Source organism: Acinetobacter sp. TY2, from assembly GCF_046269225.1.
In the GTDB taxonomy this organism is placed as follows: domain Bacteria; phylum Pseudomonadota; class Gammaproteobacteria; order Pseudomonadales; family Moraxellaceae; genus Acinetobacter.
This window is the reverse complement of record NZ_JBJZOR010000001.1, coordinates 57,216-114,886: the sequence shown is the minus strand read 5'-3', so window position 1 is coordinate 114,886 and position 57,671 is coordinate 57,216. Positions and strand designations below refer to the sequence as shown.

The following is a 57,671-nucleotide window of genomic DNA, read 5'->3' as shown; positions in this document are numbered from 1 at the left end:
GTCAATTTTAGCACTCGGTGCAGTTGAACGACTGATCAATCAGTTGATCAATATGGATGCGATTACTCGCATCCAATTCAATCAGTTGCAAGGCAAACTATTACGTGTGGTGATCGACTCACCACAGTTGTCGGTTGATGTTTATTTTGATGAGTATAAAGTTCGTTTTGAACCAACGGTGACAGGTAAAAGCGATACACCTTCTATATTTGAACAACGCCCTTATGACAAAAATGTTGCAATTGCTGAAGCAACAGCAACCTTACACGTCAAAAGTATTGTTGAATTAGCGAAGCTCTTTGTTGCTGAAGATATTGGTAATATTCCGCTTGAAGGTGATTATCATCTTTTGCAGGATATTCAAAACATCATCCAACAGACTGAACCTGATTTAGCTTCACATTTAAGCCCGTGGATTGGTCCTGCTTTGGCACATGAAATCGGCAAAATTCAGCTTGCACCCAAACATTTAAAACGTTCAGTGCAAAGTCATACCTTCTTTGTCGAAGATTTTCTAAAAGAAGATTCTCGTCTTTTTGCGCCACGTTGGCAAATGGATGATCTACAACAAGATACGCGTCAACTCAATCAAAATATTGACCGACTTGAAGCTAAAATTCAACAACTTCAAAATCAATTCAATTCTGAACAATCTAGGTAAGACCATTTATGATTCCGCACATCAGCCGTTTACTCGAACTTTGGCGCATTGCCGCGCACTATCGACTCGATACACTGGTTCCTGCGGAAGAATTACCTGAAAAAGCGCGTCATATTTTAGCATTAATTCGCATGCACCCTGCTGCATGGTCAAGCAAAGAGAAAAAGAACCCTCTCAAGCTGAAAGAAGCTTTAGAAGAGATGGGACCTCTCGCGATTAAAATGGGGCAATTACTCTCAACTCGTCGTGATTTGATTCCACCAGAAATGTTACAACAATTGGTTTTATTACAAGATCGTGTTAAACCTTTTGATAATGATGTTGCGAAAACGCGTATTGAACAATCTCTAAAAACCAATATTTCAACGCTATTTTCCCGTTTTGACGAACAGCCTTTAGCAGCAGCATCAATTGCACAGGTACACACGGCTGCCCTCCATGATGGTCGTGAAGTAGTTGTCAAAGTCACTCGACCTGACATTCGCAGTCAAATTTTACAAGATTTTGAAATTTTAAGATGGCTTGGTGCAAGTCTAGAAAAGCGTCTTGAAGCTGCTCGTGCTGTGCATATTTCAGAAATTATTGAGAACTATCGTCAAGTCATTTTGAATGAACTCGATTTGACTTTAGAAGCTGAAAATACACGCCGTATGCGCCATTACTTCACAGGTTCAAGTATGATGTATGTACCTGAAGTGTATATGGATAGCAAAGATGTGATGGTGGCTGAACGCATCACAGGTGTACCAATTTCAGATACTGAAACCTTTGATAGATTGGGCATGGATCGTAAAGATCTCGCTGAAAAAGGTTTAACAATTTTCTTTACCCAAGTGTTCCGTGACAACTTTTTCCATGCTGACATGCATCCAGGAAATGTCTTTGTTGAAACACTAAATCCAAGTAGTCCTCGTTATATTGCACTCGATTGTGCAATTATGGGTGAGTTGTCTAAATCAGATCAGATGACCGTTGCTCGCATGTTACTTGCTGTAATGAACAGTGATTTCATGCAGTTGATTCAAATCGTGCATCAAGCAGGTTGGATTCCACCGGGGACTGATCAAGATGCTTTAGCACGTGAAATGCGTCGCACTGTCGGACCAATGGTATCCAAGCCGATGCACGAATTGGACTTTGCAGGCATTTTGATTCAAGTCATGGATATTGCACGTCGCTTTCATTTAGAAATTCCACCGCAATTGATGTTATTACTCAAAACATTGGTGCACGTAGAAGGTTTGGGAACAGACTTGTATCCTGATCTGGACATTTGGAGTACAGCAAAACCGATTCTGACTGAATGGGTTAAAGCACAGATGAACCCTCAGAAAAACCTGAAAGAATTAGGGCAAAAAATCCCTGATTTACTTTTAGGTGCGCAAGATTTACCAATGCTAATGATTGATAGTCTAAATGGTTTGAAAAATCAATCTGCTTGGCATTCAAAGCAACTACATGAATTGCAAATGATGCGTTTGGAAGTTGAGCATCAACAAAAACGGAGTTGGATGTTCGGCAGTATCATGGCGATTTTATTGTCTATTGCAATTATTGCGCCGTGGTATGTATCTATCGTATTAATTGTGCTGGCAAGTGTTTTAGCGATTTGGCGGATTGCGAAGTAATTAAATCATCTTAAATAATTGAACTACCTTAAAAACCACATCAAATTTGGTGTGGTTTTTCCATATTAGGGATTTTACACTCCCAATCTAAATGACGTACTTGTACAAAATTTAACTTTAGAGATGAGTAGAACTGCTATGTAAGGGAGAAGTTCTTATTTAAACTCCTCTCATCCTAACCTTCTCCCTTTGGGGGGAAGGAATTCTCAATATAAATTTGAATAGCAATTCTCAGTTTTTCCAATTTCTTAAAAATTAAGGAATACTTATTTTCAAAACCTTGAATAAAGTATCCAATGACTCAAAAGTCATCTACTGATACCTCTCGCCATTGCCCTGTCATGACTATTTTCTAAAATATAGCCATCTGTTTGAGCGAACATCACCATGACCCAAATTCTCTACCGAAAACCATCATCACTTAAAATCCAAGCTGGCTCGCTCGCCAAACAACTGATCGAAAAAGAAGGTCTTCATGCACAGCAAGTGGATATGATTCCAGGTGCAGCAGGTGGTCCCAAAGGCATCGGGCTGACAGGTTTAGACCAAGCTATTTTTGGGGAATTTCTCCCTCAAGCCAAACAAAGACGTTTTTTAATTGGTTCATCTGTTGGTGCATGGCGTTTTGCAGGAATTGTGGCGCAAGGTGAAAAACTCGGACCTGAAAAATTGGCTGAGTTGTATATCAATTTACCATTTAAAAAAGGTATGAAAATCGCCGATATCGAAAAAATTTCAAGAGACATGCTTCATGGAGTTTTAGGTGATCAACCTGATAAATTAGTCACTCATCCTGACTATCATTTAGCCATCATTGCAGCAAAAGCCGAACATTTATTTCAAAGTGATCAAAAACTTGCATTATATAGCTCTTTACTTGGAATTATTGGTAGTAATGCGATTTCTCGTGATCACTTAAATAAATTTATGCAGCGTGTGATTTGTCAGCCTACAGATTTTCCACAATTTAAAATTCGGGATGATGCTTTTAAAACTCATTATATGAATTTTAATCAGGATAATGTTGCCGATTGGCTCATGGCTTCGGGTTCAATTCCAGGTGTAACGCCTGCAGTGAAAAATATTGCCGATGCTCCTGAAGGTGCATATCGTGATGGTGGTTTGATTGACTATCACATCGACCTACCATTTGAGAGTAAAGGTATTGTTTTATATCCTCATTTCACCGACAGTATCACACCGGGTTGGTTCGATAAAATGTTTAAATCACGTAAAGCCAACCCTAAAAATCAAGCAAGAACTTTACTGATTTCGCCATCTCAAGAATATTTACAATCCTTACCTTTAGGACGGTTGCCTGATCGTAAAGATTTTGTATTAAAAGGCTTATCAGACAGTGAACGTAAAAAATTATGGCGACAATCTGTTGCAGAAAGCCAAAGATTGGGCGATGAATTTTTAGAGTTGATAGAAAAACAGAATTTTGCGGAAGTAATGCAACGTTTATAAACTTAAAAAATTCCCTCTTTTTAAAGAGGGAATTAGGGAGATTAATAAAACGCTAACCAAGTTTTATCTTGCCTATTTCCTCTATTTTGTTAAATTTAAAACAATTAAAAAGACTAAAACCAATAATGCCAACATCTAAAATTCCAAAATTTGCCATCATTGGTGCAGGTACAGCAGGACTTTCAACTGCAATATTATTGGCTCGACAAAATATTCACGTCACCCTTTTTGAAAAAGTAAACGAACTCGAACCTGTCGGTGCAGGTCTACTGCTACAACCTTCTGGGCTTGCTGTATTTGAACATTTAGGCGTACTCGATGAAGCACTTAAACTAGGTGCAATCGTCACAGGATTAGAAGGACAACTTGCCAATGGTTTTAAAATTGTTGATAGTCACTATACTCAAGCACACCCAAATTTTTACGGTCTAGGCATTCATCGTGCAAGCTTATGTCATGTGTTAGAAAATAAATGCCATGAATATTCAGAATTGATTACATGGCAAATGAATACAGATATTCAACGACTTGAAGAATCTACCAATGAAATAAGAGTTTATGGCGCTGTGGATGATCAACCTTTTGATGCTGTTTTCGATACAGTGATTATTGCAAATGGCGCACGTAGCGAGCTACGTCCTAAGGCTTGGGTGAAGATTGATAAGCCTTATCCTTGGGGTGCAAAATGGACAATTGTTCCTGAATGTTTAACACTCGAAGCAAAAATTCTGCATCAGTTTTATGATAAATCTAAAATTATGATGGGTATTCTCCCAACGGGTGCAACTCCTACAGCTCATAATCAGAGGCTTTCAAGTGTCTTTTGGAGCATGCCAACAGATCAATTAAGGAATTTTTTACAGGATAATCAATCACGTTCTGATTGGTTAAAAGTAGTATCTAAGCGTTGGAAGCCTGCTGCTGAATGGCTGGAGCAAGTCATTGCCAATCCCGAAGAAAAACAACAATGGTTTGCTGCAAATTATCGTGATGTGGTGATGTCTAAGTTTGGTGAAGGTCGCATTGGTGTGCTGGGCGATGCTGCACATGCCATGAGTCCACAACTTGGGCAAGGTGCAAATATGGCACTCCTTGATGCTTGGGCATTGGGGCAGGCTGTAGAAATATCGAAAAATAATAATTCAATTGATCATGTGAAACTTTGGCAAACTTATCATCAACATCGTCAAAGTTCGACTGCTTTTTATCAGTTTTTAAGTCGTTTACTAACTCCACTCTATCAATCTGATTTGTGGTGGGCGGGTACTTTTCGTGATTTAACTTTTTCGTGGATGTACCGTATTCCCTATTTCCGCAAAGAAATGGCGCTGACTGTTTCAGGTTTAAAATCTGGCATGTTGAGTCAGATGCAGTATGAGCAGATTGTGAAAAACAAACGGAATGGCGATGTTTGAAATTACTAAAGAATCTCTCGAAAATATTTTCCCACCTTTCCAATTAGGAGATAATCGCTCTCTACTAGAATGCGATTTCTACAATACTCATTATTGTTATTTTGACCAAATTGATGATGATTATTTATCGGCAATAGACATGTCCGCAGAAGGCTTACTTCTTGAATGGGGCTTCGATTGGTCAAAATTTTACTTACAAGCAGGTTTAGATGCTGCTCGTTCACGCACTAGACCACTTGAAAGTATTAAGACATAGAAAGATGTAAGTTATAAATATTTATATTATTTTGGAAATAGTTGCAGTTTTTTAAGTTCTGAAGGCTATAAATTCTTTTTTCCTTCTGCTGTTTATCATTTCCTGACCACAGATAAGAATAAAACCTATATGGATTCGTTCATTTTTAGATTGAAATTACAATGGGAAAAAGACAACCACGTTTTTAATGATGCTCAAAAAGAATTTATTGTTGAGTTTGTTAAAAAGCATTACCAAGGTTATGTTTCGTGGATTCCTAACGATAAATAATTTTTAAGATTTTCCGCAAACCATTTCAAATCACGTAAACTATTATCCTCTATGCTGATTCAAAAACATCAGCACGTAGCATCTTAAAACTTAATAATTTGGTGAAATCCTATGAACAACTTGCAATGGCTCGATGAAGTAAAATTTAACGAACAAGGACTTATTCCTGCTATTGCACAACATCATCTTACAGGTCGTATTTTGATGGTGGCATGGATGAACCGTGAAGCGCTACAACTCACCGCAGAAAAAATGCGTGGGGTATATTTCTCACGTTCACGTAGTAAACTTTGGTTCAAAGGTGAAGAATCTGGGCATTTTCAAACAGTTTACGAAATTCGTTTAGACTGCGATGCAGATGTGATCGTCCTACAAATTGAACAAGAAGGCGGAATAGCCTGCCATACAGGTCGTGAGTCTTGTTTCTATCGTAAGCTCACACCAAATGGCTGGGAAATTGTCGATGCTCAACTGAAAGATCCAAATGCAATCTATGGTGAAAAATCGGTAAATCCACACACATTGGCAATGAATGCATCAAATGCCCAATCCGAACAAGTCGAAGTCCTCGATTATTTAGGAAAAATGATGGCAGAGCGCAAAGCGGCTGATCCTGACTCTTCATATGTCGCGAAGCTTTACGACAAAGGTTTAAACAAAATTCTAGAAAAAATTGGTGAAGAAAGCATTGAAACCATTATTGCAGCTAAAGATTTTAAAGCCGTAGCCAATGAAGATAATAAAAATGATTTAATCTATGAAGTGGCAGACTTATGGTTCCATACCATTGTAATGCTGGGTTATTTCGACCTTGATATTCAATTGGTTCTCAATGAATTGGCACGCCGTCAAGGTTTATCAGGATTAGTTGAAAAAGCCAAGCGTGATCACTAATTATTCACTTCAATAAGCAAAGATAATGTTTAAATTCAAAAGCTCATGTACTACATGAGCTTTTTTATTATCCATGACTTATCTCAGAACCAACATTTACTCAGCTTTTCGAACATGATCTTCCCGATTGAATGTACGCTTATTCGGACTGTTCTTTGCTATACTCAATCTCTTGATTTTTATTTTTGTGTAGATTTTAGCCACTGTGTCAGACCTATTAAAGCCCACGACAGAACAAAACTTTGCCATTGAAGAAGCGCAAAAAGGTCAATCATTTAAAGTGATTGCTTATGCAGGCACGGGTAAAACGACAACATTACAATTGATCAGTGATGCTATGCAGCATCGCCGTGGCATGTATTTAGCTTTTAACAAAGCGATTGCATCTGAAGCACAAAATAAATTTCATCGTGGCGTAGACTGTCGAACGTTTCACTCACTCGCATTTCGTAGCGTGCCTCGTGGTGTGACCGATAAACTTCGCTTGCCTCGTTTAAGTCCAGGCTTTCTAGCTAAAGAATATCGTATAGAGCCAATCACACTTCGTCGTTTAATGGGTGGACGTTACGAACGTTACACACTCATGCCAAGTCGTCTTGCGAGCTTGGTTGCCAACGCCGTCAGCTATTTTTGTTCGACAAGTTCACAATACCCTGCCCCTCGACACATTCAAACGCCAAGTTGGCTACATACCGATGATGTTGAGTCATTACAAAAACATTTATATCCTTCAGTCGAGCGCCGTTGGCTAGAGTCTATTGATCAGAATCATCAAGCTGGTATTGGACATGATATTTATCTAAAACTATGGGCACTTTCCGATCCGTATATTCCTGCCGATTATGTGCTGTTCGATGAAGCGCAAGATGCAGATCCGCTTATGCTTGGAATTTTACTGCGTCAGCGTAATACTCAAGTAATCTATGTTGGTGATGCACATCAACAAATTTATGCATGGCGTGGTGCGGTCAATGCCATGCAACAAATGCCTTTGCCTTCAACACGGCTCACGACTTCATTCCGTTTTGGTGAACCTATTGCTGATGTTGCAAATTTACTACTTGGTGCGCTGAATGAAACTGTGCCGTTAATTGGTAATCCTGACGCAAAATCAAGTGTGGTCAATAAACCACATACCAAAATGCGTGATGCCATTTTATGCCGTACCAACGCACGTGCAATGGAGCTTTTGCTTTCAGGTTTAGTTCAGGGAGATAAAGTCAGTTTACAAGCCGACCACGCACGATTAAACCGTTTTGTTGATGCGGCAAGCATGCTCAAACAAGGCAAGCGTGCAACGGATGTTCCTGAACTTGCATGGTTTAATTCTTGGCATGATGTACATGAATACTGTGAAACCAATGATGGCAGTGATATTAAACCTTTAGTAAAGCTAGTCGATGATCACGGTACTGAACCACTAAAAAAAGCCCTAGCCAAAATTACGCCCATTGAACAAGCCGACTACGTCATTTCTACAGCACATAAAGCCAAAGGTTTAGAATGGAATCGAGTACATATCGAAGATGATTACCAATTTAAAATAAATGGCTTAGAACATAAAATCAGTGATGAAGAATTACGATTATTATACGTTGCCTGTACGCGTGCTAAAGTAAGCTTAAACATTCATCATATCTACGATCTGGTTCAACAACTCAAAATCAGACCACAAATTAATAATAAAGCGTCTGCCTAAATTTTAGCAGAACAATTCAGTCGTCAAAATTTAAAGGTATACCATGAAAATTCATGCCATTCGTCTCAGACATGCCTGTCATTTTTCTGATCTGAAAGTTGAATTTAATCCTAATCAATCTGTGACCCTGATTATTGGTGAACAAGCTTCAGGAAAAACCACGCTACTTAAAAATATGTTTCATGCCTTGTCATGGTTTCCTGCACGCTTCAAAGATTTACGCAGTCCCGGCATTGTCATGCCCGATCAAGATATTATGTACAAACGTGTGCAATCTAAGATTGAGATTGAAGTTGATGTTCCTACTGAAATTGGACCACTCAGTGAAAGTGCCGATGCACGTAGTATTAATACTTTTCGTTGCCAATGGGAGCTGTATAAAACATTAAATGCAACGGGTGTTGGTATCAGTAAAGTCGATGTTGAACAACTCGAACAACTGACTGCAAAGTATATAAAAGCGATTAAACAAGACCCTATGCAAGGTTTACCCCTTGTTGCATTTTATCCAACTGAACGCTTTGTTAATGAAATTAGTTTATTAAATAAAAACAATCCTCATGTGTTCCAATCGGCAACTGCCTATGAGGCTGTTCCATTGCCTTTTACTACATTTACTCGTTTTTTTGAATGGTTAAGAGAGATCAGTGATGTGGAAAATGCCCAAACAACGCAAGTCTTTCAACAAATTTTAGCAGATCGTAAGCAAAGTAAACTGACATCAACACCTCCTGATACTAGTCTATTGGCAGATGCACTTCTACATGCTAGCACCCAAATGCATACCCCTGCCTTAACGGCACTCCGCACCACACTACAAACCGTTATTCCCGACATTACTGATCTTTTTATTGAATACCAACCTCGTCTACAATTGATGGTGGTCTACAAAGGGCAAACCATTCAATTTGTGCAACTGTCCAATTCCTTTAAAAATTTAGTTGCTATGCTAGGTGATATTGTTCGCCGTATGTGTTTACTCAATCCACTGAGTCTTTACCCTTGCATAGAAGGTGATGGCATTTTAATGATTGATGAGTTGGATGCCCAACTTGATGATTCATATAGTTTAGGTGTATTAGAACGTTTACATCATGCATTTCCGCGTGTACAAATTATTGTAACGAGTCAACGTAATGCTTTACTTGAAACTGCAGAACAGTATCAATGCTTCTTACTTCAAGATAAAACCATCTCACAGATTCAATTTGACAATCAGCAGCAAAATTTTCAACAAATCTATGCCGATTTACTCTCAAATCATTCTACTTCCGACCAAAACATAGAAACTGAATCTGCTTTAGAAAATATAGAGATCAATACATCTGAACATAATATGACTGACTTTTTTCAGAAAATTCAAAGCATGAATCCTGATGAAAAACTGGCTTTATTGACCTTACTGCGAGCAGATCATGATCCTACGCCACATCAGCCTTTGAATTAAATCTAAGTATTTGCATATATATCTCCATGTCAATGATGATTTAAACGAATCAAAAAAATACCAAAGACTCGATATTTGCATATTTGGTCTTTTTTTTAAATCCGCGTATTTCTCACATAATGAATCTAGAACTTTAAAATTCTGATTTAAAAGATTCATTCACAGATTGAAGTGATCTGTAAAATAGCATCTAAATAGATATTTTCTGACGTATTTTTCAACATTACCTAGGTGAAACTAGCCGTACAATGTTGACATTATGCAAAATCTGACAAAATAAATTGATGTTATTCCCTACATGTAATAAGATAAAAATTCAATTTGAATTAGATTTTTCAATCCATTTTGATTTTACAATCGTTTTATCAAGTTGTGCAATACAGCTTGTTTCTTCAAATTTTTTAGATTCAGCTTCCAAAGTTTCATCGCTTTGGGGCTTTCCTTGAGTCCCTGCAGTTTTTGGAAGATAAGATTCACTGAGGTTTCGGCCCATTCACGATACTGGATACACGTGTGTTACCGATTATCATCTTACTACCATTAGTCCTAGGCACTCTACTTGTCTTATGGTTGCAACGATTTTCACGTGGCTTAACTGCATGTGGCGCAATTGCTGTCAGCCTAAGTAGCTTCTTGCTACTTCTATTACAAGCTAGACAAGTTTTTAATGGCATACCTGTTGTCCAAAGTTGGCAATGGTTACCGCAACTCGGCATCGATTTTAGCTTTCGTCTCGATGCACTCAGTCTAATCTTCGCATTACTCATCAGTGGTATTGGCACGCTGATTTATATTTATGCCTATTATTATCTCAGTCCAAAAAATTCTCTCAGTAAACTCTATGCATTGCTCATGCTGTTTATGGCGGCAATGCTTGGCATCTCATTATCCAATAACTTAATTATTTTATTGGTTTTTTGGGAGTTAACGAGTATTTCATCCTTTCTGTTGGTGGGGTATTGGAGCAATTATGAAGCGGCACAACGTGGCTCTCGTATGGCGCTCACCATCACAGGGATGGGCGGTCTTGCCATGCTCGGTGGTTTCATTCTACTTGGGCAAATCACTGGTACTTACCAAATTGATCAACTCACTGGAATGGCGGAGCAAATTCAAAATAGTTCACTATTCGTCCCTGCTTTATTGCTGATCTTATTGGGTGCATTCACAAAAAGTGCGCAGTTCCCCTTTCATTTTTGGCTACCTAATGCTATGGCAGCACCGACTCCTGTGTCTGCTTATTTACATTCAGCAACCATGGTTAAAGCGGGTATTTTCTTAGTTGCACGCCTCTTACCTATTTTTGTCGGTTCGGCATTATTTCATAATTTAGTGACTACTATTGGTTTGCTCACTTTATGCATGGCTGCATTTTTTGCTATTTTCAAAGAAGATTTAAAAGGCTTATTGGCATATTCAACCATCAGTCATTTAGGTCTGATTATGTGCCTATTGGGTATTGGTTCACCTTTAGCCGTTGCTGCTGCTATTTTTCACATCATTAATCATGCAACGTTCAAAGCCGCACTGTTTATGATTGCAGGTATTATTGATCATGAAAGTGGCACACGAGATTTACGTAAACTTAGTGGCTTATGGCAACTACTTCCATTTACCGCAACATTGACGATGATCACTGCTGCTGCAATGGCAGGCGTTCCACTCACCAACGGTTTCTTGTCTAAAGAAATGTTCTTTACTGAACTTTTGGCAAACCTATCAGGTGGTTATGTTGTTATTGCTGCTATTGTGGCAACTTTAGCAGGACTATTTGCTGTTGCATACTCAGCTCGCTTAGTACACGGCGTATTCTTCGATGGTGACATCGGTACAGAAGTTCCCAATAAACAGGCACATGAACCTCATATTGGTATGCGTGCACCTGCCATTTTCCTTGCTACTTTATGTATTTTAGTCGGTATTCTTCCTGCTTTATTGGTTGAAAATATTGTCAATGCAGGAACACGTGCAAGCGCTCAATTACCAACATTTGAAGGTGTACACCTTGCAGTTTGGCATGGCTTCAATACCCCCTTATTGATGAGTGGTATTGCCTTAATTGGTGGTCTACTTTTTTATTTTGCACTGGCTAAAGGTGGACGTATTCGTGAAATTGATCTTGACCCTGCTTTAGGTGCATTTCAAGGTAAATTGATTTTTGAAAAGTTCCTTAAAAACCTCCTACTTATTTCTCAAAAAATAAAACAAAAAACCGAAACAGGTTCATTACAGAACTATCTTTTATTGATTATTGTTTTTAGTATTTTCATGGTGACATTACCGCTATGGGGACAAGGTTTAACCCTCGGTACACGTGAACTTTCAAGTGCCCCACTCACAGCCATTGTCTTGTGGTTACTACTCTTTACTGCATGTTGGATGATGCTGTGGTTCCATCATGAACGCATTAAAGCGGTCTTAATTAGTGGTGCAATTGGCTTAGTTGTAACCATGGTCTTTATTCTACTTTCTGCTCCCGATTTGGCACTAACTCAAATCACTGTAGATGTCGTGACCACTGTACTGTTATTGATGAGTTTATCATTACTGCCTCAACTTACGCCTTATGAATCGAGTCGTACCCGTCGTTGGCGTGATGCAATTATTTCAATTGTGGCAGGTCTAGGGATTGGTTGGATTACATGGCTAATTCTAACCCGTGATCACGATTCAATTTCGTGGTTCTTTGTACAACAAGCACTTCCTCTAGGTGGTGGTTCAAACATTGTCAACGTCATTTTAGTCGATTTCCGTGGTTTCGATACCTTTGGCGAAATTACTGTACTTGGAATCGCAGGCATTGGTGCACTGTGCATGATGGATGGTATGCGAGCACATGGTACAACGATGACTCAAGGTCTAACCTACCGCTTCAACCCATCTCCACTCATGTTTCGTATGACTGCATCTTGGGTGCTACCTATTGCACTTGTTGTTAGTCTACATATTTTCATGCGTGGACATAATTATCCAGGTGGCGGCTTTATTGCAGGGCTCATTACCTCTATGGCACTGGTGATTCAGTACATTGCTTTAGGACAAGACAAAACCGAACAATTGCTCAATGTTAAATCTGGACGTCTGTATGAAGTCTGGATTGGTCTAGGATTACTTATTGCAGGTTTAACAGGTATTGCCGCTTGGTTATGGGCACGTCCATTCCTCACCAGTGCACACATTTATGTTAAAACTGACATTTTTGGAAAATTCCATTTGGCATCTGCCGCAGGTTTCGATCTGGGTGTTTATGTCACGGTTGTCGGTGCAACCATGTTACTCATTTCTGTACTCAGTGATGCACGCAACTCAAGTATGTCCGGTCCGGTCTTTAAGGAGTAATCATGATTAGTTTAGAATTTTTACTCGCTTCCGCAATTGGTTTACTTGTGACAACAGGTGTTTATCTTGTATTGCGTGCTCGTACCTTCCCTGTAGTTTTAGGACTTGCGATGATTGGCTATGCAGTCAATTTATTTCTTTTTGCGATGGGTCGCTTACAAGAAAATGCACCTGCAATTTTAGTTGAAACTGAAAAAGTGACAGATCCTTTACCTCAAGCACTTGTGTTAACTGCAATTGTAATTGGCTTTGCAACTACTGCATTCATTGTTCAATTGGCACTGCGTAGCCGTTATGAGTCAGGTACAGATCATGTTGACTCTAAAGAGGAGCCGAATACTTTTGATCCGCGTGAGGATGAGCCTTAATGAATATGTTGATTGATTTTTGGCACACTCATACCCCTATTTTGAGTATTCTCATTCCTGCATTTACAGCCTTTGCCTTAGTTCTACTTGGCAATCCAGGTTCAGGAACTTTAGCACAAGATTGGCGACAACCTTGGCGTCGTGGAATCAGTTTAATCTCAGCAATTTTGGGACTTGCAACAGCAATCAGCTATCTAATACAAGCAAGCTCAGGGCAAATCTTTATTTACGAACTAAGTGAATGGACTGCGCCTTTCGGAATTATTCTAGTTCTAGATCAACTCTCTGCTTTAATGCTTGTACTGACCTACAGCCTTGCACTACCCATCCTTTGGTTTGCAAGTAAAGAGTGGGATGAACGTGGACGTTATTTCCATGCAATGTCCCATTTCTTATTAATGGGACTGTGTGGTGCATTCCTCACAGGTGATTTATTTAACCTCTTTGTCTTCTTTGAAGTTTTATTAATGGCATCTTATGTTTTGCTCCTTCATGGGCAAGGCAAAGCACGCTTTCAATTGGGTATTCACTACGTCACCATCAACCTACTTGCATCTGCACTATTCCTCATTGGCTTAGGCATGATCTATGGCAGTGTCGGCAGCCTCAATATGGCAGATGTTGGACGTATATTGCCAACCCTACCCAATGATCAACATCGCCTTGCTACAGCAGGTGGCTTATTGCTCTTTGTCGTATTCGGCATTAAAGCTGCAATGCTTCCTGTCGGCTTTTGGTTGCCAAAAACCTATGCGGTGGCAGCAACACCTGTGGCTGCTCTCTTTACCATTATGACCAAAGTTGGTATTTATGCCATCTTACGTGTCAATGGTACGGTATTTAATGATGAGCTCGGGCAAAGTATTTTAAGTCATACCTTGTTGATTATTGGTTTAATCACTTCACTCTATGGTGTGATTGGAGCGATAGGTGTCGATCGTTTACGTCGTTTTGTCGGCTTTATGATTTTATCCTCTATTGGAACGATTCTCGTTGCATTCTCAATGATGAATGAAGCCGCATGGAGTGCAGGTCTCTATTATCTCGTACATAGCACAATCATTGCAGCATCATTTTATTTGCTCTGTGGATGGATTACCTCACAACGTGGTGTACTCAAAGATCATCTCAAAATTGCTCCTAAAATGAAGCAAGACAAGATTATTGCTGCAAGCTTCTTCCTTATTGCTTTAATGATGGCAGGACTTCCGCCATTCAGCGGCTTCTTAGGTAAAGTTCTCATTTTACAAGCAACTGCAAATTTTGCTTATCAAGGTTGGGTTATTGGTATTGTACTCTTGGTAAGTTTACTCAGTATTCTTGCTTTTACTCGGGTTGGCTTTGTCTTATTTTGGCGAGCAACTTCACCAGAAAATAATCCAGCAGAACAAGCCTATGCCGATTATCAAAATTTGCCAAATCAAGCGCCCGTTCGTAATGATTGGACTATCTATCTACTGCTCAGTGGCTTAATTTTATATGTCGCTTGTGCAGCACCAATTTTAAAATATACTGAACAGACTGCACAGCAAATTACGAAAGCGGGCCACTATCAACAACTTATTTTGAAATCTGATGAACATCAAAAGATCATTAGTGTTCAACCTTTTGATCCAAAATATATTCCAGAAACTAAAGACGGTGGTGAAGTTGCTGATCCAAATGCTCACTATATTCCATACAGTATTTCAAAAAATACGCTGAATGGTGAACATATTTCAGAATATAAACAGCAGCAGATTCAGCAACAACAAGCCGAACAACGCAAAGATCATGATCAACCTCAACTTAAGCCGATGGAGCAGTAAATGAAACAAAAACTTTCTTTCATTGATCGCGTCATTCCTCATCCATTTGTATCGGTACTGGTTGGTCTATCTTGGTTAATGCTTGGACATAGCTTTGAAGCCTTTGATATTTTTATGGCAATAATGCTCGGCTTAATTATTCCTAAAATTGTACAACCATTTATTGTTCGTACGCCTAATATTCACTGGAAACCTGCCATTCATTTAGTTTTTGTCGTACTTTGGGACATCATTTTGTCCAATATTCGTGTTGCAAAACAAGTGCTTGGTCCAAAAAAAAACTTACACCCAAAATGGTTCCGTGTGCCTTTAGACACCGATCATGAGCATGTTAATGCACTTCTTGCAATGATCATTACGACCACACCAGGAACAGTAAGTGCGGGTATTGATCAAGAACGTGGCGATATTTTAGTTCATGCGCTTAGTTGTGATGATATTGATGCTGAAATTGAAGCCATTAAACTACGCTATGAACTTCCATTGATTGAAATTTTTAACGTCAAGGAAGGAGAAGAACAATTATGATATTTCTACCTTATGTACTTGGTATTTGCATCAGTATGATCACGATTTCGATGCTTCTCTGCCTGATTCGACTTGTGATGGGACCTTCAATCGTGGATCGCTTGCTTGCACTCGACACCCTATTTTTAAATGCAACCTGCTTGGTGATTATTCTCGGAATTTATTGGACAAGTACCAATATGTTTGAAGGTGCTTTATTGGTAGCCATGCTTGGTTTTGTATCAACCGCAGCGTTAGCACGTTATTTCACTACTGGTCATGTCGTTGACTAATCAGGAATAAATGGAGAACTTTATGCAACTTGCTATGGAAATTATCGTTTCATTTTTTCTAATTACAGGTTCATTTTTCACCTTGGTTGGTGGCATAGGTATGGTTAAACTTCCCGATTTATTCATGCGTCTACATGCACCGACTAAAGCTAGTACATTGGGATTAGGGAGTTTTCTCATTGCAGGAATGATTTATTCGGCTTATAACAGCCGTTTCGGCTTTGCAGAATTACTCATCACCCTACTCGCTTTTATTACCGCACCTGTATCTGCAAACTTAATTGCACAAGCCGCAATTCATTTACGCTTACGTTCAACTTCAGGCGATGTACCAGAAACACTAGAACGAGCATTGCCATGGCAACGTCAAAAGACCATTAAACATTTTAAAGATGATCACCTTTAAAAATATAGCCCTAACAACACCCAAGATCATTGTTTTTATAATGAGATTCGCTTGTACTTCACCCTCAACTGAAAGTATAAGTGAATTATCCATCAGCAAATTTCTGAGAAAAAAATGTATACAGGTATTGTGCAAGGCTTAGAAAAAGTGAATGACATTCAGCAAGGCAATCACTTTACAACACTTTTTATTTCAAATAAAAATAACTTTTTCAGTGATGTTTTTATTGGCGCAAGTGTTGCAATAGAAGGTGTATGTCTCACTGCAACAGGATTTGATCAAAAACTCAATCAAGTATCATTCGATGTTGCTCAAATCTCAAATACTTTAACAACCTTACAATTTTTACAAATTGGAAATGCCGTCAATATTGAGCGTTCAATCAAAGCGGGTATGGAAAATGGCGGACATAACTTATTTGGTCATATCGAAGGAATGGCAACCATCAAAAATGCCGTACATAACGGTGAAACCTTACATCTCGATATTATTATTCCAGATGGCAATATTAAATACTTCTTCAAAAAAGGTTTTATTGGCTTACAAGGGTGTAGCCTAACAGTAAATCGAGTTGACAGAGAAAGCCATGAAATTTCAGTCGATTTAATTCCTGAAACTTTACGCTTAACAACATTTAAATCTGTAAAAGCAGGTGACAAACTTAACTATGAAATTGATCAAATGACTCGAACAATGGTCGATACTCTAGAGAGTATTCATGCACGTTAACCGTAAAATTTCTGAACTTAATAAAATCACAAAGCCAATTTTAATGATTTGTTTTGTTCTTATTTGAAAAAGTAACAATATCAACTAAAAATTGGGGCATGGACATCCTCTTGAAAACTTTCCATGCCATACTCATCGGCAAGTTTTGTCTTCCAATATTCCACAATTTTACTGTAATCAATTTCATCAGGGTGAAAACCTTCTTTATAATAAGATAGGTACTCAGGGATTAAAGAGATCATCATTTTTGACAGCATATAAATGCCGTAAAGATTTTGAGGTACTTTAGGTACGCTCTTCTTCCAATCCTGCATAAATAAACGTGTCGCAGAATAAAAAGTTAAACTTGCAAAACCTGTCGTCACATTACGCATGACAGAACGACGGACTTTGTCATCTTTATACAGGGTTTGATAGACATCAAAAGCAACCGCACGATGCTCAATTTCTTCAATCGCATGCCAAACCCAAAGTTTGATCGCATCATCATCTAAAGTACTCAGTACCTCAGGATGACGTAAAATATAACCACCAAGAAGTGCCGTAAAATGTTCAAAAGCGGCTGTCACTGCCAATTGATACTTTGGTGGCACACTTTTAATAAGTGCATCACGGCGCCCGAGCCATGCCTGAAAACTATCTAAGTTATAGTCATCTCTGCGCCATGCATCATTAAATTCAGCATGTGCTTTAGAATGCATCGCCTCTTGACCAATAAATGCGGCAATTTGTGCTTGTAGTTTTTCATCAGTAATCTTGTCACGTACATTTCGTACGCTATGTACAAAAAACTGCTCACCGATAGGGAAAGTCGATGACAGTGCTGTCAACAAATGTGACATCACAGGTGAGTTTGCAAAAAAATGTCTACGAATGGCTTTGGGGTTAAAACTCGGTTTACGGACTTTAATACCAATAGCCTTAGGACGATTTAAATATGTTTTTTTTTCTTCCGCCGCTATAACTGTTGACATAAGAATAATCCTACTTTTGTCTGAATTAATCCATATTGGCAGAAAACATAAATTTGTATATTGCTAAAAAAACCATCAATTGACTAAAAATACCAATCTGGCAGAAAGGTCAAATAAGACATAAAAACCAAAAATATAGTTATTAATTTTTAACATTAAAAATCAACTATATATATCAAAATAAAACACAATTATTAACATCTTATTATGTCAATCATTTACATTTATTCCTATAAAAAACGCCTACATAAAATGTAGGCGTTGAAAATGGGTCTCTAAATTTTTAACGTGCTCAATCCATCTTATACATCCAGGTAATCTAGAATACCTTCTGCTGCTTCACGACCTTCCCAAATTGCTGTGACAACAAGGTCAGAACCACGAACCATATCACCACCCGCAAAAATTTTCGGGTTTGATGTTTGGAATTTATACTGTTGTTTTTCAGCTGCAAGTACGCGCCCTGAACCATCTAAACCAATATTTACATCTGCAAACCAATCAGCAGGACTTGTACGGAAACCAAATGCCAATAAGACTGAATCTGCAGGTAAAATTTCTTCAGATCCAGGAATTGGCTCAGGACTACGGCGACCACGAATATCAGGTTGACTCAATTGAGTTGTCACAAACTTAACGCCTGTCACTTTGCCATTTTCACCGACAATTTCAATTGGTTGACGATTAAATTGAAATTCAACGCCTTCTTCACGTGCATTCTTCACTTCACGACGTGAACCAGGCATATTCTCTTCATCACGGCGATAAGCACATGTTACAGACTCAGCACCCTGACGGATTGAAGTACGGTTACAGTCCATTGCAGTATCACCACCGCCAAGAACGATCACCTTTTTACCTTCAACACTAATATATTCCGATGGATCTTTTTCCCAACCTTGCGTACGGTTAACATTCGCAATGAGGAAATCAAGCGCATCTACTACGCCATCAAGATCCTCACCTGCAAAACCACCTTTCATGTAGGTATATGTTCCCATACCCATGAACACAGCATCATAATCTGCAAGAAGTTGGTCAATGGTGATATCTGTACCAATTTCAACATTCAAACGGAATTCAACGCCCATACCTGTGAAAATTTCACGGCGACGTTTCATTACGTCTTTTTCCATTTTGAATTCAGGAATACCAAAAGTCAGCAAGCCACCGATTTCAGGGCGTTTATCAAATACAACAGGCTTCACACCATTACGCACAAGAATATCTGCACAACCTAAACCTGCAGGACCTGCACCAATGATCGCCACTTTTTTGTCTGTCCATTTCACATTGGACATATCTGGACGCCAACCTAAAGCAAAGGCTGTATCATTAATATATTTTTCAGCATTACCAATGGTAACGGCGCCAAAACCATCATTTAGGGTACAAGCACCTTCACATAAACGGTCTTGTGGACATACACGACCACACACTTCAGGCAAAGTATTAGTTTGATGGCACAGTTCCGCTGCTTGGAAAATACGACCTTCCGCAATCAACTTTAACCAATTTGGAATGTAGTTATGTACTGGACATTTCCATTCACAGTAAGGATTACCACAACCTAAACAACGGTGGGTCTGATTTGCCGCCACTTCTGCTGTAAAAGGCTTATAAATTTCCACAAACTCTGCTTTGCGGACATCAATATCTTTTTTTTCTGGATCTTGGCGTGCTACATCCAAAAATTGAAAGTCATTATTCAGGCGTTCAGCCATGTCTCTCTCCGTGGGTTGGATATGGATAACTTCATATACCTGTGTATATCTGCAAAGTTACCCACACCTACCTAAAATATGAGTAGTGGAATTATTGTGGATCGGCTTGAGTTGTTTTCAAAAGCGTTTGTAAATTAGCTGCTTTTGGTTTCACGAGCCAGAATTTACGACTATAGAAATCAAACTCATTGCGGATCTTATACGCCCAAGCACTACCTGTTTCTGCAATATGTTCATCTAAAATACGAAGTAAGAACTCTTGATGTTCTTCCATCGGCTCTGTTGAAATACGGTTCAATTCAATCAATTCGTGATTATAGTAATCTACGAAGTCATTATCTAAGTCAAGTACATAAGCAAAACCACCCGTCATACCTGCACCGAAGTTATGTCCAACTTTACCGAGTACAGTCACAATACCGCCTGTCATGTATTCACAACAATGGTCACCTGCACCTTCAATCACCGCAAATGCACCTGAGTTACGTACTGCGAAACGCTCGCCTGCCGTACCTGCTGCAAATAATTTACCGCCTGTTGCACCGTAAAGACAAGTATTACCAATGATTGCTGTTTCTTGTGTTTGGAATGGTGAACCTTTTGGTGGGAAAATCGACACACGACCACCCGCCATACCTTTACCTACATAGTCATTCGCATCGCCTTCAAGACTGATATGCAAACCACCAGCATTCCAAACACCTAAAGACTGTCCTGCTGTACCTTTCAGATTCATTTTTACAGGATGTGCTTCCATGCTCAAGTTACCATAGCGTTTGGCAATTTCACCTGAAATACGTGCGCCAATTGAACGGTCACAGTTTACGGTTGTGAAGTGATATTCACCGCCAGTACCAGCGTCAATTGCAGGAAGCATCTCTGCAATCATTTTCTCAGCCAATACACCTTTATCAAATGGTGCATTACCTTGAACTTCGCAATATTGTGCTTTACCTTCCGCAGATGGATGTGATGTTAACAATGCACTTAAATCGAGATGTGCATGTTTTTCAGTTTCACCCGGTAACATTTCAAGCAGATCAGTACGACCAATCAAGTCTTTCAATGATGCAACACCCAATGCTGCTAACCATTCACGTGTTTCTTCTGCAATGAAGTGGAAGAAATTGATCAGCATTTCAGGTTCACCGATATAGTGTTCTTGACGTAAATGATCTTGTTGAGTCGCAACACCTGTCGCACAGTTATTTAAATGGCAAATACGCAAGTATTTACAACCTAAAGCAATCATTGGTGTCGAACCGAAACCGAAGCTTTCAGCACCCAAAATCGCAGCTTTAACCACATCCAAACCTGTTTTTAAACCACCATCGGTTTGTACACGAACTTTGCCACGTAAATCATTCACACGAAGCGCTTGGTGCGCTTCTGCAAGACCCAATTCCCAAGGTGAACCTGCATGGTGAATTGAAGACAATGGTGAAGCAGCTGTACCACCGTCATAACCTGAAATGGTAATGAAGTCGGCATAGGCTTTCGCAACACCAGCCGCAATTGTACCTACGCCTGGCTCTGAAACTAATTTTACAGAAACCATTGCATCAGGATTGACCTGCTTCAAGTCAAAGATCAATTGTGATAAATCTTCGATTGAGTAAATATCATGGTGTGGTGGAGGTGAAATCAAGGTCACACCTGGTACTGAGTAACGTAAACGTGCAATTAAGCCATTCACTTTACCACCCGGTAACTGACCACCTTCACCTGGTTTTGCACCTTGTGCCACTTTAATCTGTAAAACTTCTGCAGATCTTAAGTAAGCAGGCGTTACACCAAAGCGACCCGATGCAATTTGTTTGATTTTCGAGTTACGAATTGTGCCGTAACGTGCTGGATCTTCACCACCCTCACCAGAGTTTGAACGACCACCAATGGTGTTCATGGCAATGGCAATGGCTTCATGCGCTTCGGGTGACAATGCACCTAATGACATACCTGCAGAGTCAAAACGTGGCAAAATTTCTGAAACCGCTTCAACTGCTTCTAAAGGAATGGAATTTTCAGTTTTTAGTTTCAATAAATCACGAATCGTAGCAATCGGACGTGTATTGACAAGCTCTGCGTATTCTTTAAAGTCCGCATAATTACCTGAACGCACAGATTTATGTAATGCATTGATCACATCAGGGTTGAATGCGTGGTATTCCTTGTCGAATACAAATTTTAGTAAACCACCTTGCTCAATTGGCTTACGTGCTTTCCACGCCAAATCTGCCAATTTTTTCAAATCGTTTTCAAGGTCTGTAAATGTCGCACCTTTAATACGGCTTGGTACGCCTGTAAAGCATTTTGCAACCACTTCATCAGACAAACCGACAGCTTCAAACAACTGACCGCCACGATACGATGCAACCGTTGAAATCCCCATTTTAGAGAGAACTTTCAATAAGCCTTTTTCAATCCCTTTACGGAAGTTCGCTTGTGCATGAATTGGATCACCCAACAACTCACCTTTAGCAATCAAATCATTGATCACGTCATACGCAAGATATGGATAAATTGCAGTTGCACCAAAACCTAAGATCACTGCAAATTGATGCGCATCTCGTGCAAGTGCAGTCTCAACGACAATATTGGCATCGGTACGCAAACCGACCTTCATTAAATGATGATGAATTGCACCTGTGACCATTGCTGAGTTTGCAGGTAAATAACCTTGACGAATTTTACGATCTGAAATGACCAACAATGTTTTGCCATCACGAATCGCTTGTGCCGCTTCTTCACAAATACGTGCAATTGCAGCTTCAAGACCTTCAGTTTCCGCATAGTTCAAATCGATATCGGCAATTTCATAACCTTTACGACCCAATGTACGAATTTGGTGCATTTTAGAGTTTGAAAGTACAGGACTTGAAACAATTAAACGATCCGCATGTTCAGGACCTTGTTCAAAAACATTTTGCTCCCGACCAAAACACGTTTCCAATGACATTACGATAGATTCACGCAATGGATCGATTGGTGGGTTTGTCACTTGGGCAAATTGTTGACGGAAATAATCACTCACATGACGTACTTGGCGAGACAATACTGCCATTGGCGTATCATCACCCATTGAACCAACAGCCTCCTGACCGCTTTCAGCGATTGGGCGAAGCAATTGATCACGCTCTTCAAAAGTTACCAAGAACATTTTTTGTGCGGCCTTAAGGTCATCACCTTTTAAGCCTTGTTCACATAAATATTCTTCTAACTCAGGGCTACCTTGGATACGCACAGAATTTTCACGTAACCATTGACGATATGGGCGCATTTTTTTCAGGTGATTGCTGACATCTTTGGTGTCGAGCATTTTTCCTGTATGGGTATCGATCACGAGAATTTGACCTGGACCTACACGACCTTTCGAAATCACGTCTTCAGGCTTATAACCCCATACACCAATTTCCGATGCAAGTGTGATGTAACCATTTTTGGTAATCACCCAACGTGCAGGACGTAAGCCATTACGGTCAAGCATACAAATGGCATGACGACCATCTTGAATCACTAAACCTGCAGGACCATCCCATGCTTCCATATGTTTAGAGTTAAACTCATAGAATGCACGTAAATCTGCATCAAGCGTTTCAACGTTCTGCCAAGCAGGTGGAATTAACATGCGTAGCGCACGGAACAAGTCCATACCGCCACCGACTAAGATTTCAAGCATATTATCCATGCTTGAAGAATCCGAACCTGTACGGTTAACGATTGGATCTAAATCGGTAAGACCTGGTAATAATGGATTTTCAAATTTTGGTGTACGTGCAACAGCCCAATTACGGTTCGCTGTAATCGTATTAATTTCACCATTGTGCGCCAAATAACGAAATGGCTGAGCCAATGGCCAACGTGGCAATGTGTTAGTCGAGAAACGTTGATGAAATACCACAATATGTGATTCTAAACGTGGATCAGCTAAATCTGTATAGAAGTCTGCAATCGCTTCAGGCAACATCAAACCCTTATAGCTAATTACAGTTGAACATAAAGTCGTGACATAAAATGATGAATCTTGACTTAACTTTTGTTCAGCACGACGACGTGCCATAAACAATTTACGGTTAAACTCAACTTCAGTTACACCCATTGGGCAGTTAACAATAATCTGTTCAAATGCAGGCATAGACTGTAAAGCTATACGACCTAAAATATCAACATTGGTCGGAATCACACGCCATGCAATCACACGGCAACCTTCATCTTCAATTTCTTTGGTTAATACTTGTTTTGCATACGCTGCAATTGCAGGGTCAAGACTTAAAAATACACTACCGACGGCAAATACTTCACTCAGTGTAATGTCACTTAAGCGTTTTGCTTCTTCACGGAAAAATTGCTTTGGCATTGCCAAAAGTAAACCACAACCATCACCAGTTTTGCCATCTGCGGCAATACCACCACGGTGGGTCATACAACTTAAACTATGAATCGCGGTCTTGACTAAGTCATGGCTTGCATCACCCTGCATATGGGCGATTAAACCGAAACCACAGTTATCTTTAAACTCATCAGGTTGATATAAACCTTGAGCGGGAGCTACAGAATTAGGCGATGGCATGTGCATAGCGTACCCTTCTTTTCAACATGGGCCCTATCGGGCAAAAAACAAACGAATTATAACTTTGCGATTTTTATGGAACATTTCAATTTAGCCGACATCGGTCATTTTAACGTCATTGTATAACCCGCTACTTATGCTTTTGTAACAAACCTTTTACGAATGGTTTTGCACTTTTTTAAAGCGATATAGCGGATTAAAATCGCACACTAATTGGATCGTTTCGCGCCAAAACAGGGACAATTAACTCAATTAGTGCACCAATAAAGCAAAATATATGCCAATTATTATAAGAACTCACCCAAGCCCTAAAATACACTTTATTTTAATGATAACTTTAAGTGTTGCTCTATTTTAAGTCTATAAAATGCACCATTTACGTGCAATAAATATTTAAAAAAAATTAACCGCTCCATTTTAGAACTTTTTAGTTAAATGGATCACTCATTTCTTGTGTGGCTACTTTTTTCTCTACAGGTAATTGTTCTTTTGGCTTGGGTTTCGGCTGTTCAACCGCTGAATGTGACTGCTCTACCCCAATCACATTACCACTTTGATCTTTGCGTGTAATCGTCGTTTTTGTCGTTGGCACACCTGTTGTTGTCGATGAGCCACTTGTTGAACCTGATGGTAGCGTTACTGGTTTAGGTCGTACAATCAGTGTCTCATCAATAATTGGAATAGGTGCAGATTTCAACTTCACTTCATATAGTTTATTGCCACCTTGTGTTTCATCAAAACCCAAGTCATTCACTAAATCTGTATACTGCCCCAACTTAATCACTTTAGGCTTTACAGATGCAGGTAAACCCAATTGTAATTGTTGTAGTTGTGTATTGGCTTCAGCCTCAGTTTTAAATACACCGTAGTTAGCAACATATTGCTCAGCTTGATTGTCACCACTTAAACGAAAATAGAAAAGATTCTTTCTATCTGCCTGTTTACGAATAAAACCTGAAATCACATCTTCTTCATTGGCTTTAAACAATTCAATACTAAAATTTTTCTTATTGTCTTGAATAAATTTCGTGCCACGAAATTCAACGGTATGATCACCAGATACAACCACACGTGTCGTCATTTCTAGCGGACGGACTTCATCTTGCAAACTTCCCAAATGAATACTCGCTGCCACTTTTTCAGGCTGAATTTGCACTTGAGTATCTTCAATTGGACGATCCATCTCAACCAACTGATCTGTATCTGTGACAACCCAAAAAATAAAGGCAGTCAATAGACAAGCTAAACCACTGATCAGCCAAATATATTGCCGAATACTTTCCCAGTGAATACGCTTTGTTGCCATGTGAATGCCTTAATTTATTCAGTGTTGATTTGCAAGAATCGCTTGCTTCATCTGCTCTACATCAAACTCACGCGTAATAATTGCCCGCCCCAATTGCTTCATTAAAACTAAGCGCAATTGACCATCAAGCACTTTTTTATCGTGTGCCATATATGCAAGGAATTCATCTAGCGGAATCTGCGGACATGCTACAGGTAAATGTGCACGTTGAATGATATTTTTTGTACGCTCCAAATCAGCTTGACTGATCCAGCCCATACGATGTGACAAATCTGCTGCCATTACCATACCAGTTGCAACAGCTTCGCCATGCAACCATACGCCATAGCCCAAATAAGATTCAATCGCATGACCAAAGGTATGACCTAGATTGAGTAAAGCACGTTCACCTTGTTCTTTTTCGTCATTTGCAACAATGCGAGCTTTATGAGCACATGAACGATAAACTGCTTCAGCAAGTAAATCTGCATCACGCCCAACCAAAGCATCCATATGCACTTCAAGCCAAGCGAGAAATTCAATATCACCTAATAATGCATATTTAATCACTTCTGCCAGACCTGCAGAAAGCTCACGATCAGGCAAAGTGCTTAACTGTGCCATATCAGCAAGAACCACTTGAGGTTGTTGAAAAGCACCAATCATGTTTTTACCCAAAGGATGATTGATTCCTGTTTTCCCACCAACACTGGAATCGACCTGAGAAAGCAAAGTCGTTGGCACCTGAATAAAATATACGCCACGCTGAAAACATGCCGATGCAAAGCCCGACATATCACCAATCACACCACCACCTAAAGCCAATACGGTACAATCACGGTTAAAACCCGCTTCAAGCAAAGCATCAAAAATTAAATTAAGATGCTCAATATCTTTGAATTTTTCACCATCAGGTAAAATACAAGTTTTAACTGTTTTACCTAATTGCTCAATAGCAGATACATAATGTGATAAATATAATGGCTCAACTGTCGTATTACTCACAATCATCACTTGTTTACCAAGAATATATGGCCCAAGGAGCTGTTGTGGGTCTAAATGACTACCAATAAAAATAGGATAACGGCGTTCGCCAAGTTCAACATATAACGTTTGCATGATGTAAGCCACTAAAGAGTATCAGTCAATTCTTTGGAAATAATCAGTTGGAGAATACTTTGCGCCAAATCACGCGCTGCTCCCTGATTAGTTTCAATAATATAATGCGCAACTTCTCGATAAAATGGATCTCTAAGCTGTAATAAGTCTTTTAATTTTTGCTCAGGATTTTCGACTTGCAATAATGGTCTATTCTTATCACGATAAGTGCGCTGTAATTGAAGCTCTACAGGCGTATAAAGATAAATAACAATTCCGCGTTGATGCAGATATTCGCGGTTTTCAGGCTGCGTTACAGCACCACCACCCGTTGCAACAACCAAATTATTTTTCGATGTCAGCTCATCAATGACTGCTGTTTCCCTGAACCTAAAACCAGGTTCACCCTCTTTTTCAAATATCCACGGGATGGTCGCCCCAGTTTTACGCTCAATTTCATGATCACTGTCTAGAAAATCACGATCAAGTAAATCTGCCAAATGACGACCAACGGTAGTTTTCCCGGCTCCCATGGGCCCTACCAAATAAATATTCGGTAGGGTGTTAAACTCTTTGCTTGGCAAGGAGTCACCTATTGAATTGCTTTCATTGAAAGTATATTAATGATTTCTGGTTTGACTGTCATTAACAATTCTTGGTGTAACAAAGATTAATAGCTCACGCTTATTCTCTGTTTTTGCATCTTTACGGAACAAACGACCTACGTAAGGAATATCCCCAAGGAATGGAACTTTGGTTTGTGTTTTCGAATTTTGCTGTTCAAAAATTCCACCTAAAACCACCGTTTCACCATTATCAACAAGTACATTGGTTGTAATTTCATTTTTATTTAAAATGATTTCACCATTCGGCGCTGTTCCTGCTGGCGAGTCACTAGTAATCAGCAAGTCCATCTGCACCTTACCATCTGGTGTAATACTTGGCGTCACATCTAAACTCAACAATGCGTCTTTAAACTCAGTTGTTGCTGTTGCAGCACCACCTGCTGTCGAGGTTGTTTGATATGGGATTTGTTGACCTGATGATACTTTGGCTTTCTGCTTATCTGCAGTCAAAACTTTTGGTGTCGAAATGACTTCACCATAACCATCGGCTTGTAATGCCGATAACTCAAGATCCAACATGAAATCTGACAAACTAATCAGACCAAATGCAATTTTACTTGCACCCGCACCTGTTACACCTAAATCCACATTTAAATTATCTGGACGTGTAATGGTATATTTACCATCATCATCAGGTGTTTTTAAGTCCCAAAGTGTCGTGTCGCTACCACCAACAAGTAAATCATTATTTTTTGTAATACCTTGAGATAAAATGCCCCACTTGACTCCCATTTCCTTGGTAAAGTCTGTCGTTGCACGCACAATTCTTGCCTCAATCATGACCTGCTTCACAGATACATCAAGTAAATCAATCATTTTTCTGACTTTATCAATATTTTGTGAAGTGTCATTTATAATTAGAGTGTTGGTTCGTGTATCTGCAACGACACTACCACGAGAACTTAATAAACTTTCGAGCGCAAGATTGTCTGCATTGTTATTACCATTATTATTGCCAGCATTTTTCCCATTACGAGAATCCTGCAATAATTTCAATACATCTGCAACTTTTGCATAACTCAACTGAATATACTCAGTTTGAATTGGCGCAAGTTTAATGCTTTGTGCAATTGCTTTCGCTTCCTCATCCTCAGATTTAATTAATTCTGCAACAGGTGCAATCCAAATCACGCTACCATTACGACGTTTATCTAAATTTTTCGTTTTGAGAATAATATCAAGCGCTTGATCCCAAGGAACATCTTTTAATCGTAAAGTAATATTGCCCTGTACCGTATCTGCAGCAACCATATTGATTCCCGTAAAGTCTGCAAGCAACTGTAGAACTCGACGTACTTCAATATCTTGGAAATCAAGAGAGATTTTTTTACCTGTATAGTTATTTGGAGATTGTAAGCTTTGCGGACTTTTCTTCTCTTCAGGACGTTTTAAGCTCACAGTCAGTTTATTTTCCGCCTGATAAGCCATGTACTCATAGCTACCCGATGATTGAATAGTAATGACACCATTTGCACCATCATTATAAGCATCGATTACAGATACCGGCGTTGCAAAATCATTGACATTCATACGGCGAATCAGATGTGCAGGAATACGATTTCCTAACAAGCGAACAACGACTTTACTGCCTTGTTGCTGGACATCTACAGGTGTATTTGCTCCTAATAAGCTAATGCCCACCTGCCCCTCACCAGCTTTGCCACGTTGAAAACCAATATCAGCAATGCCCTGTTGTTGTGACACAGCACTTGGTCCAAGTTCAGGCAAGGCTGTATTGCTACCGACTTGAGCTGAATTATTGACTTTTAAAATAAAGGTATTGCCTTCAACACGCGTTGTAAATGCACTTTTATTATTTAAATTAACCGTTAACCGTGCGCGCTTCTCATCTGAAGTGACATCAACAGAGCTTGCTTCATTGGTCGCAACAGGCACATTCGTTTGATTTAAAGTTTGTTTCGCATCGTTAAAGTCAAGAACCAATCGAGATGGATTCTCCAATTCATAGGCTTGTGGCTGTGGTGGCAAGCCATTAAACATCACACGAATTTCCGTCCCTTGACCAGGAACCTGCATTGGCACAACATTAGTCATGGTGATTTGTGCAGATGCAACTTGCATGATTGCCATTGATACCGCCGCCATTGAAAACTGACGAAGACTGCTATTCATAAATGTGCCATCCCCAACGAATAAATTTTTTACACTATTTTTCATTTTTATTCCTTAATCTAATCTCAATCTGCAGGCCCAAGAAGTACAAGACTCCGCGGTCTTTCGATATAACCATCCCTGCCATCTGGTACAATTTCAAGTAAATCAATACGTGTTGGCGTAATATCAACAATACGTCCTTGATTCATCCCCATATAGCTACCACGTTGTACACGTTCAACTTCACCATCTGGCGTTTGAATCAATGCTATGATCTGACCTGTTACACCCTTCATGCTACCCTTCATATTCAATGATTCAATCGCATAACTTTCAAGGGGTTGTGGTGGACGTGAGAAGTTTGGATAAACACGCTTACCTGACATGATTTTCAATTCATTGGCAAGTGAATTTGGTAAAACCGGACTGCGCAATTGTTGAGCACTATAGTTAAAACTTGCAATCGGCTCAAAAACTGGTGCTGGTTCAATCGGTAAAGGCTCTTGGCTACGAATATCTGCCATTGCTTGAGTCACTGCATCCATACGTGAATCACAGCCTGATAAAATCAATCCTATCGCAAGACCGCAGGCAATTTTAATTGTTCTCATTATTGTTGCCCTCCTGGCTGAACCGCAGGTGCTTGACTAGAGCCTGCATTATCATCCGTACCAATATAACGGTATGTCTTTGCATTCAACGTATAGTCAACCAATGGAATATCTGATTTTTTATCTGATGGTGGCGCAGCCGTCACGGTAAAGTCGTGCATAGTCACAATACGTGGTAATGCTGCAATACTGCTGACAAAATTACCAAATGAGTGGTAATCACCTGTTGCTTGAATTGAAATAGGCTGTTCAATAAAGAACTCTTGTTTTACTTCATTTTCAAGACGAATATTTTTAAATTTAAGCCCTGAACCCACGCCAGCAACGTTAATATCTTCAACTAATCCTGGTATTTCAGTTTCTTTCGGCAATTGTTGCAATTGTTGCGTAAAATTGGCTTCCATTTGCTGTAACTGCGTTTGAAGCTGCTGTAAGTTACGTAATTTAGAATCTTTTTCCTTAAACTCATTCAGCAAAGTTTGCTCTTGGTTACGCGCACCATCAATCGACTCTAACTTCGATTTGATTGCCAAGAAATACCCCAATGCGCAAACAACAAAGAATAAAAATATCCAACAGGTAATTTTGACGGACCAAGGCCAACTACCAAAATTATTCATATCAAGTGTATTAAATTGTTGAAAGAATTTTTCAACTGTCATTTTTTTCTTTTTTGGTCCATCTTTATCTAGAGACACTTCATTTAATTCATCACGACTCATTGTGCACCTCCCGCATTCGCTGTTGTTGCAACCGCAGCACTTGCACCCTGATCTGCATCAGCTTGAGTCCCAGCTTCACCAAGATCAGCAGTAACAACAAAACTTCCATAAGTTTCTTCAACTCGTGGAACAATTGAACTTGTGTCTTTATTTTTATTTTCTTCTGCTGCTAGGAATGAATTCATAAATGCATTTCTAAACCATGGTGATGCTTCCATACCACGAAGTAATTCAGCTACTGTATTTGGACTTTCTGCACGCCCTTCGATCGTAAACTTATCACCTGTACGATTGAACTTTGTAATATACATACTTGATGGCACAACACGTACCAATTCATCAATTAAATGAACTGTGACAGGTCGCTGACTTTCAAGTCCTTGAATCAGTTTCATGCGCTCAATAATGGCATTACGACGTTCTTGCATACCATCCAATGTTTTTAATTGGCTATCAAGCGTTTGATTGGTGCTTGTAATTAGCTGATTTGCTTGTTCCTGATCATTGAGTTTATGATCAAAATACAACCAAGCCAACATCACTGCAACCAAACCTAAAATTGCCACCCCAACGCACATTGCAATAAATTGTTTCTTACGCTGTTCTCTCAGCTCATCACGCCAAGGGAGTAAGTTAATCTTTGCCATTAATCAAAACTCCTCAATGCCAAACCGCATGCAACCATTAATGATGGCGCATCATTTTCTATTTTTTTCAGGTCGATCTGTGGTGAGAACCCCATCTGCAAAAATGGATTTGCAACAGTGACTCGATAACCTAGTTTTTGTTGTAATAATTTGGATAAACCAGGAATATTTGCATTCCCCCCTGCCAGCAAAATATGGTCAATCTCGTTAAATTGAGATGATGAGAAAAAGAATTGTAATGAACGTGCTGCTTGTTGTACTACAGCTTCTAAAAATGGATTCAATACTTCAGTTTCATAGTCATCAGGCAATGTACGATCTTTTTTCGCACGCCCTGCTTCATCATATGACAAGCCATAACGGTTCTGCACATCTTGAGTCAGTTGTTTACCACCAAAGACTTGCTCACGCGTATAGATAATTTTCCCATTTTGCATGACAGACAATGTCGTCATGGTATGACCAATATCGAGAATACCGACCATATTTACACCAATAGGCAATGTATCTGAAAACACATCAAATGCACGTTCAAGTGCATAGCTTTCAACATCAGCAATTTTTGGTGTCAAACCTGCAATTTCGATCACTTCGAGTCGAGTATCGATATTTTCTGTGCGTGTTGCGACAAGCAACACGTTGACCCGATTCGGGTTTGCAAGACGATCGGGTAACACTTCAAAATCAAGACTGACTTCATCAAGTGGAAAAGGAATATACTGCTCTGCATCCATACGAATCTGAACTTCACGTTCTTCATCGTTCATATCTGCATCCATCTCAATGACTTTATTAATCACCATTGATGTAGGAACAGCAAGCGCAACATTCTGTGATTGCGGATTTGCAATATTCACCGCGCGCTCTATTGCATCTGCAACAGATTCCGGATTGAGAATGCCTTTTTCAACGACACTCCCTTCCTGTAATGGACTTAATCCATAACTTTCAACCCAATAACGACCGTTTTTAACAGACAGTTCCAATATCTTTACAGAAGTAGAACTAATATCCACCCCTGCTAACCCCTTATTTGGCTTACGATATAGTCTAAGCACGATACAATTCCTATTATTTTTTTATCCCCAACTACATACAAACTAAAATACAGCTGGTCTTAATTTTTTAACAGATACAATATCTCATCTAACAATCCGCCAAATGAAAAGCTATACTGACCGTCAATTAGTTTGCCATTAGCTCTTATTAAAACTTACTTGTTATGAAAAAGCTATCTCGATTAGGTCATATTCACCCATTTTTTTTGCTGATTATTAGTATATTAGTTGCAATTCCAATGGGATTTTACGGCATGTACCTTTACATTGCCCCTTCACTACCTGAAATGAGCTCATTAAAAAAAGCTCCTTTATTGAAGCCATTACAGGTGTATACCTCCGATAATGAGCTAATTGCAGAGTATGGTGGCAAACTTTCGGTACCTGTTGAATACAAACAAATTCCACCAGAATTCATTTATGCATTTTTGGCGGCTGAAGATTCGTCTTTTTTTGAACACAGTGGGATCAGCTTTAAAGGTCTAGGTCGTGCTGTTAGTGAAAGTGTGACGGGGTCAAATGTTCAAACGGGTGGCTCGACCATCACCATGCAGGTAGCTAAAAACTATTATTTATCGCCTGAGCGAACGCTTAAACGTAAGTTAACTGAAGTTTTCCTTGCTCGAAAAATAGAACAAAACCTAAGTAAAGAAGATATTTTATCTTTATATGTCAATAAAATTTTCTTAGGTAAAAATGCTTATGGCATTGCAGCCGCTGCAAAAATTTATTATGACAAAAATCTTGATCAGCTCAGCATTGCCCAAATGGCAATGATTGCGGGTTTACCCAAAGCCCCATCAAAATATAATCCTGTTGCCAATCCTGAACGAGCTTTAGAGCGTCGTAATTGGATTTTGGGACGTATGTTGCAACTCGGTTATCTTAAACAAGAGCAATATCAAAAAGCAGTCGCTGAACCTATTAGTTTAAATATGCCTGACCGTGGCATCACCAATAAATTTCCTTATGTCGGTGAAATGGTTCGCTCAGAGTTAGTCGAAAAATTTGGCGAACAAGCGGTTGACTCTGGCTATAAGGTTTACACAACCATTAACAGCCAACGTCAAACCTATGCCGAAGAATCAGTACAAAAAGGTTTAGAAGACTATGATCGCCGTCACGGTTGGCGTGGTGCAGAGGCACATGACAAACCATTAAAAGACTTCATTCCATTTGCAAATACTTACCCTGCACAAGTTGTCAAAGTTAATAGCAATAGTTTTGATGCTTTGATGCAAGATGGCTCTAAAGTCACTATTCCTTGGTCTGGTATGTCTTGGGCCCGACCATATCGTAATGCCAACAGTGTTGGTGGAGCACCAAGTAATGCATCACAAATTGTTAAAGTAAAAGATATTGTCCGCTTGCGTCCAAACGAAGAAAAAACGGCTTGGTCATTGGTTCAAATTCCAAAAGCCCAAGGACAATTGATTGCAATTAATCCCAACGATGGCTCAATTGAAGCAATTGTTGGTGGTTATAACTTTTATCATTCAAAATTTAACCGTGCGCTACAAGGTTGGCGTCAACCCGGCTCAACCATTAAACCATTCATTTATGCTTTAGCACTTGAACGTGGCATGACTCCTTATAGTATGGTAAATGACAGTCCGATTCGGATTGGAAAATGGTCACCGAGAAACTCAGATGGTCGCTATTTGGGGATGATTCCACTACGTCGTGCATTGTATTTATCTCGTAATACTGTGTCTGTTCGCCTATTACAAAGCGTTGGTGTAGAACGCGCTCGCCAACTACTTATGGATTTTGGTCTACAAGATGATCAAATTCCTCGCAACTTTACGATTGCACTTGGTACACCTCAGGTACTTCCAGTACAAATGGCAACTGGCTACGCAACGATTGCAAATGGTGGTTATCGTGTTCAACCTCACTTTATTAGCCGTATCGAAGATGCGTATGGTAAAGTCATTTACGAAGCGAAACCTGATTATGCATGTATTCCGTGTATCAATGAAAAAGTCACTCAACCTCAAGTAGAAAAAGCCGAAGATTCAATAACCTCGCCTGATGACGAAGTATTTGCGAGTGCTGCTTCTGCTCCAACACCTGAAAGTAAACCTCTAAGCAAAGAGGAACAAGGGAAGTACCGCCAAGCTCAACGTATTCTAAAATCACAATCTGCATTTGATATGGCAAATATCTTACGTGATGTGATCGTACATGGTACTGGTCGTGCCGCATTGAAAATTGGTCGTGATGATATTGGTGGTAAAACAGGGACAACCAACGATGCTAAAGATGCTTGGTTTGCAGGCTTTAATGGCAAGCTCGTGACCATTGCATGGGTTGGATTCGATCAACCATCAACTCTAGGTCGTCGTGAATATGGTGGTATTGCTGCTCTACCTGTATGGACAAACTTTATGGGCAAAGCGCTTAAAGATACACCTTCTGCTTGGGTACGTTTCGACAAAGATGCAAAAGATCCTCTAAGTCGCGAACAACGTAGTACAGAAGAAGATATAATGCTGAATGATGAAGATAAAAAAGATTATCGCGCATCACCACCATTGGCTCGCCCTATTTATCGTCCTGCACCTGTAGCACCAACACGTAATCGTGCGAGTGACTTTGATGATTTACCTGGAGAAAGTGGCAATGCCGATGCTCCATCTGCGCCTCGTTCATCAGAACAAGCGCTTAAACCTAAAAACTCAGCGCCACCTGCAATGAATCAAGGTTCGACTTCAGCAAAACGAGAAAGCGATTCTATGGAAAATTTAATTAATAATGTGCAGTGACCATCTTCCAGTGAGTTACAAAGCATTATGCTAAAAAAAATAGCCATCTTCGGATGGCTATTTTTTATGTCTATTGAATCTGTTGTTTGACTGGATCAACAACTTATTTCTTCTGAAAAATATACATTTGGAAACTCGCTTTGAGTTTCATTTCGGATTGTTGCTCCAATTGCTGACGTTTATCTTGCTTTGCTTTATAGGCATATGGTGTCATTGCAATCAAGTCTTTCAATTGTTGTTGATCTAAAGTAAATTCTGACTCGATCATCGGTTGCTCAATCAATTCAAAATTTTCTTTTAACTGCTCAACAAACTTATGTGGATCATGAGCATTTACTTCATTAAATAGCGCTTCACGCATTGCATACAAGTGTTCAGGTGCAGGCGTAACCACCATCAAATAACCTTGTGGCTTAAGTACACGTAAAATTTCATCTTCAGGAATTGGACTAAATAAACTCGTACATAAATTAATGCTTTGATCAAGTACAGGCAATGTTGCCCCTGTACCAACTACCCAAGTCACATCTCGATTCATTTTTGCTGCAACTTGTACCGCATTTTTGGCAATATCTACACCAACACATTGTAAGGTTTCTTTTTGCATTGCACTGGTGTAATAGCCCTCACCACAACCAATATCGAGCAAATTTGCAATGTGTAATTCACGAATTTTTTCAACCACTGCATGCTGTAGTGGCGCATAGAAACCACCACTTAAAAATGCACGGCGAGCTTGTACCGATTCAGGTGTATCACCCGGATTTTTACTGTGCTTATGCTGTACCACATGCAAGTTGACATAGCCTTGCTTCGCCACATCATAACTATGATGATTCGCACAGCGCCATGTTCTTTCCGTCAGACTGAGTGCTTCACGACATACGGGGCACATGAGCAGATTCATCATTTTTCTCCTGAAAATAAAAAAGCCGGCTTGAGCCGACTTTTCATTAAAGTTTTGCTTAGCGTAATTTTAAGGTCATTAAGCCTAAAACTACTAGCATAATTGTAATAATCCAAAAACGGATAACCACTTGCGTTTCACGCCAGCCTTTCTTCTCATAGTGATGATGCAACGGTGCCATGAGGAAAACACGTTTATTACGCATGCGTAGTGAGCCAATTTGTAGGAAAACTGAAATTGCCTCCACCACAAATACACCACCCATAATAGCAAATACAATTTCTTGACGCACCATAACCGCAATTGTACCGAGCATCGCACCTAAAGATAATGCACCGACATCACCCATAAAAATTTGTGCAGGATGGGCGTTATACCATAAGAATGCCAAACCAGAACCAATCATTGCCGCACAGATAATTACAAGCTCAGAGGTATATTTCACATAAGGAATATGCAAATAATTAGCAAAGCGAATATCACCTGCCAAATACGCAAATACACCTAAACCTGCTGCCACTAAGACAATTGGCATAATCGCCAAACCATCCAGACCATCAGTTAAGTTCACTGCATTTGAGCCACCATTAATCACTAAATATGTGAATAAGATAAAGCCTATTCCCAAAGGTACTGCTGATAACGGAATGCTGAGGTTCTTAAAAAATGGAATCAATAAATCAAGCATATTTGCAGTATGAACAGGATTCGCTTGCTGTGTCGCAATCACATATAGCGCAATACCTGCACCCAATGAACCAACTGAAGTCCAAAAAAACTTTTTCTTTGCAGGTAACCCTGCATTATCTTTATAACGAACTTTAATCCAATCATCTGCCCAACCTACTGCACCGAAGATGATCATTACAGCGAGCACAATCCACACATAAGGATTAGATAAATCTGCCCAAAGCAATGTACTGATGCCAATCGACAAGAGTATGAGAATCCCGCCCATCGTTGGCGTACCCATTTTCTTTGCATGATTTTCAGGTGCAAATGAACTGACCGCTTGTCCATATTTCAATGCTTGCAGCTTACGAATCATATATGGACCAAGCGCCAAGCCAATGGCAAGAGAGGTCAATACACTTAATAAAGCGCGCAATGACAAATATCGAACCACCTGAAACGTACTATCAAAGCCTGCCAGATGTTCAAACAACCATAACAACATTTTAGAGTTTCTCCATTAAAGCAGTCATCAATGTTTCCATATGCGTATAACGAGAACCTTTAAAGAGGAAACTCATTGACTGTGGTTGATGGGTTTCAACCAAACTTACCAAGAAAGGTAAAGCCTGTTCTTGCGTCAGAAAAGCCTGCATTTTTTTACCGTATTGTGTACTACGTGCACCTTCTTGTGCAGCAGGAGAAAATTCACCCACAACAACTACAAAATTGACACCTTGAACAGAAACTAGGTCACGTCCCAACATATAGTGTTGTTGTGCCGCCGTATCTCCAAGCTCTCCAATATCACCCATCACCATGACATTTATACCGTTTTGCTGTGAAAGCACTTCAGCAGCAGCGCGCATAGAAGTCGGATTGGCATTATAAGTATCATCAATAAATAAATATTTGTCTTGCTGAATAAAGTTCAAACGCCCTTTCGCGCCTTGTGCTTGTTCAAGCCCAGTAACAATATCATCAAGTGAAATACCAATCGCTAAAGCAAAAGCAGTCGCTGCTTCCGCATTTTGAACATTATGCTCACCTGCAAAGGGTAAATGAACTTTTTTAGAGCCTTCAGGTGTATTCATGGTAAATGTTGCAGACTGAGTATGTAGCTGAAGATCTGTTGCAAAAATATCACCACCTTGACCAAAACTGAGTACTTTCTCAGTTTTTATCACTTGGCGAATCGTATCGGTAAAGTCGTCATGTGCAGGAATAATTGAAGTTCCTGTAGGCACAATATGTGCATAAATTTCAGATTTTGCACGACAAATGCCATCACGACCACCAAACTCACCCAAATGTGCCGTCCCAATATTAAGAATACCTGCGACATGCGGTTGAACTAAATTTGAAGTGTAATCAATTTCACCTTGGTGACTTGCACCCAACTCCATGACCGCATATTGATGCTCGGCACGTAGCTCAAGGAGCATCATCGGCACACCTAAATCATTGTTCAAGTTACCACGCGTAATTAAAGTCGGTGCTAAGCGAGATATAATACTACCCAACATCTCTTTGGTTGTGGTTTTACCACTACTGCCTGTCAGCGCAATTACTTTCAGTTGTGAGTTTTTGGCACGACGATATGCACCCAAATACCCCAATGCCAAGCGTGTATCTTTGACGACCAATTGGCAAATATCAGCATCAACTGGATGACTCACAATCGCAACTTGGCAACCATTGGTAGCCACTTGTACAATAAAATCATGCGCATCAAAACGCTCACCTTTAAGCGCTAAAAATGCATCTCCCAATTCTGCATGACGTGAATCGGTCAAAATACGTTTAACTTCACCTTGTGGTGCTTTATCTAAATACCAATAACCTTTAGTTGCTTCAGCAAGTTGCTCTGCTGACCATGGCTCCAAAGGCACAGTACTCGTGGTCGAGGTATGCATCTCTTATTCCTACTGAGCTGGATATGCTGAATTTGAATTATGATGTTGCGCATCAATGGCTGATTGCACTTCTACCACATCATCAAACCAATGGCGTACACCATCAATTTCTTGATAGTTTTCATGCCCTTTGCCTGCAATCACCACGATATCACCGCTATTTGCATGCTTAACGGCATATTTAATGGCTTCACGGCGATCATGTATTTCATGAACGTCATGCTGACTAAAATTAATATCTTGTTTCATATCTGCAAAAATTTGTGTCGGATCTTCTGTTCGTGGATTATCCGAAGTAATGATGATCGGATTAGCTTGTTCTAAAGCAGCCCTAGTCATCAGTGGGCGTTTACCACGATCACGATCACCACCACAGCCAAACACCGCCCACAATTGATTTTCTACGTGACGTTTTAGAGTTTTTAAAACTTGTGTAAGTGCATCGGGTGTGTGCGCATAATCGACCACAAATAAACGATCTTCATCACGAATCACCTGCATGCGACCCGGTGCACCTTTGAGCTTCGGCACATCAGCAATTAAACTTGCCAAATCAAAACCTGCTTGCTCTGCAACAATCAATGCAGCAACAAGATTTTCAATATTGAAATGCCCTAATAATGGGCTACGAACGGTAAATTCTTGAGTTATCGTTTTTAAGTGGAATGTCGCGCCCTCTAAACTGTACTGAATACCAAAAACTTGATAATCCGCAGTACGTGATGTTGAATAGGTCAACACTTTAGGATGCGATAAATTGCTACTTGCCGCATCTAACATGATATGAGAATGTTCATCATCAATATTAATCACAGCAACTTTCAGTGATGAAAATTTAAATAAACGTGACTTCGCTTCAGCATAAGCTTCAAGCGTACCGTGATAATCCAAATGATCACGGCTTAAATTACTATACGCTGCAATTTCAATATCACAGCCATTCAGACGACCTTGCTCTAAGCCATGTGAACTTGCTTCAAGTGACGTAAATTCGGCACCTTGTTTGGCAAAATCATGCAACATATCTTGTAAATGTAGTGCATCCAATGTGGTATGTGACGATGCTTCAAGGTTCGGTAAAATACCATTCCCTGTTGTTCCCATCACGGCACATTTTTTGCCTTGCAACATAATCAATTCAGCAACTAAACGAGAAATGGTCGTTTTACCATTGGTTCCTGTAATGGCTAAAATACGACTTAGCGTTACAGCATCAGTCGCTTGCAAATATTGTTTTTGCCATTGTCCCATCAAATGACGTACATCGGGACAAATCAAAGTAGATTCAAGATATAAATCTGTTTCACTAATCACTGCCAATGCACCATTTTGCAAAGCGGATTGAGCAAACTGAATCGTTTTTTCAGGCTGCGTATAACTGGTCAGAGCAATAAAAATTTGCCCTGACTGTACAGCACGACTGTCTAAACTAAAACCGTGAAAAGGCTCTGCCATCCAAGCATACTTATTTTCGGTATCAAAAATATCCTGAAAACAAATCATCATTTTTACCTATTGGGCTTTCGCTGTTTCAAGCGGTTTATCTAAAGGAACATTCATTAAACGCAGAGATTCCTGCATGATACGTGCAAACACAGGAGCAGCAACCAAGCCGCCATAATATTGCCCACGAGGATTTTCCACCACAATAATAATCGCTAAACGTGGATCGCTAATCGGGGCAACGCCTGCAAATAATGCACGATACTCGGTATTTGAATAACCACGATGGTCAGGGCGCAATTTATGTGCCGTCCCCGTTTTACCACCGACACGATAGCCAGGAATGTTCGCTTGTTTTGCTGTACCACCTGGCATCGTCACCTGCTCAAGCATCAGCAAAACATCATCGGCAATTTTTTTATCAATAATTTGTTCGCCCTTCGGCTCACTTTCCAACTTATATAAACTTAGTGGATGACGCACACCATGGTTCGCCAACATTGCATAACCTTGTGCAAGCTGTAAGGTTGTGGCATTGATCCCGTAACCATATGCCATTGCACCTACTTCAGATACATTCCATTTATTCGATGGCAGAATTAAACCACCACTTTCACCTGGAAATTTCACCGCAGAGCGCTGACCAAAGCCGACACGTTTAAAGAACGTTGGTAAAGTTGAATATGGCATCGATAATGCGATTTTCGCTGAACCGACATTCGATGATTTAATAATGACACCTGTAACTGTCAACGAACCATAGTTATGCGTATCACGAATGGTATGGTTACCAATACGCATTGAACCCGGACTTGTACTAATCACACTATTTGGCGTGTATTTACCACTTTCTAGACCTGCAGCAATAGTAAAAGGTTTCATAGTTGAGCCTGGCTCAAACATATCAATTGCCCCACGGTTACGCATAGCATCTTTATTTTTTAGACCATTTTTATCATTTGGATTGTACGATGGCCAACTGCTCATCGCCAAAATTTCGCCCGTTTTCACATCTACAGCAATCGCAGAGGCAGAACGTGCATTATTTGCAACACCAACCGCCGTCAATTCACGATACATAATATATTGCAAACGTGAATCAATACTGAGCGTAATATTTTCACCCGCAGTGACTTCTTTCACCACTTCAGGCGTTTTTACACGGTTACCATGTTTATCACGGGAAATTTTTTGCTCACCATCTTCACCTGCTAAGCGAGTATTGAGCTGCATTTCCAAGCCTTCAATTCCAAGCCCCTCACTATTGGTCAAACCAATAATCTGCGCATTTGGCTGTGGCTGTGGATAATAGCGTTTATAGGTTTTTTCAGCATATACTCCTGCAAATTCACGCTTCACAATCAAATCAGACTGTGGTGGTGGCACTTCTTTTTTCAGTACCAAATAGCGTGAACGAGGGCGATCATTCAAATTTTTCTTTAAAGCTGCACGATCGATACCCACTACATCCGCAAGCTCATCTAAATTTAAATTTTTATCGGGTAAAGCGCGCTTTAATTTACGGCTATTCGGCTGTTTTTCAAGCTCTTTAGTGATGCGATCAAATTCAGCTTTTGTTTCAAAATATTCTTTTGGATCAATCACAACTTTCATGATTGGTGTACTAATTGCTAAAGGTACACCATGACGATCACTAATGACTCCACGCATTGCTCTGAGCTTTTCTGATCTCAAAATATTAGCATTGGCTTTATTTTGTAAAAAGTCTTTATTAATGACTTGTACATAAAACGCCCGACCAACCAGTGCAAAAAAACACACCAATACTACGCCCCATAAAAGATAAAAACGCCACATATCTAGGGTGATTGTATTTTTTTCGGAAATAGACTTCTTTTTACGCGTAAGTTGAGTCTGTTTCGTCTGCTTAGTTACCATACAGCGAGCCTTATTTCTTCTGATCTGTTTCAGCAGGTAATGAAATTACAACGGTTTGTCCCGCTGGTGGTGAATACATACGTAATTGTGTGACAGCACGTGTGCCGATTTGTGCCGTTGCACCAAAGGTTTGCTGTTCAATCAGCAAGCGCCCCCATTCTGCATTAATATCTTCACGTTCACGCATATAGGTATTTAATTCACGAAAATCATGTCGATATTCAAATACTTGCAACACCACCATAAAAGCACTACCCATCACAATAAGCAGCAAAATGGCATATACCACGATTTTTTTAATAGCAATATTTGCTGATTTTTCTTCAATCACCTGTTCTTTCATTCTGTGCCTTTTTGCTCTAAGCGTTCAGCTACTCTTAACCATGCGCTACGTGAACGAGGATTTTCCTTCACTTCAGCTTCACTCGCACGGATACGGTCAATTTTTTTCAGTTTACGGGTATCTTTAATTTTTTGTGGTAAACCCCAACCATCATCTTCGGCAAGTGTTGATTCTTTTTGAATAAATTGTTTAATAATTCGATCTTCTAAAGAATGGAAACTAATCACTGCCAAACGACCACCCGATTTTAGCAAATCTGTTGCCTGAGGTAAAAAGGCATGTACATCATCAAGTTCTTTATTAATTTCAATACGAATCGCTTGGAATGTCCGTGTTGCTGCGTGTTTATTTTTTTCCCATTTCGGATGCGCAACTTTTACAATTTCAGCAAGTTCCGCTGTCGTTGTAATATAGCCTGCATTTTTAATCGCTTTAGCAATACGACGACTATAACGCTCTTCACCATATTGATAAATAATATTGGCAAGATGCTCTTCATCTACACTCACCAACCAATCCGCTGCAGTTGGACCTTGTGAATTGTCCATACGCATGTCCAAAGGACCATTACGCATAAAGCTGAAACCACGTTCAGCCTGATCAAGCTGAGGAGATGACACGCCCAAGTCCGCCATAATGCCATCGACTTCAAACAAACCAATTTGATTCATTTCCTGTTGTAGGTCGGCAAAACTTGCATGAATAATTTTAAAACGAGGATCTTCTTTTTCAAGTTGATAAGCAACTTCAAGAGCTTGCGGGTCTTTATCAAATGCATAAACTTGCGCATTTGTATCAAGTTTAGACAACAATAAGCGTGTATGCCCACCTCGTCCAAATGTCCCGTCAATATAAATTCCGGTATTGCGATCTGCTAACAGTGCATCAACAGTTTCATGGAGTAATACGGAAATATGAGACATAAGCGGGGTTTCAGCATAATCAAAAAAGTAACTGCACATTATTACCTTGTTTTATTAAAGCTCCAAACGACTTTTTGTACAGAAATATTAATTTTAATAGGGAAATCCGTTTTATCACGGTTATTCTGCCCTTTTAACTCAACTTCAAGATGTTCATTTAAAATTGATTACAATTTTTTTACAATTGTCTTTTTAAATACAATTTTTTTACAATGAAATACCTAAAAACATCAAATACACCACCTAGAAAAAAGTCTCCTGTCATTCAGAAGACTTTTATCATTTAAATTAACGCTTTGAGTTATAAATTTGATCAAACATACCGCCATTCACAAAGTGTGTTTGCTGTGCTTTCGCCCAGCCACCAAATACTTCATCAATGGTAAATGTTTTCAATGCAGGGAATTGCTTTGAATACTTCGCTAAAATTTGTGGATTCCGTGGACGATAGAAATGACGTGCTGCCATATCTTGACCGAGTGGTGAGTATAAATAGTTAATATAGCCTGTCGCCAACCATTTATTACCATTCTTCTCAACAGTTTTATCAACAATTGCCACCGATGGCTCAGTCAATATAGACATTGATGGATAAACGATATCAAACTTATCACCCAAGGTTTTTTTACTGATCATGGCTTCATTCTCCCAAGTCAGTAAAACATCACCTATACCACGCTCAGCAAAGGTCGTCATTGAGGCACGAGCAGCAGGATCCATTACTTTCACGTTGTGATACATTTTCGATACGAATTCACGTGCCTTAATATCATTACCACCCGGTTGTTTCAGTGCATAGCCCCATGCAGATAAATAAATCCAACGCGGTAAGCCACCTGTTTTTGGGTTTGGCGTAATAATTTGCACACCAGGCTTAGTTAAATCTGTCCAATCCTTAATACCTTTCGGATTACCTTTACGTACCATAAATACAATGGTCGAAGTATAAGGTGCGGAGTTTGATGGGAACTCTTTTTCCCAACCTGGATTGATCTGACCCGATTTCACAATTTCATTAATGTCATTCGCAAGTGCGAGTGTCACCACATCACCTTTCAAACCATCAACAACTGAACGTGCTTGCTTACCCGAACCGCCATGCGACTGTTTAAAATGTACGGTTTTACCTGTATGTTTTAACCAATATGCACCAAATGATGTGTTAAATTCATCATAGAACTCGCGTGTCGCATCATAAGAGACATTAAGAAATTCACGGTCGGCAGCCTGTACAGACGTTGTCGTTGCAACAACACCTGAGAGCAATAATGTTGCACTCAATACGGTTTTTAATAGGCTTTTCATGACATATCTAAAAATAATCTAAGTTACTAGTAAATATATGAAAAATTCATATAAATCGCAATTCAGCTTTTCGTAGATAGCATATGCTGATTTATTCTCAATTTTTTTAATCTATTGTTTTTAATTTAAAAAAATACATATTTAACTTTTAGAATGCATATATACCAATTTCTGCTTTTATTATGAAAGAAACGAATATGATTCAATTCGTTTCTTTCCACTTTACTTTCATGCACAATTTTACGATTATTTTTTAAAAGAATAATCTACAGATCATTTCTCTGCTGAAATTTGATCATAAATCGCTCCATTTACAAAATGTGTTTTTTGCGCTTTTGCCCAACCACCAAATACATCATTGATGGTAAAAAGTTTGATCTTTGGAAATTTTCCTGCATATTTTGCTGCAGCCTGAGCATTACGTGGACGGAAATTATATTTTGCTGCCAAATCCTGCCCAACAGGTGAATACAAATAGTTTAAATAGCCTTTAGCAAGATTACGATTCCCATCTTTATCGACATTTTTATCGACAATTGCCACCGATGGTTCAGCTAAAATTGAAATAGAGGGATAAATAATCTGATATTTATCTTTATCAGGTCCTGATGTTGCCAATAATGCTTCATTTTCCCAAGACAGTAAAACATCGCCAATGCCACGCTCAGCAAAAGTCGTGAGAGACCCTCGCGCACCTGAATCTAACACTTTGACATTTTTATACAGCTTTTTCACCAATTCACGAGCCTTCGCATCATTACCACCTGGTTGTTTTAATGCATAACCCCATGCTGACAAGTAAATCCAACGTGGTGCACCACCTGTTTTCGGATTTGGGGTAATGATTTCAACACCTGGTTTAACCAAATCACTCCAATCTTTAATGCCTTTGGGGTTACCTTTTCGTACTAAGAATACAATAGTCGATGTATAAGGTGCTGAGTTGTTTGGAAACTCTTTTTCCCAACCTTTTTGAATTAAGCCCGCATTGACAATTTCATCAATATCATTAGCAAGTGCAAGAGTCACTACATCTGCTTGTAAACCATCAACCACAGAACGCGCTTGCTTTCCTGAGCCACCATGTGATTGTTTAAAATCAATATCTTGTCCTGTCTTGGTCTTCCAAAACTTACCAAAATTTTCATTATATTCCTGATAAAATTCACGGGTTGGATCATAGGAAACATTCAGAAACTCTTTGGCAGCATAACTTGCTGTACTACCAAATACTCCCCCAAAGCTAACAAGTGTGACGAGACTGTTTAATACTAATTTTTTCATTGCGCATCTACTATTGGTATCATTTTTAACCACTATATTTTTATCATCTCGTTTCTACAATCCTTCGGTTATATGTATATTTTTATAATAAATCACATTTTGTCATATTTAATCGCTTGAAATTCACTCAGAAATAAATGAGAATAACTTTCATTAAGAATATTCCATAAATAGATCACAAACGAAATTAGCTCTTCATGCTGTCTACACAGTTATTTGTTAAAACAGCGTGGTGAGAAACGTAAAAATGGATAGCTATTTTTATTACTTTTCGTAAAAAATGTGAACTAATTTATATTTTTTGTTATCAAATGTATTATAGTTAGTATATAATCTTGATATCCATCCAGATTATAAGAAAATACCAACCAATAGGGGATGATTGGATATGAAAACTCAATTACACAAAATAGCAATACTCGGGCTTTTTTTAGGATTTACTGCACAAATGGGGCATAGCGCTGCCATTAAAGATACACATAGAGCAATTACATCAAGCGTGGTGATTGAACGTCAATCTCCTATTGAAAAAGCTTTACTGCAACAAAAGCAACAAAAGCGTAGCGAACAAAAATTAATCACTGAAACAGATGAATTAAAAGTACTAACTTCACTTAAGTCCGCACCTACACAGAATTTTTTTGCTGAACAACACCAACGTTTTTCACGTTTTGTGCAAGCATTTTTCCAACCGCATAACTCTTAAAATAGTAATTGTAGTCATTTAAGACTACTGACTAAATTCACTTCCCCAAAGAGAATTAACTTGCTCAATCGTTTATTGGTGAATTAGCCCTTAAGCGATTGGGCTTTTTCGTTATAATAGTATCAATTTATAGTTTGAATAATAGCTTACCATGACCGTTCGTACTCGTATTGCTCCCTCTCCTACAGGTTTCCCCCATGTAGGTACAGCTTATATCGCCTTGTTTAACTTATGTTTTGCTAAACAACATGGCGGTGAATTTATTTTACGTATTGAAGATACTGACCAAGTTCGCTCCACTCCTGAATCTGAAAAAATGATTTTAGACTCATTACGTTGGTTAGGTCTAAATTGGTCTGAAGGTCCAGATATTGGCGGACCTCATGCACCTTATCGTCAATCTGAACGTATGGGTATTTATAAGCAATATGCACTTGAGTTGGTTGAAAAAGGTCATGCCTTTTATGCCTTTGAAACGGCTGAAGAATTAGATCAAATGCGCGCAGATCAACAAGCACGTGGTGAATCACCTCGTTATGACGGTCGTGCATTAAACTTATCTGCTGAAGAAGTACAAACTCGCCTTGCAGCAGGTGAAGCGCATGTGATTCGAATGAAAATTCCAACTGAAGGTATTTGTCGCTTTCCAGACATGCTTCGTGGTGAAATTGAAATTCCATGGACACAAGTGGATATGCAAGTGCTGTTAAAAACAGATGGCTTGCCGACTTATCATTTAGCGAACGTGGTTGATGACCACTTAATGGAAATTACTCATGTAATTCGTGGTGAAGAATGGATTCCATCTGCACCAAAACATCAATTACTTTACCAATATTTTGGTTGGGACATGCCAACACTGTGCCATATGCCTTTGTTGCGTAATCCTGATAAATCAAAATTATCTAAACGTAAAAATCCGACATCCATCAACTACTACAAAGATATTGGTGTACTTCCTGAAGCATTATTGAATTATTTGGGTCGTATGGGTTGGTCAATGCCTGATGAACGTGAAAAATTCAGCCTTGCAGAAATGGTTGAACACTTCGACATTAAACGTGTATCACTTGGTGGTCCAATCTTTGATGTTGAAAAACTCAATTGGCTCAATGGTCAATGGATTAAAGGTTTAACACCAGGTCAATTACTCGATACGTTATTGACTTGGAAAGCAGATCGTAAATTACTTGAAGATATAGCAGCTGCAATTCAACCGCGTATTAACTTATTGTCTGAAGCTGTGAATTGGGCAGGTTTCTACTTCAATCAATTCCCAACTTTATCTAAAGAACAATTTGAAAGTAAAAAATTGTCAGAAGAACAAGTTCGTCAAAGTTTACAGTTTGCTATTTGGCGTCTAGAAAGCATGTTTACATGGAACAATGACACTGTAAGCCAAACTTTAATGGATTTGGCAACACAAATGGAAATTAAACTACGTGATTTCATGCCGACATTCTTTATTGCCATTGCAGGTTCAACATCCTCGACCCCTGTTATGCAGTCAATGGTGACGATTGGACCTGATTTGACCTTTGCTCGTTTACGCCATGCGCTTGAAATTGTTGGTGGCCCGAGTAAAAAAGAAACAAAAGTATGGGAAAAACTCAATGAAAGCTTAAAACTGCCGAAAAATGATGCAGTTGATAACACTTAATTGAATTTAATGTTGACGTATAGGCGCTATGCCCCTAATATAGCGCCCATACAGAGACTAGGTTAAAAACTTAGTTGGTAAGATCCTACGATGACATTGTTAATGTAAATTTTACTGCTGTTGCCTCGATTGTCCCTATCGTCTAGAGGCCTAGGACATCGCCCTTTCACGGCGGTAACCGGGGTTCGAATCCCCGTAGGGACGCCATATTTAAGATGGCTTTGTTTGAAGTTATCTTCGTAAAAAACCCAAGCATTATGACTTGGGTTTTTTATTGCCTATTTTTCACGATATCTTTATTTATACCTATAAAATCAGCACGCTTTTTACATTCGCCAATATTCCGATTAAAATAACACTCAGATTAAATCTGTGGAGTCCTCATGCAATACCAATGCCCTAAATGCCAGAGCCGAAAAATTCTTCCAGTTGCAAGTGCCAATGAACCTGCAGTACGCCCTGTCGTGCCGAAAAGCTTGGTATTCCTTATCCCATTAATTTTCATTTTATTACTTTTAGTTGTTATTAGCATTTTTATGATGATTTTTGGTAATGGTGCAGGTCAAACACTCCAAATTGCAACTGTGGTTATTTTTATTGCCTCAGCCATTGCCGGAATTTTATTTTGGCGTGATCTTCCTGATTTTAAAATTTCAATGCAATCTTTCATGCAAGCCAATAAAGAGTGGAAATGCCGTGATTGCAATCATCAATGGAAAGTTTAACCCTTAATCTTATAAATAGAAAACAGCATCAATGTTGATGCTGTTTTACAGAATTTGAATGTTCATGTGACTCATGATCGTCATTCACTGACTGTTCACTATGTAAATGTGGGGCACACTCATCGTCTTCAATCTGTAAAGTCATTTCAGTAATCCCATGTTGATGACTGAGTATTTCCATTGCATCTTGATACAACTGGTTGCGATCTACTTGTGGTGCCAATAAATGTACCGTCAAATGTACATTTTTTGAAGTAATTGCCCAAACTTTCAGTTGATGAATACTCTCCACACCTTTTAAAGCCAATAAATCATTACGCAATTTCTCAATATCAATTTCTTCAGGTACACCCTCTAACAAAATATTGATACTTTGTTTTAACAAAACCCAAGTTCTTGGTAAAACCCAAAAACCAATCAATACTGCAATAACAGTATCGACCCACATCCAACCCGTGAAATAAATAACTGTAGCACCGATAATAACGCCAACAGAACCAACTGCATCACTCAATACTTCAAGATAAGCCCCTTTTACATTCAGGCTTTCTTGCGAACTTGAAAATAAAATTTTCATAGAAATTAGGTTAATAATCAAACCAATTACCGCAACAATCATCATACCAAGACTTTGAATTTCAGGTGGATGACTAAAACGCTGATACGCTTCATACAGAATATAAATCGCAACAACAAAGAGCATCATGGCATTAAACAATGCCGCTAAAATTTCAAAACGCTGGTAACCAAAAGTGCGCTTATCATCGGCAGGCAATTTACCAATTTTAATCGCAACCAAAGCAATCGCCAAAGCCGCAGCATCAGTAAACATATGTGCTGCATCGGACAACAATGCTAAACTTTGTGTCATAAAACCCGCAATCACTTCAATGACTAAGAAGGTCGTCGTTAACACTAAAGCAAAGGTTAATTTTTTTGCATTTCCTTCTGTTACAATAGCATGACTATGATCATGACCTGCATGATTACCCATTTTTCACCTCTTTTTATTGCTTTGATCTGATGGGCTAATGATTAACTCAACCACAGATACTAATGATAATTATTATCAAATAATAAAATTCTCATATATACTTCATCCATTTTAAGACCAACGCTTTAAACTATAACCTTACATTAGGATTCAAAACCGATGAAAAAATATATCCTTTCTACTTTATTTTCCAGCTTAGCAACAACATTAACATATGCACATGAACCTTATGTTGCTCCTCTAAGCTATATCACGTCAAATACTCAAATTCCTGTGATTAGTGCCTATGCTGAGCAAGCACTTCAACCAGAATATGCATTAAAACAACCTACATTTAATATCATTCAACCTGATCAAAGCAAAATCAGCATTCCATCTGAAAGCGATTTAAAATCTGTAAGTTTGATTGATTTACCGCTCCCGCAAAAAGGTACGTATCAAATTTCAAGTAAAGTATCTTTCCCTTTAAAATACGTACAGCACAATAAAGAATGGAAAACCTTTTTTGATATGCCCGCAGATAAAGCAAAAGATATTAAAGAGCGTGATTACATTATTCCTTCTGACTTCAAAAAATCACCTACTCCTATAGAAATCACACGTGAATGGTCAATTCAGAGCTATGTTTCTAAAGAAGAAATATCACCTCTACAAAGTACAATTGATGCACCTATTCAAGTTGAGTTCAAAACCCATCCAAATAACATTAACGCACAACAACCCATTCAAATAACAATTAAAAAATCTGGTCAAGCACTAAAAAATCCCGAGCTTGTTGTACGAGCGCAGGGACAAGAAGAGGATGATGCAACACACGTTACTGTTGATACAAATGGCCTAGCGACTTTAAATTTCCCACATGCAGGTCAGTATCTTGTTGAAGTCAGTGAGAAATTCAATAAAACAGCTAAACCAACCAATCAGTACTACACCATTATTAGCTTAGGTGTTCAACCTGCAACGAAATAAAGAAAAATTCTTTGTTTAAACCTCGCTCTTTCATAGGAAAAAGCGAGGTTCTTATTTTGAATACACGTTTTTAATGTTTAGGATTTAAGAATATCAACTTTCTCTTTCCACTCATTCATCCAACGGTAAATTACAGGTAAAATGAGCAAGGTCAGTAAAGTGGATGATACAATTCCGCCAATAACCACAGTTGCAAGTGGACGCTGCACTTCTGCACCCGTTCCTGTCGCCAATGCCATTGGAATAAAACCAAGCGATGCGACACAAGCTGTCATCAATACAGGACGTAAGCGCAGAATTGCACCCTGCCATGTTGCCTGCACAACATCGAATTGCTGACGCAATTCTTTAATAAACGTAAGCATCACCAAGCCATTTAACACAGCGACACCAGACAGTGCAATAAAACCAATACCAGCCGACATCGACAATGGAATATCACGCAACCACAACGCAACAAGTCCACCGCACAGCGCAAAAGGTACACCTGTGAATACAAGCAAACTTTCTTTCACATTGTGAAAAACTGCCATCAGTAGAATAAAAATGGTGATCAGCGCCAACGGAACAACCAACTGCATTCGAGCTTTGGCAGATGTTAGGTTTTCAAATTGCCCACCATAATCCAACCAATAGCCTGATGGCATTTCTTGTTTAGAGAGTGTGCTTTGCAGTTCCTTCACAAAAGAACCTAAATCCCGTCCTTCAACATTGACAGTCACAATCACACGGCGTTTACCATCTTCTCGACTGACCTGATTGATGCCCAGAATATTCTCAACTTTTGCCACATCTTGCAGTTGAATCAAACCACCATTCGGAATTTGTATCGGCAATGTTGCTAAATGTTCAGGTGTGCGCTGTGCATCATCTAAACGAATGACAAAATCAAAACGTCGATCGCCTTGTAAAATCTGCCCGACATTTTGACCACCTACACTCGTTGCAACCAAGTCCTGAACGGCTTTTACCGACAAACCGTATTGGGCAGTTGCAGCTTTATTCACTTCAATATTCAGCAATGGTAAACCCGAAGTTTGTTCCACATTGACTGCCGTGGCACCTGAAATACTTTTTATTTTCTGTGCAATTAAATTGGCTTGCTGATTTAGCACCTCCATGTCATCACCAAAAATTTTCACACCTACATCACTGCGTACACCTGAGATTAACTCATTAAAACGTAGTTCAATCGGTTGAGAAAATTCGCTGTTATTGCCAGGTAAAGTCGCCAAAAATGCAATCATACGTTGACGCAATTCATCCAAAGTTTCCTTTGGATTTTTCCATTGATCACGTGGTTTCAGTAACAATACTGCATCGGAAATATTCGGTGGCATTACATCGGTTGCGACTTCTGCTGTACCTGTACGAGCAAAGATCGCTTTAATTTCAGGAAATTCTTTCAACAACAGCTTTTCAGTATTTTCCTGCATACGTAAAGACTGCTCTAAGCCTGTACTTGGTGAGCGCATTTGCTGTACTGCAAAATCACCTTCACTGAGTTGCGGGGCAAACTCACTACCAATTTGTGTCGCTAGCATGCCTGTTAAACACAAAATACACAGCGCAATCGTGACTACGAACATTTTAAATTCATAAGCCCAATTCAAAAGCGCTTCATATTTTTGCTTTAGCCACAGCATCCAACGACTTTCAGTTTCTTTAACTTCACCATTAACAAATAAAGCTACTGCTGCAGGGACAAAAGTCACCGATAGAATAATTGCCCCCACCAAAGCCAAGACCACAGTCATTGCCATTGGATGGAAGAGTTTAGCTTCTACACCTGACAATGCAAAAATTGGTAGATAGACGACAAGAATGATCAATTGACCAAAAATAAGCGGACGACGTGCTTGCTTAGCGGCTAGAAAAACTTCTTTAAAACGCTCAGAACGATTAAGCAAGCGCCCTTTGGCATGCTGTGCTTCTGCAAGCCTGCGGATGCAGTTTTCCACAATCACCACTGCACCATCGACAATGATGCCGAAGTCGAGCGCACCTAAGCTCATCAAGTTAGCACTAATTCTTTGCTCCGCCATTCCTGCCAATGTAAATAACATTGATAACGGAATCACGCAGGCTACAATTAAAGCAGCACGGAAATTACCAAGGAATAAAAACAAAATCACAATAACCAGAATCGCCCCTTCTACAAGGTTTTTCTGCACAGTAGTAATCGCGCGTTCAACCAGATCTGTACGGTCATACACGGTTTCTATCACAATGCCTTTGGGCAAAGATTGCTGGACTTCTTTCACTTTGGCATCGACTGCCTTGGCAACTGTTCGGCTATTCTCGCCCATCATCATCATGGCAATGCCAAGTACAGTTTCTTCACCGTTATAGGTTGCACCACCTGTACGCAAATCATGACCAATGGACACAGTAGCTACATCTGCCACCCGAATTGGATAGCCATTTTTATTACTTACATTTACATTTTGAATATCTTCAATACTGTTTAATGTACCTGGTACACGAACCGTCAACTGCTGACCATTGGTTTCAATAAAGCCTGCACCACGGTTTTCATTATTTTCCATAAGTGCAATTTGTAGATCTGACAATGGAATTTGTAACTGTTGCAAGCGATTTAAATCGGGCGTTACCACATAGGTTTTATTAAAACCACCAATAGAGTTAACCTCTGCAACACCTGCGACACGTTGTAACTGCGGACGTACAATCCAGTCCTGAATTTCACGTAAATCCATCGCTGTATAAGGTGTGCCATCAGGCTTTTTCGCATTCGGCTCTGCTTTAATCACCCATTGATAAATCTCACCTAAACCTGTCGATACAGGTGACATAGTTGGTGCAATACTTTCGGGCAACTCGGCTTGCGCTTCTTGCAAACGCTGATTAATCTGCTGTCTTGCCCAGTAAATATCCGTACCATCTTTAAAAATAATGGTGACTTGTGATAAACCATAACGAGAAATAGATCGGGTCTGCTCAAGTTTTGGTAAACCTGCCATCGCATTTTCAATCGGGTAGGTGATGCGTTGTTCAACTTCAAGCGACGTAAAGCCTGTGGCTTGCGTGTTAATTTGCACCTGCGTATTGGTAATGTCAGGCACAGCATCAATCGGTAATTTCTGATAACCATAGATACCCACACCAATCCAAGCGATAATAAACAGCATCACCCAAATCGCGTTTTTAATGGAAAATTGAATCAACCGATCGAACAATCCGTCAGGTTTTGGCAATGCTGAAGCCATATCTATATCTAATTTAGAATCAGAAGAATCATTAATGCTCATGACTCGCTTCTCCTTTTTCCAATTCAGATTTCAGCAAGAAACTGCCCTGCCCTGCATATTGCAGACCTTGCGTTAACCCTGACTCAATTTCAATCCATTGACCATCACCTGAGATTTGTCCCAAAACAACAGCCTGCGGGGTAAATTCAATTTTTTTGTCGTGTTCATGCGCCACGAAAACTGCATCTTTACCTTCAATTTTCTGTACCGCACTTTTCAACACACGCAGTGCCTGAGTTGAGCCATTTTGTTGTAATTGAACATTCACCATCAAATTTGGACGCAGTTCAGAGGCATTGGATAAAACTTTGGCACGAATCTGTAAACGACCTGTTTGAGCATCTGCTTCACTGTTTAAACTTTGAATTTGAGCTTTGAAAATATTGCCTGTTTGCAAAGATTTAAATTCAATTTGCTGATTGGGAGCAATCGCTGAAAATTCAGCACTTGGCGCAATAAATTCAAGCCATAACTGATCGAGTTGATCAATAATAAAGAGCTGATCTGCCAACTGAACATTTTCACCAATCACTAAATCTTTTTTACTGATCACACCTGAAATGGGTGCAGTCAATACATAACGTCCATTTGAACCTAAAGATGCACCAAAAGCAGAAAGGCGTGATTTAATCGCTTGCACCTGAATTTGTGCTTGTTGATAAGCGTTATAAGCACGTTGATAATCTTGTTTCGCAGAAATTCCCTGTGACCACAATTGACGCTCACGTTCATAATCTTGCTTCGCCAATTGCAGATTAGACTGTGCAATTTGTAAATTAGACTGCTGATCAACCAAATCAGGTACGAGCAATGTTGCCAAAGCCTGACCTTTTTTTACCTGCTGACCAAGCTCCACACTGACTGATTGCACATGACCACTAAATGCAGGTGACACATGCGCTTGACGATCCGTATTGACCATTAATTTTGCAGGATAAGAAGCTGATTTTGTGACTGCACCTAATTCTACTTTAGCAAGCTGTACACCTTGTTCAGCCATTTGCTGAGCCGTTAAACTAATGGCTTCGCCGTGACCTTCTCCTTGTTCGCCTTCCTCATGTGCATGCTCGCTCTCTTTATGCACCTGTTCCCCATCACCTTCTTTATGCGCATGTCCTTCTTCTGCATGAGCTTCCGACTCACCATGCCCATGCTCATCGGTTTCAGCAGATTTATTTTTTCCAACAATAAACAATCCAAACGCAAGCAATGCTGTAACCACTAAAGCAATTCCAATTAATAGCTTTTGGGAAACTTTTCCTTGTTGATTCTGATTTTGAATATTCATTTTATCTTTTTGATTCAACATGATTAATTTCCCCCACCCACAACAGGTAATGCCTGTGTGTCCTGCCATAAACTTTGATTGAGCTGAGCAATTGCATCTTTTGCCATCACCTGACTTGGCTCAATTCCTAAACTCAGACTTTCTGCCTCAATTGCACGTTGCCAACCATCTTTAAGCAATTGCACCTTACGCAAACGCACATCCTGTAACTGCAAAGTCGCCTGTTGCACATCAGTCACAGCGAATTTTCCTGCACTAAATCCCATCAATGTTTTACGCTGTACTTGTGTCGCTAAAGGAATTTGAGATTGATCCACCGCATTGAATTGCACCTCCAAACCTTGCAATTCCGTCAATAAAGTTCCCACTTGCAAGGCATTTTGTTTCAGATAAAATTCCTGCTGTTTTGCCAATAAATCCTGTTTAGCTTGTGCAATTTCTACACCATACTGCTGACGATTAAAAATATTCAGAGGAATAGAAACCCCAACCACAAATGCATTTTCTGTCGAGGTTTCAAAGGATTTTGCTCTATTTACCCCTACATTTACAGTTGGATTCGGGCGTGCAGAAGCTTTCAACTGATCTACTGTTGCTTTTGATTCGAGCACCTGTAACTGACGAAATTTTTCCATCAGATTTTCAGACAAATATTGCTGAACTTGCTTATGCGTAGATGATGGCCACAAAGCCTGTGGGCTCAAACCGATCCGAATATTTTTATCTGACTCACCCCAAACATTGGACAATTGTTGAGTTGCAACTTGTACTTGCAAATCTGCTTGGCGATAAAGTCGTACATTTTCTGCATGGCTAAGTTTGGCACGATCTACATCGACCTGTGCCACACTTCCTGCCTGATAACGCTTTTGAATGGCATTAAAATTATCTTCGCTGACATTCAACTGTTCACGAATAATATTTTTCTCCAATTCAAAAATCGCTAATTGCGACCATAAATATTTAACCGCCAGCTCAAGTTGAGCCCAATATATTTTTTGCTTCAATGACATTTGATCTTGGGCGATATATGCTAATTTCTGAGCCGATTTCCGCTCACCAAATACATCTAAGCGCTGAGAAATACCAATTTCTAGCTCTCTGTCTTGATCTGAATCGAAACCTGTTTGCGTTATGGATAACTCAGGATTTATCCACAGTTTTGACTGTTTTATATTTGCAGTTGCAATATGTTGCTGAGTTTCCCACAGCTCTTGAGTCTGCTGATACTGCTCAGCTTTGCTGATGGCTTGTGCTAAATTCAGTGTTGAATTTGGTGTTTCAGCCCAAGTCGTGGCTGACATTAAGGCAAGAATAATTCCAGCATATAAAGCACTCTTGCGCTTCAATGATGATAATGAACCCGTTGCATTGGGTTTTCTGTTAGACATGTTGATGCCCCACTAAAATGAATGTTTAGTGGTGGGCTCTTTTTCGGCTACCCCACCTTATAGCGGGGATGATACGGGCGGAGGATTAGGTAGAATTAAATGTGGCGACTGATACAAATTATGCCAATCCATAAATGCAGATTCAGGATGTATTATAAATTTTGGTTGCTCAGATTGTTTTTGAACATCTTTAACAATGAAATGTGCAAATGAAGGTAAATGATCACTATGATCGTCACTTAAATGGTTCAAAAAATCACTTTGTTGTAAATGATCAACTTGTACTAAAGAATGATTATATTCGCTAGATTCAATGGCATGTTGTTGTTGATCTTGCCTACAATGTAAAGCAACATGGTGACCAAAATGCGTAGAAACAAGCTGATTTGAAGAGATTGTACTTTCATGACCACAAAAAGCTGCCGCCACATTCCATAAACTTTGAAACATGAACAAACTTAATAAGACGGTCATCAAAATACCAGAACGCTTCACATATCGACCCAAAAATTACATCTTGCTAATATAACAAAAGATGTCTTGTTATAAAATTACACTGCCATTTTTATGATGCTGATCACAACAATAT

General features: G+C 39.4%; 47 protein-coding genes and 1 tRNA gene (1 of these 48 only partly in view). 22 read left to right on the top strand and 26 right to left on the bottom strand.

Annotated elements, in window-relative coordinates; genetic code table 11:
- The 9 genes from ACK1JC_RS00565 to ACK1JC_RS00525 form a co-directional block, all read left to right on the top strand.
- Positions 1 to 661: the 3' portion of an SCP2 domain-containing protein gene (locus ACK1JC_RS00565; protein ID WP_409509909.1), read on the top strand. Its footprint begins 5 nt before the window's first position; only the last 661 of its 666 coding nucleotides appear in the window; its start codon lies beyond the left edge, outside the window; it ends in the stop codon at positions 659 to 661.
- A gap of 8 nt (positions 662 to 669) precedes the next feature.
- The gene (locus tag ACK1JC_RS00560) at positions 670 to 2,289 is read left to right on the top strand and encodes an ABC1 kinase family protein (RefSeq protein ID WP_409509908.1); all 1,620 of its coding nucleotides are present in this window, start codon (positions 670 to 672) and stop codon (positions 2,287 to 2,289) included.
- 387 nt (positions 2,290 to 2,676) lie between these two features.
- Entirely contained in the window at positions 2,677 to 3,759 is a 1,083-nt protein-coding gene (locus ACK1JC_RS00555) for a patatin-like phospholipase family protein (RefSeq protein ID WP_409509907.1), read from the top strand.
- 125 nt (positions 3,760 to 3,884) lie between these two features.
- Positions 3,885 to 5,174 (top strand): FAD-dependent oxidoreductase, encoded by a 1,290-nt coding sequence (locus ACK1JC_RS00550; protein ID WP_409509906.1) that lies wholly within the window; start codon positions 3,885 to 3,887, stop codon positions 5,172 to 5,174.
- Positions 5,167 to 5,430, top strand: a complete 264-nt coding sequence (locus ACK1JC_RS00545; protein WP_409509905.1) for a hypothetical protein — start codon at positions 5,167 to 5,169, stop codon at positions 5,428 to 5,430. The genes ACK1JC_RS00550 and ACK1JC_RS00545 overlap by 8 nt, the downstream gene beginning before the upstream one ends.
- 129 nt (positions 5,431 to 5,559) lie before the next feature.
- The gene (locus ACK1JC_RS00540) at positions 5,560 to 5,700 is read left to right on the top strand and encodes a hypothetical protein (protein WP_409509904.1); all 141 of its coding nucleotides are present in this window, start codon (positions 5,560 to 5,562) and stop codon (positions 5,698 to 5,700) included.
- 111 nt (positions 5,701 to 5,811) lie between these two features.
- Positions 5,812 to 6,594, top strand: a complete 783-nt coding sequence (hisIE, locus tag ACK1JC_RS00535) for a bifunctional phosphoribosyl-AMP cyclohydrolase/phosphoribosyl-ATP diphosphatase HisIE (protein WP_409509903.1) — start codon at positions 5,812 to 5,814, stop codon at positions 6,592 to 6,594.
- A gap of 205 nt (positions 6,595 to 6,799) precedes the next feature.
- Positions 6,800 to 8,293: a UvrD-helicase domain-containing protein gene (locus ACK1JC_RS00530; RefSeq protein WP_409509902.1), complete on the top strand. Its 1,494-nt coding sequence runs from the start codon at positions 6,800 to 6,802 to the stop codon at positions 8,291 to 8,293.
- A 43-nt stretch (positions 8,294 to 8,336) separates the two neighbouring features.
- The gene (locus ACK1JC_RS00525; protein WP_409509901.1) at positions 8,337 to 9,740 is read left to right on the top strand and encodes an AAA family ATPase; all 1,404 of its coding nucleotides are present in this window, start codon (positions 8,337 to 8,339) and stop codon (positions 9,738 to 9,740) included.
- Between the two features lie 316 nt (positions 9,741 to 10,056).
- Here ACK1JC_RS00525 and ACK1JC_RS00520 read toward each other — a convergent pair whose 3' ends face one another.
- Positions 10,057 to 10,233, bottom strand: coding sequence for a hypothetical protein (locus tag ACK1JC_RS00520; protein WP_409509900.1), 177 nt, complete (start codon positions 10,231 to 10,233; stop codon positions 10,057 to 10,059).
- 8 nt (positions 10,234 to 10,241) lie between these two features.
- Between ACK1JC_RS00520 and ACK1JC_RS00515 the strand changes: the two genes are divergently transcribed.
- From ACK1JC_RS00515 to ACK1JC_RS00485, 7 genes are all read left to right on the top strand, one after another.
- Positions 10,242 to 13,079, top strand: coding sequence for a monovalent cation/H+ antiporter subunit A (locus ACK1JC_RS00515; RefSeq protein WP_409510010.1), 2,838 nt, complete (start codon positions 10,242 to 10,244; stop codon positions 13,077 to 13,079).
- Positions 13,080 to 13,081: 2 nt separating this feature from the next.
- Complete coding sequence (locus ACK1JC_RS00510; RefSeq protein ID WP_409509899.1) at positions 13,082 to 13,447, top strand: Na+/H+ antiporter subunit C; 366 nt, start codon at positions 13,082 to 13,084, stop codon at positions 13,445 to 13,447.
- On the top strand, positions 13,447 to 15,255 hold the full coding sequence (locus ACK1JC_RS00505; protein ID WP_409509898.1) for a monovalent cation/H+ antiporter subunit D: 1,809 nt from the start codon (positions 13,447 to 13,449) through the stop codon (positions 15,253 to 15,255). The genes ACK1JC_RS00510 and ACK1JC_RS00505 overlap by 1 nt, the downstream gene beginning before the upstream one ends.
- Positions 15,256 to 15,783: a Na+/H+ antiporter subunit E gene (locus tag ACK1JC_RS00500; protein WP_409509897.1), complete on the top strand. Its 528-nt coding sequence runs from the start codon at positions 15,256 to 15,258 to the stop codon at positions 15,781 to 15,783.
- A complete protein-coding gene (locus ACK1JC_RS00495; protein ID WP_409509896.1) occupies positions 15,780 to 16,055 on the top strand; it encodes a monovalent cation/H+ antiporter subunit F in 276 nt (91 codons plus the stop codon). Before ACK1JC_RS00500 ends, ACK1JC_RS00495 begins: the two co-directional genes overlap by 4 nt.
- Positions 16,056 to 16,077: 22 nt before the next feature.
- Positions 16,078 to 16,461, top strand: a complete 384-nt coding sequence (locus ACK1JC_RS00490; RefSeq protein WP_409509895.1) for a Na+/H+ antiporter subunit G — start codon at positions 16,078 to 16,080, stop codon at positions 16,459 to 16,461.
- A gap of 114 nt (positions 16,462 to 16,575) precedes the next feature.
- Positions 16,576 to 17,190 (top strand): riboflavin synthase subunit alpha, encoded by a 615-nt coding sequence (locus ACK1JC_RS00485; RefSeq protein WP_409509894.1) that lies wholly within the window; start codon positions 16,576 to 16,578, stop codon positions 17,188 to 17,190.
- A gap of 80 nt (positions 17,191 to 17,270) precedes the next feature.
- Here the strand turns inward: ACK1JC_RS00485 and ACK1JC_RS00480 are convergent, their stop codons facing one another.
- From ACK1JC_RS00480 to ACK1JC_RS00430, 11 genes are all read right to left on the bottom strand, one after another.
- Positions 17,271 to 18,164 (bottom strand): metal-dependent hydrolase, encoded by an 894-nt coding sequence (locus ACK1JC_RS00480; protein ID WP_409509893.1) that lies wholly within the window; start codon positions 18,162 to 18,164, stop codon positions 17,271 to 17,273.
- 302 nt (positions 18,165 to 18,466) lie between these two features.
- Entirely contained in the window at positions 18,467 to 19,888 is a 1,422-nt protein-coding gene (locus tag ACK1JC_RS00475; RefSeq protein WP_409509892.1) for an FAD-dependent oxidoreductase, read from the bottom strand.
- 91 nt (positions 19,889 to 19,979) lie between these two features.
- Positions 19,980 to 24,455 carry a glutamate synthase large subunit gene (gltB, locus tag ACK1JC_RS00470; RefSeq protein ID WP_409509891.1) on the bottom strand — a complete coding sequence of 1,492 codons (4,476 nt, stop codon included), beginning with the start codon at positions 24,453 to 24,455 and terminating at the stop codon, positions 19,980 to 19,982.
- Positions 24,456 to 24,882: 427 nt separating this feature from the next.
- Positions 24,883 to 25,761: a hypothetical protein gene (locus ACK1JC_RS00465; RefSeq protein ID WP_409509890.1), complete on the bottom strand. Its 879-nt coding sequence runs from the start codon at positions 25,759 to 25,761 to the stop codon at positions 24,883 to 24,885.
- Positions 25,762 to 25,779: 18 nt separating this feature from the next.
- Entirely contained in the window at positions 25,780 to 26,859 is a 1,080-nt protein-coding gene (aroB, locus tag ACK1JC_RS00460; protein WP_409509889.1) for a 3-dehydroquinate synthase, read from the bottom strand.
- Positions 26,860 to 26,870: 11 nt separating this feature from the next.
- Complete coding sequence (aroK, locus tag ACK1JC_RS00455) at positions 26,871 to 27,422, bottom strand: shikimate kinase AroK (protein ID WP_409509888.1); 552 nt, start codon at positions 27,420 to 27,422, stop codon at positions 26,871 to 26,873.
- 36 nt (positions 27,423 to 27,458) lie between these two features.
- Positions 27,459 to 29,642, bottom strand: a complete 2,184-nt coding sequence (gene pilQ, locus ACK1JC_RS00450; protein ID WP_409509887.1) for a type IV pilus secretin PilQ — start codon at positions 29,640 to 29,642, stop codon at positions 27,459 to 27,461.
- A 20-nt stretch (positions 29,643 to 29,662) separates the two neighbouring features.
- The gene (locus ACK1JC_RS00445; protein WP_409509886.1) at positions 29,663 to 30,190 is read right to left on the bottom strand and encodes a pilus assembly protein PilP; all 528 of its coding nucleotides are present in this window, start codon (positions 30,188 to 30,190) and stop codon (positions 29,663 to 29,665) included.
- Positions 30,190 to 30,912: a type 4a pilus biogenesis protein PilO gene (locus ACK1JC_RS00440; RefSeq protein WP_409509885.1), complete on the bottom strand. Its 723-nt coding sequence runs from the start codon at positions 30,910 to 30,912 to the stop codon at positions 30,190 to 30,192. Before ACK1JC_RS00440 ends, ACK1JC_RS00445 begins: the two co-directional genes overlap by 1 nt.
- Positions 30,909 to 31,559: a PilN domain-containing protein gene (locus tag ACK1JC_RS00435; RefSeq protein ID WP_409509884.1), complete on the bottom strand. Its 651-nt coding sequence runs from the start codon at positions 31,557 to 31,559 to the stop codon at positions 30,909 to 30,911. The genes ACK1JC_RS00440 and ACK1JC_RS00435 overlap by 4 nt, the downstream gene beginning before the upstream one ends.
- Positions 31,559 to 32,617 (bottom strand): pilus assembly protein PilM, encoded by a 1,059-nt coding sequence (locus ACK1JC_RS00430; protein WP_409509883.1) that lies wholly within the window; start codon positions 32,615 to 32,617, stop codon positions 31,559 to 31,561. Before ACK1JC_RS00430 ends, ACK1JC_RS00435 begins: the two co-directional genes overlap by 1 nt.
- A gap of 164 nt (positions 32,618 to 32,781) precedes the next feature.
- Here ACK1JC_RS00430 and ponA point away from each other — a divergent pair, with 164 nt between their 5' ends.
- A complete protein-coding gene (gene ponA / locus ACK1JC_RS00425; RefSeq protein ID WP_409509882.1) occupies positions 32,782 to 35,385 on the top strand; it encodes a penicillin-binding protein PBP1a in 2,604 nt (867 codons plus the stop codon).
- Positions 35,386 to 35,488: 103 nt separating this feature from the next.
- Here the strand turns inward: ponA and ACK1JC_RS00420 are convergent, their stop codons facing one another.
- The 9 genes from ACK1JC_RS00420 to ACK1JC_RS00380 all read right to left on the bottom strand — a co-directional run bounded on the left by ACK1JC_RS00420 (position 35,489) and on the right by ACK1JC_RS00380 (position 46,077).
- The gene (locus ACK1JC_RS00420; protein ID WP_409509881.1) at positions 35,489 to 36,292 is read right to left on the bottom strand and encodes a putative RNA methyltransferase; all 804 of its coding nucleotides are present in this window, start codon (positions 36,290 to 36,292) and stop codon (positions 35,489 to 35,491) included.
- Between the two features lie 58 nt (positions 36,293 to 36,350).
- Positions 36,351 to 37,469: a phospho-N-acetylmuramoyl-pentapeptide-transferase gene (gene mraY / locus ACK1JC_RS00415; RefSeq protein ID WP_409509880.1), complete on the bottom strand. Its 1,119-nt coding sequence runs from the start codon at positions 37,467 to 37,469 to the stop codon at positions 36,351 to 36,353.
- Between the two features lies 1 nt (position 37,470).
- Positions 37,471 to 38,880: a UDP-N-acetylmuramoyl-tripeptide--D-alanyl-D-alanine ligase gene (murF, locus tag ACK1JC_RS00410; RefSeq protein ID WP_409509879.1), complete on the bottom strand. Its 1,410-nt coding sequence runs from the start codon at positions 38,878 to 38,880 to the stop codon at positions 37,471 to 37,473.
- Positions 38,881 to 38,889: 9 nt separating this feature from the next.
- A complete protein-coding gene (locus ACK1JC_RS00405; protein WP_409509878.1) occupies positions 38,890 to 40,386 on the bottom strand; it encodes a UDP-N-acetylmuramoyl-L-alanyl-D-glutamate--2,6-diaminopimelate ligase in 1,497 nt (498 codons plus the stop codon).
- A 6-nt stretch (positions 40,387 to 40,392) separates the two neighbouring features.
- Positions 40,393 to 42,222, bottom strand: a complete 1,830-nt coding sequence (ftsI, locus tag ACK1JC_RS00400; RefSeq protein WP_409509877.1) for a penicillin-binding protein PBP3 — start codon at positions 42,220 to 42,222, stop codon at positions 40,393 to 40,395.
- Positions 42,223 to 42,232: 10 nt separating this feature from the next.
- Complete coding sequence (gene ftsL, locus ACK1JC_RS00395; RefSeq protein ID WP_409509876.1) at positions 42,233 to 42,565, bottom strand: cell division protein FtsL; 333 nt, start codon at positions 42,563 to 42,565, stop codon at positions 42,233 to 42,235.
- Positions 42,562 to 43,488 carry a 16S rRNA (cytosine(1402)-N(4))-methyltransferase RsmH gene (rsmH, locus tag ACK1JC_RS00390; protein WP_409509875.1) on the bottom strand — a complete coding sequence of 309 codons (927 nt, stop codon included), beginning with the start codon at positions 43,486 to 43,488 and terminating at the stop codon, positions 42,562 to 42,564. Before rsmH ends, ftsL begins: the two co-directional genes overlap by 4 nt.
- A 288-nt stretch (positions 43,489 to 43,776) precedes the next feature.
- Entirely contained in the window at positions 43,777 to 44,793 is a 1,017-nt protein-coding gene (locus tag ACK1JC_RS00385) for a sulfate ABC transporter substrate-binding protein (RefSeq protein ID WP_409509874.1), read from the bottom strand.
- 273 nt (positions 44,794 to 45,066) lie between these two features.
- Complete coding sequence (locus ACK1JC_RS00380) at positions 45,067 to 46,077, bottom strand: sulfate ABC transporter substrate-binding protein (RefSeq protein WP_409509873.1); 1,011 nt, start codon at positions 46,075 to 46,077, stop codon at positions 45,067 to 45,069.
- A 388-nt stretch (positions 46,078 to 46,465) separates the two neighbouring features.
- On the opposite strand from ACK1JC_RS00380, the gene ACK1JC_RS00375 reads away from it, so the two are divergent.
- The 4 genes from ACK1JC_RS00375 to ACK1JC_RS00360 all read left to right on the top strand — a co-directional run bounded on the left by ACK1JC_RS00375 (position 46,466) and on the right by ACK1JC_RS00360 (position 49,168).
- Complete coding sequence (locus ACK1JC_RS00375; protein ID WP_409509872.1) at positions 46,466 to 46,783, top strand: DUF4179 domain-containing protein; 318 nt, start codon at positions 46,466 to 46,468, stop codon at positions 46,781 to 46,783.
- A gap of 151 nt (positions 46,784 to 46,934) precedes the next feature.
- Positions 46,935 to 48,443 carry a glutamate--tRNA ligase gene (gene gltX / locus ACK1JC_RS00370; RefSeq protein WP_409509871.1) on the top strand — a complete coding sequence of 503 codons (1,509 nt, stop codon included), beginning with the start codon at positions 46,935 to 46,937 and terminating at the stop codon, positions 48,441 to 48,443.
- A 131-nt stretch (positions 48,444 to 48,574) separates the two neighbouring features.
- Positions 48,575 to 48,650: transfer RNA gene (locus ACK1JC_RS00365), tRNA-Glu, on the top strand.
- A 176-nt stretch (positions 48,651 to 48,826) separates the two neighbouring features.
- Positions 48,827 to 49,168: a hypothetical protein gene (locus tag ACK1JC_RS00360; protein ID WP_409509870.1), complete on the top strand. Its 342-nt coding sequence runs from the start codon at positions 48,827 to 48,829 to the stop codon at positions 49,166 to 49,168.
- A gap of 28 nt (positions 49,169 to 49,196) precedes the next feature.
- Here the strand turns inward: ACK1JC_RS00360 and ACK1JC_RS00355 are convergent, their stop codons facing one another.
- Complete coding sequence (locus tag ACK1JC_RS00355; protein ID WP_409509869.1) at positions 49,197 to 50,162, bottom strand: cation diffusion facilitator family transporter; 966 nt, start codon at positions 50,160 to 50,162, stop codon at positions 49,197 to 49,199.
- A 159-nt stretch (positions 50,163 to 50,321) separates the two neighbouring features.
- Here ACK1JC_RS00355 and ACK1JC_RS00350 point away from each other — a divergent pair, with 159 nt between their 5' ends.
- Positions 50,322 to 51,131 carry a DUF4198 domain-containing protein gene (locus ACK1JC_RS00350; RefSeq protein ID WP_409509868.1) on the top strand — a complete coding sequence of 270 codons (810 nt, stop codon included), beginning with the start codon at positions 50,322 to 50,324 and terminating at the stop codon, positions 51,129 to 51,131.
- A 77-nt stretch (positions 51,132 to 51,208) separates the two neighbouring features.
- Here the strand turns inward: ACK1JC_RS00350 and ACK1JC_RS00345 are convergent, their stop codons facing one another.
- Genes ACK1JC_RS00345 through ACK1JC_RS00330 form a run of 4 tightly spaced genes read right to left on the bottom strand, consistent with a single transcriptional unit; the run spans position 51,209 to position 57,577 of the window.
- Positions 51,209 to 54,361: an efflux RND transporter permease subunit gene (locus tag ACK1JC_RS00345; protein WP_409510009.1), complete on the bottom strand. Its 3,153-nt coding sequence runs from the start codon at positions 54,359 to 54,361 to the stop codon at positions 51,209 to 51,211.
- Positions 54,362 to 54,392: 31 nt separating this feature from the next.
- Positions 54,393 to 55,712, bottom strand: a complete 1,320-nt coding sequence (locus tag ACK1JC_RS00340; RefSeq protein ID WP_409509867.1) for an efflux RND transporter periplasmic adaptor subunit — start codon at positions 55,710 to 55,712, stop codon at positions 54,393 to 54,395.
- Positions 55,713 to 55,714: 2 nt separating this feature from the next.
- Positions 55,715 to 57,082 (bottom strand): TolC family protein, encoded by a 1,368-nt coding sequence (locus ACK1JC_RS00335; RefSeq protein ID WP_409509866.1) that lies wholly within the window; start codon positions 57,080 to 57,082, stop codon positions 55,715 to 55,717.
- A gap of 57 nt (positions 57,083 to 57,139) precedes the next feature.
- Positions 57,140 to 57,577: a cation efflux protein, CzcI-like gene (locus ACK1JC_RS00330; RefSeq protein ID WP_409509865.1), complete on the bottom strand. Its 438-nt coding sequence runs from the start codon at positions 57,575 to 57,577 to the stop codon at positions 57,140 to 57,142.
- Positions 57,578 to 57,671 lie beyond the last annotated feature (94 nt).

Excerpts from the sequence above, each read along its gene's own strand:
- ACK1JC_RS00350 (WP_409509868.1), top strand. The coding sequence starts at position 50,322 with ATGAAAAAATATATCCTTTCTACTTTATTTTCCAGCTTAGCAACAACA.
- ACK1JC_RS00480 (WP_409509893.1), bottom strand. The coding sequence starts at position 18,164 with ATGTCAACAGTTATAGCGGCGGAAGAAAAAAAAACATATTTAAATCGT.
- ftsL (WP_409509876.1), bottom strand. The coding sequence starts at position 42,565 with ATGAAAGAACAGGTGATTGAAGAAAAATCAGCAAATATTGCTATTAAA.
- ACK1JC_RS00445 (WP_409509886.1), bottom strand. The coding sequence starts at position 30,190 with ATGAGAACAATTAAAATTGCCTGCGGTCTTGCGATAGGATTGATTTTA.
- ACK1JC_RS00465 (WP_409509890.1), bottom strand. The coding sequence starts at position 25,761 with ATGGCAACAAAGCGTATTCACTGGGAAAGTATTCGGCAATATATTTGG.
- ACK1JC_RS00380 (WP_409509873.1), bottom strand. The coding sequence starts at position 46,077 with ATGAAAAAATTAGTATTAAACAGTCTCGTCACACTTGTTAGCTTTGGG.
- ACK1JC_RS00485 (WP_409509894.1), top strand. The coding sequence starts at position 16,576 with ATGTATACAGGTATTGTGCAAGGCTTAGAAAAAGTGAATGACATTCAG.
- ACK1JC_RS00405 (WP_409509878.1), bottom strand. The coding sequence starts at position 40,386 with ATGATGATTTGTTTTCAGGATATTTTTGATACCGAAAATAAGTATGCT.
- ACK1JC_RS00555 (WP_409509907.1), top strand. The coding sequence starts at position 2,677 with ATGACCCAAATTCTCTACCGAAAACCATCATCACTTAAAATCCAAGCT.
- ftsI (WP_409509877.1), bottom strand. The coding sequence starts at position 42,222 with ATGGTAACTAAGCAGACGAAACAGACTCAACTTACGCGTAAAAAGAAG.
- gltB (WP_409509891.1), bottom strand. The coding sequence starts at position 24,455 with ATGCCATCGCCTAATTCTGTAGCTCCCGCTCAAGGTTTATATCAACCT.
- ACK1JC_RS00440 (WP_409509885.1), bottom strand. The coding sequence starts at position 30,912 with ATGAGTCGTGATGAATTAAATGAAGTGTCTCTAGATAAAGATGGACCA.
- rsmH (WP_409509875.1), bottom strand. The coding sequence starts at position 43,488 with ATGTCTCATATTTCCGTATTACTCCATGAAACTGTTGATGCACTGTTA.
- ACK1JC_RS00375 (WP_409509872.1), top strand. The coding sequence starts at position 46,466 with ATGAAAACTCAATTACACAAAATAGCAATACTCGGGCTTTTTTTAGGA.
- ACK1JC_RS00490 (WP_409509895.1), top strand. The coding sequence starts at position 16,078 with ATGCAACTTGCTATGGAAATTATCGTTTCATTTTTTCTAATTACAGGT.
- ACK1JC_RS00385 (WP_409509874.1), bottom strand. The coding sequence starts at position 44,793 with ATGAAAAGCCTATTAAAAACCGTATTGAGTGCAACATTATTGCTCTCA.
- mraY (WP_409509880.1), bottom strand. The coding sequence starts at position 37,469 with ATGTTGTTATGGTTGTTTGAACATCTGGCAGGCTTTGATAGTACGTTT.
- ACK1JC_RS00500 (WP_409509897.1), top strand. The coding sequence starts at position 15,256 with ATGAAACAAAAACTTTCTTTCATTGATCGCGTCATTCCTCATCCATTT.
- ACK1JC_RS00340 (WP_409509867.1), bottom strand. The coding sequence starts at position 55,712 with ATGTTGAATCAAAAAGATAAAATGAATATTCAAAATCAGAATCAACAA.
- ACK1JC_RS00420 (WP_409509881.1), bottom strand. The coding sequence starts at position 36,292 with ATGAATCTGCTCATGTGCCCCGTATGTCGTGAAGCACTCAGTCTGACG.
- ponA (WP_409509882.1), top strand. The coding sequence starts at position 32,782 with ATGAAAAAGCTATCTCGATTAGGTCATATTCACCCATTTTTTTTGCTG.
- ACK1JC_RS00525 (WP_409509901.1), top strand. The coding sequence starts at position 8,337 with ATGAAAATTCATGCCATTCGTCTCAGACATGCCTGTCATTTTTCTGAT.
- ACK1JC_RS00510 (WP_409509899.1), top strand. The coding sequence starts at position 13,082 with ATGATTAGTTTAGAATTTTTACTCGCTTCCGCAATTGGTTTACTTGTG.
- ACK1JC_RS00545 (WP_409509905.1), top strand. The coding sequence starts at position 5,167 with ATGTTTGAAATTACTAAAGAATCTCTCGAAAATATTTTCCCACCTTTC.
- ACK1JC_RS00495 (WP_409509896.1), top strand. The coding sequence starts at position 15,780 with ATGATATTTCTACCTTATGTACTTGGTATTTGCATCAGTATGATCACG.
- ACK1JC_RS00475 (WP_409509892.1), bottom strand. The coding sequence starts at position 19,888 with ATGGCTGAACGCCTGAATAATGACTTTCAATTTTTGGATGTAGCACGC.
- ACK1JC_RS00550 (WP_409509906.1), top strand. The coding sequence starts at position 3,885 with ATGCCAACATCTAAAATTCCAAAATTTGCCATCATTGGTGCAGGTACA.
- ACK1JC_RS00355 (WP_409509869.1), bottom strand. The coding sequence starts at position 50,162 with ATGGGTAATCATGCAGGTCATGATCATAGTCATGCTATTGTAACAGAA.
- ACK1JC_RS00435 (WP_409509884.1), bottom strand. The coding sequence starts at position 31,559 with ATGGCAAAGATTAACTTACTCCCTTGGCGTGATGAGCTGAGAGAACAG.
- gltX (WP_409509871.1), top strand. The coding sequence starts at position 46,935 with ATGACCGTTCGTACTCGTATTGCTCCCTCTCCTACAGGTTTCCCCCAT.
- ACK1JC_RS00345 (WP_409510009.1), bottom strand. The coding sequence starts at position 54,361 with ATGGCTTCAGCATTGCCAAAACCTGACGGATTGTTCGATCGGTTGATT.
- hisIE (WP_409509903.1), top strand. The coding sequence starts at position 5,812 with ATGAACAACTTGCAATGGCTCGATGAAGTAAAATTTAACGAACAAGGA.
- ACK1JC_RS00520 (WP_409509900.1), bottom strand. The coding sequence starts at position 10,233 with ATGGGCCGAAACCTCAGTGAATCTTATCTTCCAAAAACTGCAGGGACT.
- ACK1JC_RS00540 (WP_409509904.1), top strand. The coding sequence starts at position 5,560 with ATGGATTCGTTCATTTTTAGATTGAAATTACAATGGGAAAAAGACAAC.
- ACK1JC_RS00335 (WP_409509866.1), bottom strand. The coding sequence starts at position 57,082 with ATGTCTAACAGAAAACCCAATGCAACGGGTTCATTATCATCATTGAAG.
- ACK1JC_RS00505 (WP_409509898.1), top strand. The coding sequence starts at position 13,447 with ATGAATATGTTGATTGATTTTTGGCACACTCATACCCCTATTTTGAGT.
- ACK1JC_RS00360 (WP_409509870.1), top strand. The coding sequence starts at position 48,827 with ATGCAATACCAATGCCCTAAATGCCAGAGCCGAAAAATTCTTCCAGTT.
- ACK1JC_RS00560 (WP_409509908.1), top strand. The coding sequence starts at position 670 with ATGATTCCGCACATCAGCCGTTTACTCGAACTTTGGCGCATTGCCGCG.
- murF (WP_409509879.1), bottom strand. The coding sequence starts at position 38,880 with ATGCATACCTCGACCACGAGTACTGTGCCTTTGGAGCCATGGTCAGCA.
- aroB (WP_409509889.1), bottom strand. The coding sequence starts at position 26,859 with ATGCAAACGTTATATGTTGAACTTGGCGAACGCCGTTATCCTATTTTT.
- pilQ (WP_409509887.1), bottom strand. The coding sequence starts at position 29,642 with ATGAAAAATAGTGTAAAAAATTTATTCGTTGGGGATGGCACATTTATG.